46 protein-coding genes (1 of these 46 running past the window's edge) are annotated in these 57,671 nt (G+C 35.8%); 6 read left to right on the top strand and 40 right to left on the bottom strand.

Annotated features, from left to right (window positions below; genetic code table 11):
• Positions 1-49: 49 nt before the first annotated feature.
• From C245_RS0112560 to C245_RS0112620, 13 genes are all read right to left on the bottom strand, one after another.
• Positions 50-1,060, bottom strand: coding sequence for an isoaspartyl peptidase/L-asparaginase family protein (locus tag C245_RS0112560; protein WP_035746642.1), 1,011 nt, complete (start codon positions 1,058-1,060; stop codon positions 50-52).
• A 115-nt stretch (positions 1,061-1,175) separates the two neighbouring features.
• Positions 1,176-2,078, bottom strand: a complete 903-nt coding sequence (locus C245_RS0112565; RefSeq protein WP_026110038.1) for an ROK family protein — start codon at positions 2,076-2,078, stop codon at positions 1,176-1,178.
• Positions 2,079-2,251: 173 nt separating this feature from the next.
• Entirely contained in the window at positions 2,252-3,712 is a 1,461-nt protein-coding gene (locus C245_RS0112570) for a glycoside hydrolase family 125 protein (protein ID WP_026110039.1), read from the bottom strand.
• 4 nt (positions 3,713-3,716) lie between these two features.
• On the bottom strand, positions 3,717-6,002 hold the full coding sequence (locus tag C245_RS0112575; RefSeq protein WP_017496953.1) for a GH92 family glycosyl hydrolase: 2,286 nt from the start codon (positions 6,000-6,002) through the stop codon (positions 3,717-3,719).
• Between the two features lie 152 nt (positions 6,003-6,154).
• Positions 6,155-8,431 carry a GH92 family glycosyl hydrolase gene (locus C245_RS0112580; protein ID WP_017496954.1) on the bottom strand — a complete coding sequence of 759 codons (2,277 nt, stop codon included), beginning with the start codon at positions 8,429-8,431 and terminating at the stop codon, positions 6,155-6,157.
• 212 nt (positions 8,432-8,643) lie between these two features.
• Entirely contained in the window at positions 8,644-10,632 is a 1,989-nt protein-coding gene (locus C245_RS0112585; protein WP_035746627.1) for a glycoside hydrolase family 2 protein, read from the bottom strand.
• Positions 10,633-11,181: 549 nt separating this feature from the next.
• On the bottom strand, positions 11,182-12,699 hold the full coding sequence (locus C245_RS0112590; RefSeq protein WP_017496956.1) for a SusD/RagB family nutrient-binding outer membrane lipoprotein: 1,518 nt from the start codon (positions 12,697-12,699) through the stop codon (positions 11,182-11,184).
• Positions 12,700-12,714: 15 nt separating this feature from the next.
• Positions 12,715-15,804: a SusC/RagA family TonB-linked outer membrane protein gene (locus tag C245_RS0112595; protein WP_026110041.1), complete on the bottom strand. Its 3,090-nt coding sequence runs from the start codon at positions 15,802-15,804 to the stop codon at positions 12,715-12,717.
• A gap of 310 nt (positions 15,805-16,114) precedes the next feature.
• The gene (locus tag C245_RS0112600; protein ID WP_017496958.1) at positions 16,115-17,125 is read right to left on the bottom strand and encodes a LacI family DNA-binding transcriptional regulator; all 1,011 of its coding nucleotides are present in this window, start codon (positions 17,123-17,125) and stop codon (positions 16,115-16,117) included.
• A 298-nt stretch (positions 17,126-17,423) separates the two neighbouring features.
• Positions 17,424-18,392, bottom strand: coding sequence for a type I phosphomannose isomerase catalytic subunit (locus C245_RS0112605; RefSeq protein WP_026110042.1), 969 nt, complete (start codon positions 18,390-18,392; stop codon positions 17,424-17,426).
• A 231-nt stretch (positions 18,393-18,623) separates the two neighbouring features.
• Positions 18,624-20,726 carry a glycoside hydrolase family 97 protein gene (locus C245_RS0112610; RefSeq protein WP_017496960.1) on the bottom strand — a complete coding sequence of 701 codons (2,103 nt, stop codon included), beginning with the start codon at positions 20,724-20,726 and terminating at the stop codon, positions 18,624-18,626.
• Between the two features lie 210 nt (positions 20,727-20,936).
• Positions 20,937-21,242 carry a hypothetical protein gene (locus tag C245_RS0112615; protein WP_017496961.1) on the bottom strand — a complete coding sequence of 102 codons (306 nt, stop codon included), beginning with the start codon at positions 21,240-21,242 and terminating at the stop codon, positions 20,937-20,939.
• 237 nt (positions 21,243-21,479) lie between these two features.
• On the bottom strand, positions 21,480-22,193 hold the full coding sequence (locus tag C245_RS0112620) for a hypothetical protein (protein ID WP_017496962.1): 714 nt from the start codon (positions 22,191-22,193) through the stop codon (positions 21,480-21,482).
• 179 nt (positions 22,194-22,372) lie between these two features.
• Between C245_RS0112620 and C245_RS0112625 the strand changes: the two genes are divergently transcribed.
• Together C245_RS0112625 and C245_RS0112630 are read left to right on the top strand one after the other, a co-directional pair.
• Positions 22,373-22,861, top strand: a complete 489-nt coding sequence (locus tag C245_RS0112625) for a DUF1761 domain-containing protein (protein ID WP_017496963.1) — start codon at positions 22,373-22,375, stop codon at positions 22,859-22,861.
• A 117-nt stretch (positions 22,862-22,978) separates the two neighbouring features.
• Entirely contained in the window at positions 22,979-24,124 is a 1,146-nt protein-coding gene (locus C245_RS0112630; RefSeq protein ID WP_017496964.1) for a peptidogalycan biosysnthesis protein, read from the top strand.
• A 265-nt stretch (positions 24,125-24,389) separates the two neighbouring features.
• Here the strand turns inward: C245_RS0112630 and C245_RS0112635 are convergent, their stop codons facing one another.
• Complete coding sequence (locus C245_RS0112635) at positions 24,390-25,259, bottom strand: diacylglycerol kinase family protein (protein ID WP_017496965.1); 870 nt, start codon at positions 25,257-25,259, stop codon at positions 24,390-24,392.
• 62 nt (positions 25,260-25,321) lie between these two features.
• On the opposite strand from C245_RS0112635, the gene C245_RS0112640 reads away from it, so the two are divergent.
• A complete protein-coding gene (locus tag C245_RS0112640) occupies positions 25,322-26,284 on the top strand; it encodes an App1 family protein (RefSeq protein WP_017496966.1) in 963 nt (320 codons plus the stop codon).
• A gap of 182 nt (positions 26,285-26,466) precedes the next feature.
• Here the strand turns inward: C245_RS0112640 and abc-f are convergent, their stop codons facing one another.
• From abc-f to C245_RS0112735, 18 genes are all read right to left on the bottom strand, one after another.
• The gene (gene abc-f / locus C245_RS0112645) at positions 26,467-28,380 is read right to left on the bottom strand and encodes a ribosomal protection-like ABC-F family protein (RefSeq protein ID WP_017496967.1); all 1,914 of its coding nucleotides are present in this window, start codon (positions 28,378-28,380) and stop codon (positions 26,467-26,469) included.
• A gap of 249 nt (positions 28,381-28,629) precedes the next feature.
• Complete coding sequence (locus tag C245_RS0112650) at positions 28,630-29,628, bottom strand: TerC/Alx family metal homeostasis membrane protein (protein ID WP_017496968.1); 999 nt, start codon at positions 29,626-29,628, stop codon at positions 28,630-28,632.
• Between the two features lie 29 nt (positions 29,629-29,657).
• Complete coding sequence (locus C245_RS0112655) at positions 29,658-31,169, bottom strand: helix-hairpin-helix domain-containing protein (RefSeq protein WP_017496969.1); 1,512 nt, start codon at positions 31,167-31,169, stop codon at positions 29,658-29,660.
• A gap of 2 nt (positions 31,170-31,171) precedes the next feature.
• Positions 31,172-32,578: a PP2C family serine/threonine-protein phosphatase gene (locus tag C245_RS0112660; protein WP_017496970.1), complete on the bottom strand. Its 1,407-nt coding sequence runs from the start codon at positions 32,576-32,578 to the stop codon at positions 31,172-31,174.
• A 3-nt stretch (positions 32,579-32,581) separates the two neighbouring features.
• A complete protein-coding gene (locus C245_RS0112665) occupies positions 32,582-33,634 on the bottom strand; it encodes a TerY-C metal binding domain-containing protein (RefSeq protein ID WP_017496971.1) in 1,053 nt (350 codons plus the stop codon).
• A gap of 252 nt (positions 33,635-33,886) precedes the next feature.
• Entirely contained in the window at positions 33,887-34,375 is a 489-nt protein-coding gene (locus C245_RS0112675) for a hypothetical protein (RefSeq protein ID WP_017496973.1), read from the bottom strand.
• Between the two features lie 2 nt (positions 34,376-34,377).
• A complete protein-coding gene (locus tag C245_RS0112680) occupies positions 34,378-35,013 on the bottom strand; it encodes a VWA domain-containing protein (RefSeq protein WP_017496974.1) in 636 nt (211 codons plus the stop codon).
• Positions 35,014-35,170: 157 nt separating this feature from the next.
• A complete protein-coding gene (locus tag C245_RS0112685; protein WP_017496975.1) occupies positions 35,171-35,809 on the bottom strand; it encodes a VWA domain-containing protein in 639 nt (212 codons plus the stop codon).
• 12 nt (positions 35,810-35,821) lie between these two features.
• A complete protein-coding gene (locus tag C245_RS0112690; RefSeq protein ID WP_017496976.1) occupies positions 35,822-36,235 on the bottom strand; it encodes a hypothetical protein in 414 nt (137 codons plus the stop codon).
• Positions 36,235-36,894 (bottom strand): TerD family protein, encoded by a 660-nt coding sequence (locus tag C245_RS0112695; RefSeq protein WP_017496977.1) that lies wholly within the window; start codon positions 36,892-36,894, stop codon positions 36,235-36,237. Before C245_RS0112695 ends, C245_RS0112690 begins: the two co-directional genes overlap by 1 nt.
• Positions 36,895-36,915: 21 nt before the next feature.
• A complete protein-coding gene (locus tag C245_RS0112700; protein WP_017496978.1) occupies positions 36,916-37,467 on the bottom strand; it encodes a TerD family protein in 552 nt (183 codons plus the stop codon).
• A gap of 12 nt (positions 37,468-37,479) precedes the next feature.
• Positions 37,480-38,445, bottom strand: a complete 966-nt coding sequence (locus C245_RS0112705) for a hypothetical protein (protein ID WP_017496979.1) — start codon at positions 38,443-38,445, stop codon at positions 37,480-37,482.
• Between the two features lie 19 nt (positions 38,446-38,464).
• On the bottom strand, positions 38,465-39,553 hold the full coding sequence (locus C245_RS0112710; RefSeq protein ID WP_017496980.1) for a toxic anion resistance protein: 1,089 nt from the start codon (positions 39,551-39,553) through the stop codon (positions 38,465-38,467).
• A 6-nt stretch (positions 39,554-39,559) separates the two neighbouring features.
• Positions 39,560-40,168, bottom strand: a complete 609-nt coding sequence (locus C245_RS0112715; RefSeq protein ID WP_017496981.1) for a TerD family protein — start codon at positions 40,166-40,168, stop codon at positions 39,560-39,562.
• An 8-nt stretch (positions 40,169-40,176) separates the two neighbouring features.
• Positions 40,177-40,731 carry a TerD family protein gene (locus tag C245_RS0112720; RefSeq protein ID WP_017496982.1) on the bottom strand — a complete coding sequence of 185 codons (555 nt, stop codon included), beginning with the start codon at positions 40,729-40,731 and terminating at the stop codon, positions 40,177-40,179.
• Positions 40,732-40,735: 4 nt separating this feature from the next.
• Entirely contained in the window at positions 40,736-41,542 is an 807-nt protein-coding gene (locus tag C245_RS0112725) for a phosphoribosyltransferase family protein (protein ID WP_017496983.1), read from the bottom strand.
• 2 nt (positions 41,543-41,544) lie between these two features.
• Positions 41,545-42,210 carry an HAD family hydrolase gene (locus C245_RS0112730; RefSeq protein ID WP_017496984.1) on the bottom strand — a complete coding sequence of 222 codons (666 nt, stop codon included), beginning with the start codon at positions 42,208-42,210 and terminating at the stop codon, positions 41,545-41,547.
• Between the two features lie 154 nt (positions 42,211-42,364).
• Positions 42,365-42,940, bottom strand: coding sequence for a TerD family protein (locus tag C245_RS0112735; RefSeq protein ID WP_017496985.1), 576 nt, complete (start codon positions 42,938-42,940; stop codon positions 42,365-42,367).
• Between the two features lie 306 nt (positions 42,941-43,246).
• Between C245_RS0112735 and C245_RS0112740 the strand changes: the two genes are divergently transcribed.
• Positions 43,247-43,630 (top strand): DUF983 domain-containing protein, encoded by a 384-nt coding sequence (locus C245_RS0112740; protein WP_017496986.1) that lies wholly within the window; start codon positions 43,247-43,249, stop codon positions 43,628-43,630.
• Positions 43,631-43,632: 2 nt separating this feature from the next.
• Here the strand turns inward: C245_RS0112740 and C245_RS0112745 are convergent, their stop codons facing one another.
• From C245_RS0112745 to topA, 8 genes are all read right to left on the bottom strand, one after another.
• The gene (locus C245_RS0112745) at positions 43,633-44,682 is read right to left on the bottom strand and encodes an FAD-binding oxidoreductase (RefSeq protein ID WP_017496987.1); all 1,050 of its coding nucleotides are present in this window, start codon (positions 44,680-44,682) and stop codon (positions 43,633-43,635) included.
• A gap of 72 nt (positions 44,683-44,754) precedes the next feature.
• Positions 44,755-45,747 (bottom strand): gliding motility protein GldN, encoded by a 993-nt coding sequence (gene gldN / locus C245_RS0112750; RefSeq protein WP_017496988.1) that lies wholly within the window; start codon positions 45,745-45,747, stop codon positions 44,755-44,757.
• Between the two features lie 217 nt (positions 45,748-45,964).
• The gene (gene gldN, locus C245_RS0112755) at positions 45,965-46,954 is read right to left on the bottom strand and encodes a gliding motility protein GldN (protein ID WP_017496989.1); all 990 of its coding nucleotides are present in this window, start codon (positions 46,952-46,954) and stop codon (positions 45,965-45,967) included.
• Positions 46,955-46,997: 43 nt separating this feature from the next.
• Entirely contained in the window at positions 46,998-48,539 is a 1,542-nt protein-coding gene (gene gldM, locus C245_RS0112760) for a gliding motility protein GldM (protein WP_017496990.1), read from the bottom strand.
• A gap of 51 nt (positions 48,540-48,590) precedes the next feature.
• Positions 48,591-49,238 (bottom strand): gliding motility protein GldL, encoded by a 648-nt coding sequence (gene gldL, locus C245_RS0112765; RefSeq protein WP_017496991.1) that lies wholly within the window; start codon positions 49,236-49,238, stop codon positions 48,591-48,593.
• Between the two features lie 76 nt (positions 49,239-49,314).
• A complete protein-coding gene (gldK, locus tag C245_RS0112770; RefSeq protein ID WP_026110043.1) occupies positions 49,315-50,718 on the bottom strand; it encodes a gliding motility lipoprotein GldK in 1,404 nt (467 codons plus the stop codon).
• Between the two features lie 262 nt (positions 50,719-50,980).
• Positions 50,981-52,132: a formimidoylglutamase gene (locus tag C245_RS0112775; protein WP_017496993.1), complete on the bottom strand. Its 1,152-nt coding sequence runs from the start codon at positions 52,130-52,132 to the stop codon at positions 50,981-50,983.
• Positions 52,133-52,135: 3 nt separating this feature from the next.
• Positions 52,136-54,670: a type I DNA topoisomerase gene (topA, locus tag C245_RS0112780; protein ID WP_017496994.1), complete on the bottom strand. Its 2,535-nt coding sequence runs from the start codon at positions 54,668-54,670 to the stop codon at positions 52,136-52,138.
• Positions 54,671-54,954: 284 nt separating this feature from the next.
• On the opposite strand from topA, the gene miaB reads away from it, so the two are divergent.
• Entirely contained in the window at positions 54,955-56,400 is a 1,446-nt protein-coding gene (gene miaB, locus C245_RS0112785; protein ID WP_017496995.1) for a tRNA (N6-isopentenyl adenosine(37)-C2)-methylthiotransferase MiaB, read from the top strand.
• A 94-nt stretch (positions 56,401-56,494) separates the two neighbouring features.
• Positions 56,495-57,671, top strand: the 5' portion of a protein-coding gene (locus C245_RS0112790; protein ID WP_017496996.1) for a sigma-54-dependent Fis family transcriptional regulator. It continues 77 nt past the right edge of the window; the window shows 1,177 of its 1,254 coding nt (coding positions 1-1,177); its start codon is at positions 56,495-56,497; its stop codon lies beyond the right edge, outside the window.

The raw sequence follows: 57,671 nt of genomic DNA on the forward strand, positions 1-57,671 counted from the left end.
CTTTTTTATGTTAAAGATAATCTGTCTATTACTTTTATATACAAAGCTATTACCCTACTTCAGAAAAAAAATCGGCATCGATTAAACGGTTTCCGGTGTCGTCATAGACGGCATAGTTAAAACCTCCCTGAATGCAATAGGAACCATATTCTCCGGCTTTGTTCAGGGCGATAAAACCTACCTGAATGTCTTTTAAGTCTTTGTTTCTGTTCTTTGTTAATTTCACAATTCGTGCAACGGCTTCTTCGCAGGCTTTTTGAGGAGATTTACCTTGTCGCATCAATTCAACTACAAGATGACAGCCTGAAATCCGGATAACTTCTTCACCGTGACCGGTAGCTGTTGCGGCTCCTATTTCATTGTCGACATACAAACCAGCTCCGATAATTGGGGAATCACCAACACGTCCATGCATTTTAAATGCCATTCCGCTTGTAGTACAGGCTCCGGAAAGATTACCGTTGGCATCCAAAGCGATCATTCCAATAGTATCATGATTTTCAATATTGGCAATGGGTTTGTATTTGCTGTCTTTGAGCCACTCTTTCCATTCTTTTTCGGATTCCTCTGTTAGCAGGTTTTCTTTTTTAAAACCTTGTGCTACTGCAAATTGCAGAGCTCCATCGCCTACCAGCATAACATGGGGTGTTTTTTCCATGACTGCTCTTGCAACCGATATGGGATGTTTGATATATTCTAAAGCAGCAACCGATCCTATATTGGCATTTTCGTCCATAATACAGGCATCTAACGTTACACGGCCATCTCTGTCCGGACGTCCGCCGTAGCCTACACTTCTTTCTTTAGGGTCGCCTTCGGGAATTTTAACTCCGGCTTCAACAGCATCTAAAGCGGTTCCTTTGCTTTTTAGAACTTCCCAGGCGGCTTCATTTGCCTGAATTCCAAATCTCCAGGTAGAAAGCACAATGGGCTTTTTTCCTTTTTTAGAAACTATGTTTTTTTCTTCTTCTTCCGAATTGGATTGAAAAGATTGCAAGGCTACCGCTACTGAAGCAATAGCGGCAGTTTTTATAAAATTTCTGCGATTTGAATTTGTCATATCTATTCTTTTATGGGCCACTGATCCTTTTTTTACCACAAATTAGAGGATTCAAAAGGATGCTCTAATCTGTGTTGTAAATCTTTTTAATCTGTGGCATCTAATATAATCAAAACTATGCTGTATAAAGCAAACTTGTTGCGCCTAATAATGCTGCAATTTCATTATCTGTAGAAACCGAGACGCTAACGTTACTTCCCGCTTCTTTTAATTTTTTATTGAAAATCGGTAGAAAAAATTCGCTTGCATTGGCTATTTTCCCTCCAATAATAAAACCATCTGCCGAGAATTTTTCTAACCATGGAATAACAATCGCTGCTAAATCTTCTCCCATTTTTTCAAACACTTCTATCGCTACTTTATCTTCGGCTTTCGCCAGATTAAAAAGCTCCAATCCGTTGTTTATTTTTTTTCCGCTTAAAGCGAAATAACCGGCTATAAGTCCGCGTGCGGAAACATAATCTTCGGCAATTCCGTCTTGATAAGGCAGATCGTATATTTCTCCGTCTTTTGGTACTAAATCGCCCGTACTAATCGATTCGCCTTTGTCTATAAAACAGGCTCCAAGTCCGGTACCCAATGTGATGGCCATTACTTTTTTAGAAAGGTTTTCGGCATCTTTAAATACTTCTCCTTTACCAAAACAAACGGCATCATTTTCAAACAATATCGGAAAATCACCCGACAGCTTCAATTGATTCTGAAACAGATCACGGACGTTGAGTCCATAAAAATGCTCGTATTTTGATTGCCCTTTTATCCAACAAACACCATTCGTATAATCAAACGGACCCGGCATGCAAACAGCCAATCCTGTGGTATTTTCTACTTTTGAGTTTTCGATAGCAGTGCGAATTGCTTTTTCCCAGATGGTCATTACTTCTGCTACAGGCAAATTCGAATCGAAAGATTCTTTGTGCAGTGAAAAATCGATCACTTTCATGTCTACTATATCAATAATCGCTGCAGTGATATGTGTACCTCCAATGTCTAATCCAACGGCATATTCTTTATTCATTCTTTTGTATTTTGGATTTGAACCAATATGCGGATTAGAAAAATTTAGTTTTATTTTTTTCACCATTAAGAAATTAAGCTTATTAAGTTTAAATGCTTCATTTTTCTTAATTTCTTAATGGTGAATATTTTTATCTCTAGTTTTACTAATTCCTTAATGGTAAATATTTTAGTTTAAATGTTTTTATCTTTTAAAATTTGAGGATAATGAATACTGGTATGTACAATCATTTCTCCAAATAAGGTGTTGGCCCATGCAAACCATTTTCGGGTAAATTTGGCTACATCATCTTTATGGAATGACTCGTGCATGAAACCGGTATCGGCATTTGTTTTGATCAGGTTGCTGATACATTGTTTTATTTCCTGCTCGTCTACACTGGTAATAGCTCTCAAAACGATACTCATTGGCCAAATGGTGTCTGTCCCGGTATGCGGACCGCCAATTCCTTCTCCTGCTTTTCCTTTGTAGAAAAACGGATTGTTTTCTGAAAGTACCACTTTTCGGGTATTCAGATACAGTGGACTGTCGGGTGCTATCGCGCCTAAATACGGTAAGGACAATAAAGAAGGAACATTCGCATCGTCCATCATGTGGAAACTGCCGTAACCGTTAACTTCAAAAGCTATGATTTTTCCGAATTTCGGATGTTCGATAATTCCGTTTTCTTCCAGTCCTTTTTGAACCTGTCCGCGTAATTCTTTGGCTTTTGCGACCAAATTATCGTCTTTTAAAGCTGGTAAAGAGAAAATTTCGATCAGATAACCTAATACTTCAATAGCAAACATATTGCTCGGAATTAAATAGCCAAATAAAGTACTGTCGTCACTAGGTCTGAAAGTCGAAACGATTAATCCGCATGGTTTTACCGGATAACCATAACCGCTTAAGGGCACTCCGTCTGTGGCCCAGGCTGTAACTCTCTGGAAATTGTACGGCCCTTTATCGTGCATTCTTTGTTGTTCTTTGAAAGTCTGCAATACTAAAAGCATCGCTTCTTTCCACTTACTGTCGAATAAACTAATATCTCCTGTTTCCTTCCAGTAGCCGTGCGCCAATCTTATCGGGTAACATAAACTGTCGATCTCCCATTTGCGTTCGTGAATACCGGGCTGCATCTTGGTCATGTCGTTTTTCCACTCGCTTACTTGTGCAAAATCTTTGTAAAAAGCGTTCGCATACGGATCGAGTAAGATACATTTGGTCTGACGGTTGATTACTCCTTTTACCAATTCAGCCAGTTTTTTATCTTCTTTTACAAATGGAATATAAGGCCAGATCTGCGCTGTACTGTCACGCAGCCACATGGCATCGATATCTCCTGTAATGACATAAGTATCCGGTTTTCCGTCGATAATTTCAAAATCGACAGTGGTATCTAAGGTGTTCGGAAAACAGTTTTCAAACAACCAGGCAAGTTCCGGATTGGCAATTTGTTTTTTGATTCTTACAATGGCAGCTTCAATTGCTTTACTGGTAAATTTTCGCTCGGCCAACGGAGGTCTTTTACTAACAAAATCTTTGACAGAAAAATGAAATGCATCCGATTGCATTCCGAAAACATCCGTTTGAAGCGCCAATAATCCTGCTGAAAAAATCCCTGCATTTTTTATAAATTTTCTACGTGACTGCATAGTATTATTTTGAAGTTGAATAAGAATATGGATAGGCACTTGAAGAAGTTCCTCTTTGTAAATTTGGTTTACTGCTCATGTCGAAATTGAATTCCCCTCCTTTTAATACCTCAAAATGGTTGATGAAGTTTTTGGTATGGGTGGTGTTGTTCCATTTTAATTCCTGAACGTATTTGTTATCAGCTGAATTGTTTGGAGCATTGATGACCAAATGTTTTCCGTTTTCAAGTTCAAGCGTAATTTTTTTGAACAAAGGCGCTCCAAGTACATACTCTTCGGTTCCCGGGCAAACCGGATAAAATCCCATAGCCGAGAAAATATACCAGGCCGAAGTTTGTCCGTTATCCTCGTCTCCGCAATAACCGTCAGGAGTTGGTTTATAAAGGCGATTCATCACTTCTCTTGACCAATATTGCGTTTTCCAAGGCTCACCGGCATAGTTGTACAAATAAATCATGTGCTGAATCGGCTGATTACCATGTGCATATTGTCCCATATTCATAATTTGCATTTCGCGAATTTCATGAATAACAGCTCCGTAATAACTGTCATCAAAAACCGGAGGTGTTGTAAAAACAGCGTCTAATTTAGCGGTGAATTTTTTCTCCCCTCCCATTAAACCAATCAAGCCCTGTACATCATGAAATACACTCCAGCTATAGTGCAAAGCATTTCCTTCTGTAAAAGCATCTCCCCATTTAAGCGGATTAAAATTTTTCGGGAAACTTCCATCTTTATTTCTGCCGCTCATCCATCCGATTTCAGGATTATAAAGATTCTTATAATTCATCATTCTTTTTTCAAACAAATCGATTTCTTTTTTCGGACGGTTTAATGCTTTCGCTAATTTCCAAATCGAAAAATCATCGTAGGCATATTCTAAAGTTCTTGCAGCATTTTCATTAATTTTCACATCATAAGGAACGTATCCTAAAGTATTGTAATAGGATACTCCTTTTCGACCTACTGCTTCTAAAGGTCCTTCGTTATTGGCTCCGTGTACTAAGGCTTCATACAGTTTGTTGATGTCATAACCGCGTAATCCTTTCATATAAGCATCTGAAACTACTGAGGCGGAGTTGTTTCCGACCATCACGTCTCTGAATCCCGGGCTTGACCATTCCGGCAAAAAGCCTCCTTCTTTATAATCGTTGATGAGTCCTTCCTGCATTTCTTTGTTAATCGAAGGATAAACTAAATTCAACAAAGGATACAAAGCACGGAAAGTATCCCAAAAACCTGTCCCTGCGTACATATAACCCGGCAATACTTTACCATTATACGGACTGTAATGCACAGTCTCTCCTTTTGCATTGATCTCATATTGCTTTTGTGGAAAACAAACGGTGCGGTACAAGCAGGAGTAAAACGTTTTTAATTGTTCTTCGCTTCCGCCTTCGGCATTTAATTTTCCTAAAACTTTATTCCATTCCTGTTTGGATTGCGCTACGGTTTCGGTAAATGATGCTGTGCCTAATTCGTTCTTTAAATTCAATTCGGCTTGTTCGAAACTAATAAATGAAGAGGAAACTTTTACGTTTACGATTTCTCCTTTTTTAGTTTTAAATCCAATAACAGCACCTACATGATTGTCTTTTAATTCGAGTTTTTCTTTTTCTAAAACTTTCCCGTGCCAGGCAGCAGTAGTGGCAAAAGGCTTATCGAATTGCAGTACAAAATAGTTTTTGAAATTCTCCGGAACTCCACCACTATTGCGGGTGGTATAACCGATAATTTTATTCTCGGACGGAATTATTTTGATGTAAGATCCTTTGTCAAAAGCATCGATTACGATAGAAGACTGTTCGTTTTCCGGAAAGGTGATCTGAAAATGTGCCGCTCTTTCGGTAGTGGTGATTTCTGTGGTTACATCGTAATCGGCCAAGTAAACGCTGTAATAATACGGTTTTGAAACCTCTGCTTTGTGACTGAACCAGCTTGCTCTTTCGTCTTCGGTAAAAGCCAATTTACCGGTTACCGGCATGATCGAAAACTGTCCGTAATCGTTCATCCAAGGTGAAGGCTGATGGGTTTGTTTGAATCCTCTAATCTTCTCGGCAGTATAAATATAAGCCCAACCGTCACCCATTTTTCCGGTTTGCGGTGTCCAGAAATTCATTCCCCAAGGTCTGCAAATTGCCGGATAAGTATTTCCATTCGAAAGACTGTGTAAAGATTGTGTCCCCATTAACGGATTTACATACTCTACAGCATCTATCGCTTTGATCTGTGCATTGACAAAACCGAAGCATTGCAATAGTCCTAAAAAAAGTAAACTCTTTATTTTCATGTTTTTATTTTTTTGCTTTAGGCTTTAAGCGATAGGCTATAAGCTAAAAACGGTAACTGATCTCTTCTAAAAATCTAAAATCTAAAATCTATACTCTTTATTCTTTATTCTTTATTCTTTGTTCTTTGTTCTAAAATCTAAAATCTAAAATCCTAAAGCGGTCTGTCTTCTTTTTTTACTCCAAAAGTCATCGACGGTTTGCTTCCCATAAACAATTTAAGCTCTCCTCCTTTTACAATCATATCGTGTGTGATGTATGACTTTGTGTAAGGTTTCCCGTTATACTCTGCTTTTTGGATATAAATGTTTGTCTTGCTATTATCGATAGCTTTCAGTGTAAACGAAATACCTTCTTTGTGATGTATCGTTGCCGTATTGACTAACGGACTTCCCAATACATAAATTCCGTTGGCCGGATTAACCGAATAGAATCCCATAGAAGAGAAAACATACCAAGCCGACATTTGTCCTAAATCTTCGTTTCCGCATAATCCGTCCGGTTTCGTCGAATAGAATTTCTCATCGATTTCACGGATTAGTTTTGCCGTTTTCCAAGGCTGTCCTGCGTAAGCGTACAGGTACGGAATATGATGATTCGGTTCGTTTCCTTGTGCGTACTGACCAATTAAACCGCTAATATCCGGAGAGATTTCCTCGCCTTCTACTTTGTCTGTGATTAAGAAAAGAGAGTCTAATTTGGCTAGAAATTTATCTTCACTTCCAAACAAATCAATCAAACCATAAGGATCCTGTGGCACTAACCAAGTGTACTGCCAGGCATTTCCTTCTACATAATCATCTTTTCGGTGTGCTGATGAAAGCGGATTGAATGGCGTTCTCCAATTTCCATCCGTCAACTTACCTCTCATAAAAGTGGTTTCTTTGTCGAAGTAAAGCTTGTATAAATTGGCTCTTTTGGAGAAATAATTATAATCGTCGGTTTTGTTCAGGTCCTTTGCCATTAATGCTACGCAGTAATCATCGATAGCATATTCTAAAGCGTTTCCAACAGATTCGAGCATTTTATCTGCAGGGATGTATTGCAGTTTTTGTACATAATCCATTCCGTCGCGGGTTTGCATTGCTGTTTTTTTGATGGCTTCGTAGGCCAATGCAACATCATATCCTCTGTATCCTTTCATATAAGCATCAACGATAACCGCTATGGAGTGATTTCCGTTCATGGTGTTGGTTTCGTTCCCCATTAAATGCCATACCGGTAATCTTCCCTGCTGCTCGTAAATGGCCAGGAACGACTTCACAATATCATTGATTTTGTCGGGCTGTGTAAGGGTGTACAACGGATGCAGTCCGCGATACGTATCCCAAAGTGAGAAGGTGGTATAGTTGGTAAAATTTGCTTTTTCGTACACTTTTTTATCGGTACCTCTGTAATCTCCGTTAACATCATTAAAGATGGAAGGTGCAAACATGGTGTGGTACATCGCAGTGTAAAATACCTTCATGGTTTTATCTTCTGCTTTGATCTGAATTTTGTTCAGTTCTTTGTTCCATTTTGAAGTTGCTTCTTTGGCTACAGCCTCAAAATTCCAACCCGGAATCTCAGCTTTAATATTTGCCGAAGCATTCTCATAACTTACCGGAGATATTCCGACTTTTACTAAAATCTGTTTGTTTTTTACCGTTTTAAAATCTAAAACCGCTTTCATTTTTAAGGCTTCTCCCTCGTTTCCGGCAATTGCAGTGGTAGCATCATACAAGGCCATCGCAGCAATTGGTTCCGAAAATTCCATGGTGAAAAAAATGCGCTGATCGGCAGCCCAGCCCGAAGAATATCTATAGCCAACAAGCATGGTTTCATTGACTTTTTTGATAAACGTTTTAACCGGTTTGTCCCAGCCAATTCCGTCTGCCAAATCCAGTAAAACATGATTATCAGTAACGGAATTAAAAGTATACTTATGAAAACCAACTCTTTCGGTGGCTGTCAGTTCTGCTTTAATTTTATATTTGTCTAAGATAACGCTGTAATATCCGGCTTTACTCACTTCATTCTGATGGGAGAAATAAGAGCCGTAACCGGTAGTCATATCTTCTTTTGTTCCTTTGGTAAGCGGTACTTTTCCAGATACCGGCAACAAAAGGATATCGTTTAGATCTCCAATTCCTGTTCCGCTCAAATGGGTATGTGTGAAGCCTAAAATGGTATTGCTGGCATAATTGTATCCGCTGCACCAATCCCAGCCTTCAAAAACATTTACTGGCCCTAGTTGTACGGCTCCAAAAGGGACATTGGCTCCCACAAATACGTGTCCGTGGCCCGCCGAGCCAATAAACGGATTCACATATTGGGTATAATCTAAATTGGTTTTTTTTGCCTTCTTTTGCTGTGAAATTACAGGATTGGCAAAAAATAGGTTTAAAGCTAAAATACCGCTAAAAGCTATTTTGTTATATTTTGTAAACATATTATTTTTATATTGACTTGTGTTGATTGGCCACGGATGACACTGATTTACACAGCTGTTTTTTAAAATTTAACCGCAAAGTGCGCAAGGTTTTACGCAAAGCTCGCCAAGCACACACATTCTCAGAAAACCTTTGAACCTTTGAACCTTTGAACCTTTGCAACTAAAAATCTCAGAACCTCAGCATCTCAGAACCTTAGTACCTCGAAGGCTTAGTACCTTTTAAGAACATCATACAGAGAATAAACTCTAATAATCGGCTTTGCTATCGCACCTTCAAACGTGATGGTTTTCTCTTCTCCTGCTTTCAAATCGAAATAGTTGTCGCTCCACTTTCCGGTATATCCTTTTATAGAAACGTTGACGTATTTGGCAAATTTCGAGGCTTTTAGAATCAGCTTATTTCCTTTTACCTGCCAGGTGATTTTTGGATCTTCCAATTTTAGATTGATCGGACGGGTTAAATCAATTTCCGGCGTTTTATCATCGCGGTAAGCTTCTTTCATAGCGTACCATGCTGCTTTGGGCTGTCTGTCGTAATAATCGGTAACGCTCCAGCTTGCTACCGGCCAACAATCGTTAAGCTGCCAAACCAATGTTCCCATATTGTAAGGTGCTTTTGAACGATGGATGCCAATAATATTTTTAAGGGAATAATATTGTAAACACTGTGTCAGATACGTATAATCTTCGACATTCATTTTCTTAATTTTAGTCGAATCAATAAAATATCGGTTCAGGTACGAATCTAATTTCATGAATCCTTTCCCTGCTTTTTGATGGGCCTGTAAGATATCGGAATATAAATATCGATCTTCAGCTTTTGTAAATCTTTCGATCGACGAATAATTGGGCATTGCCTGCATTCCGTATTCGCTCACAAAACGTCCTGTTTTATTTTGCACGGCTTCCACATCTTCCAATCCCCACCAGGTTCCCCAATAATGGCTGTCACCTTCGGTTAAACTTTTTGCTTTTGACCAGTGGAATGATGGTGAAGAACTAATATATGGTCGTTTATCATCTACTTCTTTTACCCATTTTGGGATACTGTCCTGAAACAAACGAACGTAGTCTTTCCATAAACGAATTGAATCCTGCTTAGGCATTTTCATGCTTTTTTGCCATCCCCAATCTTTAAAGGCTTCGTCGATTTCGTTATTGCCACACCACAAAACAATACTCTTGTGATGGCGTAAACGTTTTACCTGATACTGAACTTCTTTTTTTACATTGGCGAAAAAAGCATCATCTCCCGGTACCATTGTTCCCGCAAACATAAAATCCTGCCAGACATAGATGCCGTTTTTATCGCATAAATCGTAGAAATAATCGTCTTCATAAATACCACCTCCCCATACGCGAAGCATATTCATATTGGCATCTTTGGCCATACCAATTACTTTTTCATATTCTTTTTTGGTCACTCTGGAAAGAAACGCATCTGACGGAATGTAATTGGCTCCTTTCATATAAACCGGTTTTCCATCGATTTTAAAATAAAATGTTTTACCCACCTTATCCGGTTCCTGAACCAACTCGATTTTACGGTCTAACACATACGGTTTCTCAGCTTCTTTTTTGTCGTAAGCTTCTAAACGCGGGGTTTTCCAAATTCCGCAAGTGGTGAATTTGGGTCCCCAGTCCCATCCAAAATGGTATTGTGCTTTACGTACATACGCACGTGGATTGTCGGGAATTACAAAAGGTAAATCTTTCTTGGCCAGGGAATCGACTACATTTTGCGCCGATTTAAACACAATAACCAGGTTGTTATTTCCTGATTTCAGTACTTTTTTTACATCTACACGCCATTGCAGGAACATGTTGTCGGCTTTTAAAACTACCTGATTGTTCAAATAAACGGTGGCATAAGTATCCAGTCCGTCAAAAACCAGTTCTGTATGTTTTTTAGCGAGTGTTGCCGGGCTTACCTGAAAAGTCGTTTTATACTCCCAGTCTTTCTTTTCAATCCAGGTCAGTTTTTTTTCATTGTCCCGATAAAATGGATCCGGTATGGTTTTATTGTTCAGCAAATCGGTATGAATTTCTCCCGGAACTGTCGCAGGATACCATTTTTCGGTTTTAGTCTCCCGATACTGCCAGCCGGTTTTTAAATCTTTATTTTGGGCATTTGCCGCCAATGAAAAATTGGCGAGACAAACGCCGACAAACCAATAAAATCTTTTTGTATACTCCATTTTATACCAATTATAATTATGTATCTAGTCTTCTGGTTTCTGGTATAATGCCGATATAGTATGAAAATAGTCGAATTTTTATGAGACTATATTGAATACATAATCGGTATTAGCTGAATAATAAATTATTATATTTTTTCAATGCTGTCGCCGGCAGTTGGAGAAGGATAAATCTTTTTCAATTATTTCCTTCTCGCTTTAGGTTTTTATTACGGAATAAAAGCAACTAACAAAATATTCTGAAATCATTTCCTTTTTTTTACGGCTGCCAAGCTTTAATTCATTTTAGATCGTTGATTTTAAACTCTCGATTTCTGATTTTCGATTTCTTAAAAGTCTGTCCTAATTGTGATGTTCTTTGGATGATAATTCCATCTTTTTCAGCAGAAGCTAATTTCTTTTGCGAAAAAAAGGGATTAAGATTTATCGAACTTTTCTGGATACAACTCCTCTAATGTAATGAAAATCAAACAGAAAATTAAAAAATAAGCCGGGAGGTACAGGTATCCCTACCCGGCTTAACTCAACTAACTCACCTAACGCATAAAATTATTGCTTGTCCCACCAGATTCTGGTTGTCATTAAATCCAACCCCTGGCGAGCAATTGCTTCTTTATAATTAGCGGAATTGGTAATCAATTCTGACTGATCGTAGATTAATCTTCTTGGTATAGTTCCTTTTGTTTCTCCTGTTGGATCATTTACCGGAACTAAAACCGGATATCCTGTTCTTCTGTATTCTGAAAATGCTTCAAAACCATTGAATAGTAATACAATCCATTTTTGAGTGATAATCTGCTCGATTTTTTGAGCCTCGGTTCCTGCTGCCTTAAACGGGTTTGCAGTAATATAAGCGGTATATTCTGCAGGCGTGACTGCCGGTACTTTGTCTCCAAAAATAGTAAGCACTTCCATAGCTGCTTTTACACCGTCTTCATAAAACTTTTGTGCATTTCCTCCAACACTCCATCCTTTTACTGCTGCTTCTGCCAATATAAACTGAACCTCAGCATAGGACATAATTAAAGTAGGAGCATCTAAGCGTAATACTGTAGAAGTGTTAGGATCTGAGAACTTCTTTTTGTCTCCACCCGGAAATTCTTTAGCATCATTAGCAAGACCTTGCTGACTTGCCGGATTGTTGTTTCCTGTAGCTTCCAGTTTAGCATAAATTCTTAAACGAGGATCATTATTGTTTTTCAATGCATCAATAAATGTTTTACTGAATTTAGTGTTCGCTTCTCCTCCATTTAAATCATTTCTAACCCATGAAGAGGTAATTGGATTGGTTTTCACTCCAACCGGACCTGCATCATGTTTTAAAACTAAACTGTCATCATTTGAAGTAAAAACACCTTTCGATACTGCTTTCTCTACATATTGTTTTGCTTTGGCAGGATTTACTTTAGACAAACGCATCGCTACTCTCAACATTAAAGAGTTGGCCAGTTTTTTCCATTTAGTAACATTACTTTGATAATATAAATCGGCATTACCAACGAAAGGTTTAGTAGCATCTAAAGCATCTCCGGCTTCGTCTAACTCTTTCAAAAGATCATTGTAGATAACTTCCTGCGTATCGTACTTTGGAGCAAAAACATTTCCATTGTATCCTTTACCTGCATCAAAATAAGGAACTTCACCGTAAGTATCCGTCAATTTTTGAAACATAAACACCTTCATGATTCTGCAAGCCTGAATCATATTAGAGTTCTCAGGTGCATCTTTTGCCACTGACATCAATTGGAAAATCTGATTCAAACCTTTACCGTACGACTCACTAAAAAGTGCTGCAGAATATTCCGGGGCATAACTATATTTTGAACCTGGCCCTCCTAATGAAGAAAATTGCTGAACGATTTGTGCCGCATACAAATTATTCCCTCTGGTATTGGAGAAATCTTGTCCGTCAACATAGATCTCAGCAAGTGTAAACATTGATTTTACAGCCGGATCAGTCAAAGCATTTGGATTCTTATTTAACTCTTCGAATCCTTTATCGCACGAAGTAAGCGTCATGGCTCCTACAATTGCGATACAAAATATTTTTATATATTTATTTTTCATCTTTCAGTTTGATTATTAAAATTTCACATTAAGTGTCAGTCCATAATTTCTAGTCAAAGGCATAGAAGCTCTTTCAAGACCTTGCGCATTACTATTAGAATAGTTTGATTCCGGGTCAATGTTTGGAACTTTATCGTAAATCGTCCATAAATTATGTGCTGAAAACGCTAAGCTGATCGCTTGAAATGGTGTTTTTGACAAATAAGTTTTTGGGAAATTATAACTAAATGAGATGGCTCTTAGTTTCACAAAATCAGCATCGTAAACAAAGTTTGAAGTTACATCACTATAGCTTCTCCAGTAATCGTAAGCAGAAACTGTTGTGTTTACCGGATTTCCGTTAACATCTGTTCCTTTTACTGCAACTCCTCCTTCACGGCCTGAAACAGTTTGTTCTGTTAATCCGTAACGGGTTCCTAACTGGTTAGTTGCAGAGTAAATCTCTCCTCCAAATTTAGCATCTACGAAAACGGAAAGTGTAAAGTTTTTGTACTGGAAGTCATTTGAAAGTCCCATTGAAGTTGGAGCAACACCTTGTCCTGCAATAATCAGGTTTCCTCTCAGGAATTTACCATTGGTATCAAGTACAATATTTCCGTTAGCATCTCTCAAATAATCGTAGGCTTTGATTACTCCGAAAGGCTGTCCTTTTTCTAACACTACAGAAGCTCTACCATCTCTGTTTCCTTCCAATGATTTGGTTGTAATTTTATCTGAAAGTTTAAGAACCTCACTATTATTGTAAGCAAAATTATATCCTACGCTCCAAGAGAAGTTTGGTGTTTTAACTGCTTTTACATTGATCGCAAACTCAACCCCTTTGTTCAGGATCTCTCCTACATTAATCTTGGTTGTTCTGTAACCTGAGGACTGAGAAATATCAGCATCCGTAATATCATTTGTCGTTTTCTTGCTGTAGAAAGTCAAATCAGTACTTACTCTGTTATTGAAGAAGGTATTTTCGAAACCAAATTCGATTGTGCTTACATTATAAGGTTTTAACGTTCTGTTTGGAACTGTTTCTCCGTTCACTCCTAAAATTGGCTGTCCTAAAGAGTCTGTTTGTCCGTCAGGTCCAATATAAGTCAAAGCCAAAGCATAAGCATCCGGTAATGCTCCTCCAACGTTACCCCAACCTGCTCTTAACTTTCCGTATGACATCCATTCCGGTAAATCAATAACTTCAGAGTAAATAAAACTTGAACTTACAGATGGGTAAAATGTACTGTTACTTGATGGATCTAAAGTAGAAAACCAGTCTTCACGACCTGTTAAACTTAAGTATAAGAAATCTTTGTATCCTAAATCGGCCGAATAGAAAAGAGAGTTTACTTCACTTTCTGAAAACAATTTCTCCGATTTGTCCGGTTGTGTATTTCCATAGAAATATTGGAACGGAACAATAAAGTTATTTCCTCTCATTTTAATTCCGCTGAATCTGTTGTGTTGACGGTTAGCTCCAATGAAAGCATCTAAAGATAAATTTTTAACGATATCACCTTTGTATCCTAAATAAGCCGAAGCATTATATTCTGAGCGGTTTTCTACTCTGTTCTCATAAGATCCTCCAGGATTGTAGTTAATTCCTGTTGGTTCAATCTCCGTATACTCATAATTAATATCATCTACTCCAAGAACACCTTTTGCATAGATTTTATCAGTGATGTTGTAGTTTACCTTTGCAGAACCAATGAAACGTTTTCTAAGGTCATCATTTAAAGGAGATTGTGTTGCATAATAAGGGTTTGTGTGGTAAACATTTGCCCCAAAATAATCTGCCTCACCACCATTAGCATCAAAACCGTTACTAATCCATCTGATATCGGTACCCGGTGTTAAGAAAGTAGTCGGGAAAGAAGGATTTCTAGGTGAATCATTCAAATAAGGTCGGTTGTGACTTTTCTCTGTGATATACTGAGCGTTAGTCTCGATGCTTATTTTTTTATTTACTGCTGAATTTAAACTTAAAGCAATGTTATTTCTGCCAAAGTTTGTTCCCGGCATGATTGATTCATCTTTTGTATTTCCGAAAGACAATCTGAAATTAGTAGTTTCACTTCCTCCCGAAATTGCTAAAGTATTACTGGAAGAAAATCCGGTTCTGTAGAAATTTTCAACGTTATTTTTTCCGTAAGCCTGATAAGGTCTGGTCGTTCCGTCAATACCAAGAGAAGGTGTTCCGTCGTATTTGTCTCCCCAGGCAAAATAATAAGAATCTCTAAGTTCCTGTAGGTTATTAAATCTTGTAGCTACGCCGTTTACCGGTGCTCCCGCTCCGTATTTATCTTGCCAGTTTAATAAACTTGCAGGCGTGTTAAATGTAGCGTTAGTACTAAAATCTACTCCTATTCCTGTTCCGCTCTTTCCTTTTTTGGTTGTAATTAAAATTACACCGTTTGATCCTCTGTATCCGTAAAGAGCAGAAGCCGCACTACCTTTTAATACCGACATAGACGCGATATCATCAGGATTGAAAGACGACATACCGTCTCCTTTATCGGCACCTCCCCACATTCCTGCGTTTCCTTGCTGGCTGTTGTCAATCGGAATACCATCAACAACATATAAAGGCTGGTTCAATCCTGAAGCTGAAGTGGCTCCACGAATTACCACACGGCTTGATCCTGAAGGTCCTGTAACCGGTGCAGAAACGTTAACTCCGGCAATTTTTCCCTGAAGAGCATTTCCTAAGTTAATTTCCTTATTCTTTGTCAGTTCGTCGCCTTTCAGCTCTCCAACGGCATATCCTAAACTTTTCTTTTGTTTTTTAACTCCAAATGACGTTACTACAACATCTTTTAATTCCTGAGTATTTTCTACTAATACGACTGAAATTTTGTTTTGGTTTTGCTGCAATACTACTGATTGCGGTGTAAAACCTATAGAGGATACATTTAAAGTAACCGGTCCTTCGGGCACATTCATTTTAAATCGGCCTTCCGCGTCAGTGATTGCACTATACGGTTTTCCCTGAACCTCAATCGATGCAGCAACAATTCCCTTGTTCTCTGCATCAGCTACTATGCCTGTTATCAATCGGTTTTGCGCCACAGCTCCTAAGCTGCTTAACAACACCATTCCTAACACTGCCAATATTCGTTTCATAAGCTATTTTTTTTTGGTTATTTGTTTGTTTTGATTTTTGTGATTGTTTCTAATTTGATTGTTTTAAATAATTAATAAAAATTTTGAACTCCTTTTTAATTAGGATACTTATAAGGTTTGCACCTTATAAATATCCCGGCCTTATTTATAGTCATGTTTATAAGCACTCCTTTAAGAAATCGATATCGTAAACTGATCAGGAACATCACTCATTTTCAATTTAATTGATCTAAAATTTACTAAAACGATTTAGTAAAACGGTTAAAAAAAACAAACCGTTTCTTTTCTTTTTTATTTTTTTCTCAAAATTTTAAACTGATTCTCTAATAATCAATTTTCCTTTTTTAAGACTTTTTTCTACTTCAAACTTCTCCATATCAGTCATCTGACTCATTAACAATTGTATCGATTTTACAGCGATGTCTTCTATCGGCTGTTCAATAACACTAATGGTTGGCGTATGCAGTTTAAAACTGTCATGATCATCAAAACTAATTACCGAAATATCTTCAGGAATTTTGATTCCCATTCTTCGGAAAGCCTGAAGTCCCGCAAGTCCCATGTAATTTGCCAAAAACAAAACGGCATCAATATCAGGGTTCTTTTCAAAGAAATTTATTATTCCCGCAATTCTCGCCTCTTCATTAGTATGGTAATCCATGTGAAGAACAAGTGACGGATTGTACATTTCTGCTTCCTTCAAAGCATCTCTGTATCCATCTTCACGAAGCTTCATCTGAATCATCTCGGAGGTATTATTTACCACCGCAATATTTTTGCGTCCTGTACTGATCAGGAATTTTGCAGCCGAATTAGAGGCTTCATAATTATCCATCACCACATGACTCACTCTTTGTCCCGGAAAATACCTGTCGATCAATACAACCGGCTTTTTTAACTTTAAAAGAAGATCAATGCTGTTTTCCAGATTTTGAGTTGGCGTTACAATAAAACCATCCACATTGGCCTGTAATAAACTATGTATCAACTCTTCAGAACGTTCGTCATCTCCTCCTGTACTGCAATAAAAAACTCTGTAATCAATACTCTTCGCTTCATCTTCAATAACTCTGGCAAGATCAGCAAAAAACTGATTCGAAATATCTTCAACAATAAGTCCTATGGACCTGGTTTTCCCGGTTCTAAGACTGGTAGCAATCATACTGGGTCTGTAATTAAGCTTTTCAGCTACTTCCTGTACCTTTTTGATCACTGCCGGACTGATGCCCATTTTTTCCCCTTTACCATTGATAACAAAAGATACCGTTGATATGGATACTTGAGCCTCTGTAGCAATATCCTTAATAGTAATCTTTTTCATCAATGAGTTAATTTTTTATTAAGCAGTTATTAATTATATCACAAATATATACAAAAACAGTTACTAAAACGATTTTGTAATTCCTTTTTTTATACAAATCATTATTTTAAAGTTAATTAAACATATAATCATCAGTATTTACAGGTGTTTTATCTATTTATCATTTTTTATGTTCCTGATCATCGCTATTGTTTTTAATATGAATTCTCTTCAATTCTCTATTTTTCAAAGCGATAAAATTTTCATGAACCCTAATTAAAGACCTGTAATGTGATAAAAATAGTCTCCGTCACTCTCTTTATGAGATATATACTTCTAAAATTGAAGCAGCTCCTTTTATGCTGTAATTGTGCATTCCTGCAGGGATTAATACAGTATCTCCTTGCTTGTATTGGTAATTTACGTTTTGATAAGCAATTTCAAAATTGCCTTCCGTACACATATAAACCGTAAAAGTTTCTCCTTTTCTACTTACTTCAAGAGTTCCGTCAAGCGGAAGGAAATTAGTGGTGAAATAAGGACAATCTACCACCGCATTTGATTGATTTAAGGTCGTTTCATACTTTTTCTGCGTCTCAACTTTCTTATAATTGATAGCATCCAGTGCTAAATCAACATGCAATTCTCTTTTGTTGCCCTGAGCATCTGTTCTGTCAAAATCATATAAACGATAGGTAATATCCGATGTTTGCTGAATTTCTGCCACAACCAAACCGGCACCTATAGCATGAACTGTTCCGGTTTCTAAAAAGAAAACATCCCCTGCTTTGGCTTTTACATCATCCAATATTGAAACTAAGGTGTTATTATTTAGGTTTTCTAAATATTCTTCTTTACTGGAATCTTCCTTAAAACCAACAATAATTCTCGCATCTGCATCTGCCTGCATCACGTACCACATTTCAGTTTTACCAAAAGAATTGTGACGCTCTTTCGCCAACTCATCGTTTGGATGAACTTGTATCGATAAGTCTTCTCTTGCGTCCAAATATTTAAAAAGCAAAGGAAACTGATTTCCAAATCGTCCGTAAACTGCTGTTCCTAAAATCTCATTTGGCGATTGATCTATTAAATCTGTTAAGGATTGTCCTTTTAATACTCCGTTTGCAACAACACTTACATCTCCTTCTACAGTAGACAATTCCCAGCTTTCTCCTGTAATTTTTGATGTAATTGGTTTATTCAGAATTGTTTTTAGCTTTTCACCTCCCCAGATTCTTTCTTTTAAGATTGGATCAAATTGTAATGGATAAATTTTCATGCTCATTATTTTATGTCTTTGAGAAGAACGAATTAATCTTGCCCTCCGGTTATTTTTTTTCTTTTGCCACAGATTAACAGGATTAAAAAAGTTTTTTTTCTTTATAAAACTGTTTTTTTATCGTTGAAATCATTTTATTCTGTGACTATCTTTTTCTCGCGCAGGTTAGACCGTTTTCTTATTCGCAAATATCCGAAAAAAAATCGGCGTCATCTGTGCCTCATTTCTAACACTTTTCTACTTTATAGAAATTGCCACACCGCCACTTGCGACTAGTTTTTGTTTTAACTTCGTTTTACTATTTACATTCACTTTACGAATGTTGTACGATTGTGGATTGCTCTTATAATCGGCTGTTTTTCCGTCTTCATAAATCGTTGCGGTAAATGATTTCCCAGCAGGCAAAAAACTAAAATCAATGAAAGCAGTACGTGGGTTTTCATCCGTAATTCCACCTACAAACCATTCTTGTTTTCCTTTAGCTTTTCTGGCTATTGTGATATAATCTCCTGGCTCTGCTTCGAGAATATAACTGTCATCCCAGTCCAGTGCAACATCTTTTATAAACTGAAAAGCATCCTTAAAACGCATATAATTTTCAGGCAAATCGGCCGCCATTTGCAACGGACTGTACATCGTTACATAAAGCGCCAATTGCTTCGCCAATGTTGTACTTAACTTGTTTTTCTTTGAGCCGTAAACGGATAAGTCTCCCTGAAAAATTCCCGGTGTATAATCCATCGGCCCACCCATAAGACGTGTAAATGGCAAAATTGTAGTGTGATCAGGATGAATCCCCTCCATAGCCTCAAACTCAGTTCCTCTGGCTGATTCCTGAGCAAACCAGTTGGGATAGGTACGATGCAATCCGGTCGGGCGAACTGCTTCATGAGAATCTACCATGATTTTATGCTTTGCTGCCTCTTTAGCTACATACGTATAATGATTGACCATTTGCTGTCCGTCATGGTGTTCTCCTCTTGGAATAATTGGTCCTACATAGCCCGTTTTTACAGCATTATAGTTATTATCTACCATAAACTTTAAGGCATCCGGAAGTTGTCTTTCATATTCTGAAGCTGAAGATGTCGTTTCATGGTGCATGATGATTTTCACTCCCTTCTGCTTGGCATACAAACTTAAATCTTTCACATCAAAATCCGGATAAGGCTTAGTAAAGCTATAAATACGTTCCTTTTTAAAAGCGGTATTGTCTTCCCAGCCTTCGTTCCAACCTTCCACCAGAACTGCGTCGAAACCATTTGTCGAAGCAAAATCGATATATTCTTTTACGTGTTTGGTATTGGCTCCATGTGTTGCATTAGGCTTCAGTTTAGAAAAATCAGTAGCTCCAATTACCACATCCTGATTATCCGAATACGCCCAGGTAGATCCCCCGCCGGTAAAATATTCCCACCAAACTCCAATATATTTCACCGGTTTAATCCATGAAATATCTTCGAAAGCACAGGGTTCATTCAGATTTAAAATCATTTTTGAAGCCAGAATATTTCGCGCATCATCACTCACCACAATCGTTCTCCAGGGTGTAAAGCTTCCGGTTTGAATGTATCCTTTATTTCCAACAGCATCAGGAACCAAATGTGAACTCAGCGAATAAGCCTTATCATCAACATTAAGACACATTGCTGGGTAATTTTTCAAAGCTGCTTCGTGAATGTTAATATAAAGTCCATCATTAGTCTTCATCATCAAAGGCGTTTGCGCTGCCAGATTTTTAATCGTGGTTTGTGCGGCCATCGAAACGTGAGCAGCATTGTACATCAAAGATTGCATCTCCGAAATTTTTGAAGTGGTATAACTGTACTCGTTTGTATCATAATCCCCCGGAATCCAAAAAAGTTTATGATCTCCCGTTAAATTAAACTCGGTAGTTTCTTCCTGAATCACAAAATGACGCAGATTATCCTGTACCGGAAACTCATATCGAAATCCCAAACCGTCATTGAACAAACGGAAATAAATCGTTATTTTTCGCTTGCTTTTTTCCTGTATCAAATCAGCTTTCAATTCATTGTACTGATTTCTAATTTTTTTCTGCTCTCCCAATACCGGTTCCCAGAAATTGTCTTCTGATTGTTTTTGAGTACCGACAATCTGAAAACCTTTATTCATTTTGATATCCGACTTTAAAATAAAGCCCAATCTGCTTTCTTTGATTACTTCTTTTTTCTTGTAGGCTAGAAAATAAACCGGAGCACCCTCAGCATTTAAATTGAATGTCAATACCAAGTTCCCGTCGGGAGACTTCAGTTCCTGAGCATTGATCCATGCATTCGAAACAATAATAAAAAAGCAGGTAAAAAGAATTTTCTTCATAAACAAAAGGGTTCTGAGCGTTGCTAAATCGATTTAGCAAACATAATAAAATTTATGAAACAGAAATACCTGAAAGAAAAAAATATAAAATTTTAATTAAAAAAAGCAAAAAAAGTAATGCTATGAGTGAAAAGATAAAGTTTAGTCGTACAAAAAAAGACTGCCTATAAAAGCAGTCTTTCAAAATAGTTGCGATAAACAAAGTCTGGCCTATGCCATAAACAATGCATATTTATTGTAATTGTATAAAACCAGGTCATACGGAACTAAAAGCGGCGCCACCTTTTCTGACGAAGCTTCAAATGTAATTCCATGGTGCTTTCTGAATAAATAGATCTCTTTTAAGCAGTTTGACAAACTCTGGTGAATTCCCGTAGTAAAAGTTGGCAGCTTTTTATCGCCAACCAATAAATCAATCTGGTAATTTGAACTGCTTTTAGACAGATTGTTTCCTATAATTCTTATTGTAAATGTTGTTGCTTTTCCGTATTGTTCTCCTTGATACTGTACTACCATAATTTTATAATTAAAGAGGTTAGATTATCTTATTGTACTCTGATTTTTTTTCTTCTGCAAATTGAAGAATTAAAGTTATGAAAAAAAAGTAATGGACTAAAAAAAATGTTCTTTTTCATTCCAAAAAAAAGTAAAAACCGGACGTAAAAAAACCGTAACGAATTACGGTTTTTAAACAATTAACTAAATATATTTAATCAACTTTTTAACGAGTGTAAAATTCATTCATAAGCACGATTAATTTCTGGTGACCATTGTGGTTTCTTTTCTAGCGGCGATTTCTAATAAAAAAGGATTTCCTTCTTCATCAAACATCGTCATATTTAGAGCGTCCAACAAAATCAGATTTTTCGAAACGCCTCCTTTAAATTTATTATAGGAAAGATTCAATTCAGACAAATGACCTAATTTTTCTAATTCATTTGGAATTTCTCCTTCAAAATTATTATCAAACAAACTCAGGTTTTCCAAAACACCAAAGTTGCTTACTTCTTTGCTCAAACTCCCTGACAATTTGTTCTGATTTAAAAGTAAAACTTTCAACGTTTTTATCGTATAAATTGACCCCGGCAACTGCCCCTGAATTTCATTATTAAACAAAGCAAGTGTTTCTAATTGACTCAATTTTCCAATCTCCAAAGGAAGCTGTCCCTGAATTTTATTGTCGTGTAAATCGATGGTAATCAAATTAACCAAAGTCAACAATTCTACAGGCAGATTTCCCTGCAAATTATTATTTGCCAAATGAAGGCCGATGACTTTACCATTTTCAACTTTTACCCCATACCAGGTAGCTACCGAAAGTGATAAATCCCACTTTACTTTCCATTCTGATCCGTTTGTTGCTTCATACAATTTGATAAGCGCCTCTTTCTCTTTATCTGAAACGGTATCAGCAAAAATAGCAGGCGAAAAAATAAAAGCCAGAAAAAACAGGACTAAGCTTTTCATTACAAGATTGGGGATTTATTGACGCCATAAAATTATACATTTCATAGTTATAAAGCGCATAATGTCGATAAAGTGTTGATAAAATTTAATTTAATCAAAATTTTACTACTTTATTCAAAGGTGCAATTTGTGAGATTTTTTGTTTAAATTTGAGCAACTAATCCTAAAAACCTCATATTATGGAATTTAACCCTGTTGCATTATTCTTATCAGCAATCGTAACACTGGCTGTTGGTTTTATCTGGTACAACCCTAAAGTGTTCGGAACCATCTGGATGAGAGAGAACAATCTCACTCCGGACGACTTACAAAAAGGAAATATGCTGAAAATATTCGGTCTTACGTATCTTTTCTCGTTAATGATTACCGTAATTTTAATGTCTCTTACCATTCATCAAACTGGTGCTTTGGGAATGGTGGGCGGACCTCCTTTAGTAGCCAGTGCCAAACCATCGTTTGCTGCTTTTATGAATGACTATGGAACAGCATACCGTACCTTTAAACACGGAACTCTTCACGGATTTATGTCAGCACTCTTTTTTGTCTTTCCTGTAATTGGAATCAACGGCTTATTCGAAAGAAAATCGTGGAAATATATCTTTATTCATGCAGGTTACTGGGCGGTTTGCCTTACTTTGATGGGCGGAATTATCTGTGCATTTGCCTAACTCTAAAAAATACAAACCCGTTTGAAATTAAATCTCAAACGGGTTTTCTTAATAATAACTTAAACCAGTTGAGTTCTTATAAATATTCTCTAATTTTGAAGAAATTAGCTCCCTCATTTGACTACAACTTATTCTTTCGAAATATACAATAGCGCATCACTACTGCCCTTGGAATGGAATTCTCTGGCGGCCGCTAATATCTTTTTAACCAAAGAATACCTGGAAGTCCTGGAAAACTCCTGTCCGGTAAATATGATATGTCATTTTATCGGAATTTTCAATGATAGTCAACTGGTCGGAATTGTTCTGACCCAATTTCTATTTACGGAGAAACTGGAATCATTCGGTGAACGCGATCAATGTTTGAAAACTTCGGTGCGAAATTTTGCTTTTAAGAATTTTGCCTCTCATGTATTATTTGTCGGAAACAATATGCTTACCGGACAAAATGCGTTTATATTTGTCTCAGACATCAAACAATCAATTGCTCTAAAAACACTACACAAAGCCATTAATCAGCTTAAAAAAAACCTGAAAGCAAGTGGAAGAAAGGTTCACATTACCAGCATAAAAGATTTTACAGCTACCGAAATTATTCCTTTACAAAACGAATTCAAAAACAATTATACGTTTTCAACTCAGCCTAATATGGTTTTTGAAATCCATAAAGACTGGGCATCTGAACAGGATTATATCGATGCTTTATCAAAAAAATATCGGGATCAGTACAAACGAGCCCGAAAAAAAGCAGACGGAATCGTAAAACAAAAAATGTCTTTAGCCGACATTAAAAAATATGAAGATGTTATTTACGATTTGTATTTTCATGTGGCCAAAAACGCCCCTTTTAATACTTTTTTCTTAGCCCGAAATCACTTTAGTTTTTTTAAAGAAATCATGAAAGATGATTTCCTCTTTTATGGCTATTTTTTAGAAGAAAAACTAATCGGATTCAATACCTTAATTAAAAACGGAAGCGCGATGGACACGTACTTTTTAGGGTACGACGAGACCATTCAACGCGAAAAGATGCTGTACCTCAACATGCTTTACGACATGATTGCCTACTCTATCAATCATGGTTTTAAAGAAGTGGTATTTGCGAGAACTGCCCTAGAAATTAAAAGCTCTGTCGGAGCAAAACCGGTCAAAATGTATGGATTAATAACACACAGCAATACTTTAATCAATCACAATATTGGCCGATTGTTTAATTATCTCGAGCCCAAAACCGACTGGCAAGAGCGAAATCCGTTTAAATAAATATTCGTAAATGCCTGAATTTATAATGCTCCTAGTTAAGAGATTTTAGATTGAAGATTACACAGATCGTTCCTACTGAACTCATAAAAATACCATCCTTATTTTCAACGGATTAAAACCCGTTGCTACAAAATGTTCATTCCTACGGAATTTTGAAGGCAACTCCGCTAGGAGTGGAATATCTATAGAAATAAATTCGGCTACCGTTTTTTTAGCCCCATCGGGGCGATACCTTTCACAATCAGTTTCACACAGACTATAAAAACTACGGAATTGCAATTTTCATCTGCTTGTGCAGAATGTGAATTTCCAAATCCGTTTGTGCGCCGCAATACTCGCCATCAATTTGAAAATTCACTGGATAATCTGTCTTTATCATTGCTTTATCTGTGGAAATAATTACAATATCATCCGAGTCAATTGGCATGTTTCCGGTAATAATTTTTCCGATCAATAGTAAATCAAGGCTTTTTATAATGACCAATTCGAACTTCCCGTCATTCATTGCGCCATTTGGATTTATCACAACACCGGTTCCGTATTTCTGAGAATTAGCAATCACAATCATTCTTGCGGTATGCTCCACGGTTTCGTTATTAGCCGAGATTGTAGCCACAAAAGGTTCTTCCGATTCTTTTAAAGCCGAATAGGCCTGTAAGGCATAACCCCACAAACCGCGTAAATTACTCTCTTCGTAATTTTTTACCAGATTGGCATTTACGCCAATATCACTCAAATGAATACTTTTTTTGCCATTGATAGCAATCATATCCATTTCGATATAATGATGCAGAAAAGCAATTTTCAGGTTCTCCTCGAGTGTATCCGGCAGATTTAGATCGACCGACAATCCATTGGCCGAACCAGCAGGCAAAATACCAATAATGATATCAAACTGCTCCATGGCTTCAGCCACCATTTTTATGGTTCCGTCTCCACCGGCTACCACAATACGCTCAGGATGATACTGATTGTAAAGGATCTGTATTTCTTTTTGATCATGCTGCCCGGTGGTTTCATAAACTTCCAGATCAAAATGATGCGCAACAGAAAACTCCTGTACAGCTTCTATTAAATCGGATTTATCCAGATCTCCCGAAATAGGATTTACAACAAATAAGATATTCTTTTTCAAAGTTTTATTTTTAAAATCAATTAAAATAATTAATTTACATCATCCATAAATATACACAATTAATGAAACCAATTTTACAATTATATCGCGGTTATGCCAATGAAGAAGAATTAATTGTAATGGGACATGTTTTCAGAAGAACGTATGAATATGATTATCAGAAAAAAAACTTCAAAAATGCCACTTCGATCATCAATCAATTCAGAATAAAAACGATTAAAAATTTTGATGTTTATCTAAAATGTGGCAATCAGGAAATTCACACTAAAACCCTGGACGACGGCTATTTCAAGTTTTGTATTCCACTGGAGAAAGAAACTCCCTTTGGATGGATTGAATACGAAGTTAGCATAAAACATAAGACTGAAACTATAACTGAAAAAGGCAGTTTCATAAGACCTCACAAAGGCAAACTGGGCATCATCTCCGATATTGACGATACTTTTTTGATTTCGCATACTGGAAATTTCTTCCGAAAAATATATGTTCTTTTATTTAAAAATGTAAATGACCGTAAAGTTTTTAAAGGTGTTGTACCCCATTATCAAGCTTTAAGTTCCGCCGGACGAAATAATAAGGAAGAAGAAAATGCCTTTTTTTATGTGTCGAGCAGCGAGTGGAATTTATATCGATTCATCGTCAAATTTACCAAAATACATCATCTGCCAAGAGCCGTAATTCTATTGAAAGACATCAAAAGAGGAATCCCCGATTTTTTCATGAGCGGACGCGGAAACCACGATCATAAATTCGACAAAATAAAACACGTTTTAGAATTTTATCCCAATCTTAAGTATGTTTTACTAGGAGACGATTCACAACACGACCCCATTTTGTACGAGCGAATCTGTAAAATCTTTCCGGTTACGGTAAAGGCAGTTTACATTAGACAGACTGGCAAACACAAAAAAGAAGCCACTAAAACGATTATGAAAAACCTCGAAAACTTAGAGGTCTCTGTTTGCTATTATAAAGACAGCAGTGAAGCCATTATGCACTCTAAATCTATTGGTCTTATCTCGTGAAATGTGATTTGTAAGATGTGAAATATGTGGAATAAATATAGTGTGTCTTCGATTTTTTACAAGGGATGGTAAACTTCAGACATAAAAAAAAACTTTGCCAAAGTTCAAGCCTTTGACAAAGTTATCTATTCTTTTCAAAACTGACACTGAGACCGAAGGCTGTGACAGCGACTGAAAACTAATTAAGCATTAAAGTTATCAATCTCTTCCTGAACAATTTCCCAGTCCAGCAACAATTGATCTAAGTCTTTTTTCTTTTTGTTGTATGCAGTAAAAAAAGAAGCATCTTCAATATGTTTGTCATAATTAGAAGCGAGCATTTTATCATCGTGCTGAATGTCTTTTTCTAATTGTTTGATTTGACTCTCTACCTTACTCAATCGGTTTTGAAGTGCTTTTCCTTTTTTCTGATCTTCGTATGACGTTTTCTTAGATTCTTTTGGAGCGGCTTCTTTTACGACATCTTTTTTCTCTACCTCACGCATGTTTTCAAGATTACGCTGCTCTAAGAAGTAGTTAATATCTCCTAAATATTCTCTGATCTTTTGGTCTTTGAATTCGTAAACGATGTTCGACATTCCCTGAAGGAAATCTCTATCGTGAGAAACCAATAATAAAGTTCCTCCAAATTTTTGAAGTGCTGCTTTTAAAACGTTCTTAGATTTAATATCCAGGTGATTCGTAGGCTCATCCATCAGTAAAACATTGATAGGCTGCAACAACAATTTACAAAGTGCCAAACGGTTGCGTTCACCTCCTGAAAGTACCTTTACTTTTTTCTCAACATCGTCTCCACGGAATAAAAAGGATCCCAACATATCACGAACTTTCATACGGTTTGTGTCTGTAGCAGCATCTTCCATAGTTTGAAGCAACGTAATTTCTCCATCAAGATATTCAGCCTGATTTTGAGCAAAATATCCTAACTGAACATTATGTCCTAATTTGATGTTCCCCTGGTACTCAAATTCGTTTACAAGAGCTTTAATGAAAGTCGATTTTCCTTGTCCGTTTTGTCCCACAAAGGCAATTTTACTTCCTCTTTCTACCAATAAACTAATATCTTTCAGAATCGTTTTGTCTCCGTAAGCTTTGGTAACGTTTTCAGCTTCGATTACTACTTTTCCCGGTTCTTTTGAAACTGGAAACGAAATATTCATTACCGAATTATCATCCTCATCTACTTCGATTCTTTCTACTTTATCTAACTTTTTAATTAACGATTGCGCCATCGAAGCTTTTGAAGCTTTTGCACGGAACTTTTCGATTAATTTTTCTGTCTCTTCTATTTTCTTTGCCTGATTCTTTTGAGTTGCCAATTGCTTTTCACGAATTTCATGACGCAATTCTAAATACTGAGAATAAGGTTTATTAAAATCGTATGCTTTTCCTAATGAGATTTCAATGGTACGATTGGTCACATTATCCAAAAACATTTTATCGTGCGATACGATTACCACAACTCCCGGATAGTTACGCAGAAAACTCTCTAACCAAATGATACTCTCGATATCCAAGTGGTTCGTAGGCTCATCCAGAAGCAATACGTCATTGGATTGCAATAGCAGTTTTGCTAACTCGATACGCATTCTCCATCCTCCTGAAAATGTTTCGGTTTGGTTATTGAAAACTTCTCTTTTGAAACCTAATCCTAAAAGAATTTTCTCTGTATCCCCTACATAATTGTAACCTCCAAGAAGATCAAAACGATGGGTATAATCAGACAAATCTTCAATGATCTGGCCGTATTCTTCACTTTCATAATCGGTTCTGGTCACCAACTGATGATTGATTTCTTCTAGTTTTTTCTCAACAATTTTAATTTCAGTAAAAGCCTCATACGCTTCTTCCAGCACCGTTCTTCCACGTTCAAAATCAATATCCTGACGCAAAAACCCCATTCGGATATCTTTCTCCTGGGAAATAACCCCTGAATCAGGAGCAAAATCTCTTGCTAACATTTTAAGCATTGTAGATTTACCCGCTCCGTTTTTACCAACAAGACCTACGCGGTCACCGGCACCTAAACGAAAGGTAACTTCTTCAAATAAATATGTTCCTCCAAAAGAAACCGAAAGATTGTGTATATTAAGCATAATTTGTAACTATTATAACAAGGAGTAAAGGCTTTAAGTGCCTTATTTACTTTACTTTTTGAAAGTGCAAAAGTATGACAATTAATTTAAGTTTCGACTGTCGTTTTAAAAACAAATAGTAGAAGGCTTTTTTACACCAGAAATTAGTTTTAACCCTTCCGTTTCTTTGTTCCAATCAGGAAAATCATAAAAAAACGGATAGCAATCTTTAGACTGCTATCCGCTTTAATAAGTTCTTTATTTTAGGTCTTATGCCTCTTTTGGTTCCGGTAACATTACTGATGCAATTACCGAAATTGCCAGAATCCCACCAATTACAAGCAATGAATACAGAGATTCAATATGATAAAACGGAGAAATAATCATTTTTACTCCGATAAACGAAAGAATTATAGCCAAACCATATTGTAATTTACTAAACAAGTGAATGAAGTTATCCAATAAGAAGAATAACGCTCTAAGTCCCAAAATAGCAAAAATGTTAGAGGTATAAAGAATAAAAGGATCACTAGAAATGGCAAAAATTGCCGGTATAGAATCGACTGCAAACAATAAATCGGTAAACTCAATTACAGCTACTACTACTAAAAGTGGGGTTGCCAGTTTTTTTCCGTTTTCGAATGTAAAGAATTTATCTCCATCGTATTTATCGCTAACGCTGAAAAACTTCCTGATTAATCTTGCTCCTCTGGTATTGTTGTAATCCTCTTCATCATCATCATCACCAGCAGACCACGATTTGATTCCTGCATAAACCAGAAACAATCCGAAAGCTGTCATGATTAAGTTGATATCGTATTTGAAACCAGCAATTCCAACCAGACTTAAAAGCTTGTTTAAATACGTAAGTTCGATTAAGAAGGCTCCCGAAAAGATAAAGATAGCTCTCAAAACCAATGCTCCGATAATACCCCAAAATAAAACTTTGTGTTTGTTTTGGTTGGCTACGTCAAAAAACTTGAATACTAATATAAATACAAAAAGGTTATCTACTGAAAGTGCTTTTTCAATCCAATACGCCGATTGAAATTCATAAAATTTTGCCGATCCGGCGAAGTAATAAACCAAACCACTAAAAATCATCGCTAAACTAATCCATACTAATGACCAGGTTACTGCTTCTTTATTACTTACTTCATGGCTTTTTTTGTTGAAAATTCCCAAGTCCAACAATAGCATGATGACTACTGCAATCGCGAAAACGATTATTAATCCCGGATGTTCTGAAAAAATAGGGTGCTGATTCATTTTGAATATTAATTAAGTTAATTTTAAATTTATTTATTGGCCATTGTAACCATGATAACTCTTCCTCCTTCTTCTTTTGAAAGAAGTATTTTTTTCCCGTCAGTCAGCTCTATCATAGTTCCAATAGGAATTTCTTTGTCTTCGGTTAAGTCTTTTAATGAAGTTAACTTTTGGTTGACAAATACCCATTTATCATTAAAATAGGTAAAGTAACCAACCGGTACTTTTTGTTGCGCCGTTAATTTTTCATTGCGCGCAATATTACGATTTACATGCCATTGAAACAAGTACTGATCGTTATAAACCATTAATCTATGATTCTCGGGTTTCCATACTGTTTCCTGAAACTGATAATAGAGGTCTAAGACTGGCAGCGTACCTTTGTGGGGAGTATTACAAAATGGGCACTTTGGTGTATTTGTATTGTCAAAAACATACCATTTTTGCTCGCACGCAACATTGTGGCACTTCTGCATTAAATCTGTTGTTTTGAGTAATGCAATTTCCCACTCTTCGGCATTAGGTCTTTGCATCGGATTGTGTAATCCGTCTATAAAAACTTTATCGAATAAGGTTTTTAAATAAGGTCCCGTAATCGAATATGGCAATTGGTTAATATCTGCCCATGGCAAATCCCATTTAGAAACCTGATTGAGTTTGGGTCTGTTCGTTTCATCCGTTGGATGTTCAATAAACATTGCTTTTTCTCCCATAGACAGCAAATCATCTTTTTCGGTATCAAGATCATGAACCTTCCCTCCTTTCAAAGGGTGTCTGTGTAGTAAAAACATGTAAATAAGAACCGGCAATGCATGCAGATCTGTTAATCGACTCGGTAATTTTCTGTCAGGATCGGTTTTGTTTAAATGTTTGGTCGAAAGTACTTCGGGAGCAATGAACTCTGCTGTACCAATTACTTCTGCCGGAAATAGACCCGGCACCACTAATCCGTCCAAATCAATCATACAGGCCGATCTTTGAATTGGATCGATTAAAACATTATTGTACGACAAATCAGAATGGGCCAATCCCATAGCATGCATTTTCTTTACACCCCGGGTTAAATTGACGCAAACCTGAAAATAACTCAGCCAGTCTCCTAATTCTGAATTCGAGACTCTGAGAGGAAAATGGGGGTTTCTGAATTTAGGACCTGCAAACCATTTCCCGTTTTTTTCTTTTCCCTGAATTAAGTCACTGGTAGCATACCCTTTTTTAAAGAAAAATTTACCGTCGTAAATCGGAACAATTATACCCGTCAAACCTTTATGTTCTATAACATCTGTAGGCCATCTGTATACTTCATTTAAATAATAATCTCCTGCATCTCCGTTCTGGATCTGAGCCAGATACTTATTTGTTATTCTTTGTAATCTCTCTTTTTGATTAAAATCTAATTTATCTCTAAAAATAGCAACAACATATTTTCTATCCGGACTAAAATAAACATCTTTAACACCGCCACGCATGGGTTCACCATTATCAACAAATTGATAGGTTTTCACGGTGTCATTAATTGATTTTACTGTAATTACACTCATACTTAATAAATTATGGCAAGGGTTCTGTCATCATGATTTCCCGGGTTCCAGAAATCCATCCAGGTTGAAAGCTGGTTAGCAATTTCAGTATTTCCCTTATCAAAATCAACTTTATTTGCGTCTTCATTTTTTCCGTTTAGATCTTCAAGAAATTCGTTCCAATTATCAATCTTTTCCAGGTTGGCTTCAACGACAAATTTAGGATCGTAAATCCCGTCCGTCATCAGCATTAAATAAGAGAAATCATCAACCAATTTAAATCCAAATCGCGTAGAAAATTTATCACTTTGAAAAATTTCCGGCATGGTTATAAATCGTGTTCCTCCCCCAAAATCGCCTACATCAATCCAGTTCATTAACTTAACCTCTGTCAGATCTTTATTCAATAATCCGATTGGACAGTCTCCTATTCCAAAAGTTAAGACAGCATATCCGAAATTATATTTCTTAACCAGAGCAAAAATTAAAGTTGCATGAAAATCTTTCAGATCAGCTTCATTTTTGATCGCAAATTCTTCAATTTTCTGATGTGCAAAATGAGCCGCTCTTGACAAATTATGATATACAAAATGACTTATTTTTTTTGAAGTCTCATCAGTTGCTTTATGATGATGTTCACTTAAAACCTCATCAAATTCCTTTAAACCTTCTGTGTTTAAATTTTCTTCAAAATACTGAATAACCGAATCACAGGCTATTTTTGAACCTTGTCTTGAAAGTTTTGCAGAACCTGCACCATCCGAAACTGCCAGAACACTCCAGCCAATTTCGTCAAGATTTTTAAAGGCAAAATCGTCTTCTCTAAAAGAACCTTTATTAGCATGACTGCGGCCTCTTTTGGAAGCTACTACAATATTCTTATCTAAAAATTTAGCCGCAACAATTTCATTATCCGGTTTCCAGAGCGCATCGGTTTTATCGCTTTCCAAATCCTTCCACAACGATTTTGGATCCGGATTTACAATCAGTGTTAGTATTTTTTCGTTTAAAATCGAATCTTCCGGCTCACCCTGAACTCTAAATAGTATTTTTATTTTTAAATCGCCGCTAATTTTTGGAGTTCCAATTAGCTCATCATTCGCATTAAATTCAAGACCAGTACTTTCTAAGCCTTGTATTTCAAAAAAAATAAAATCATTCCAGCTCAAAGTATCGAAATCAATTTTTGCCTTATAATTTTTATTTACTGTGCCGTTTGGTATTGAGACCGTTTGTGTCAAAATATCGTCTATTCTGTTTTTCAATATCCAATTCTGCATAATCATTTTTTGGTTTTCCTGAATTATTTTTACTGCATTGACATTTTTTTCATTAGCTATAAAAGCCTCGAAAAGTGCTGCTTTATCTGCAGAAATGTCAATTTTCTTTTGGGATAAAAAAGACTGAATATATCTTTTAGTCTCTTCCATGAATTATCCTTGGGTTCTGTTTACATCAAACCCGTCTTCACCGCAGCCATAACTTCCCTGATTGTTACACCACGGACAAGTACTTATATCTTCGTCACCAATACAATGTATTTTTTCGCACACACAAACGGCAAAAGCAATCTGATTTCCGCAACACGGGCAAGTTGGTCCGCCAATAAGTTCATCGGTATTTACTTTATTGTTAAAATTAGCCGAATCTGCTAATTCAAAATAAGAGTTATCAACCTGATATGCGCCTACTAACTTGTAGTTTTTTGAAGATAATTCTATTCCCGCATAAATAGATTCCGCAATAGTTTTACGGTATTTCATTAAATAAGGCCTTTTGGTATTTTGGCATTTTCCGTTTAGAACTACAAAATTATCATCGACATATTGACGGTTCGGACTTTCTTTGGTTAAATCTATTTTCGAAAGTGTTTCTCCGTCTAATTTTGCCAATTCAAAACCATTCGAATTACTTTCAACACTTATGCTGCTTGTTTTTATGGAGTCTGTTACCCATTTAAAAAACTCTTTATACGATTGCACATTGGTATTTTTAAAATGCAGTACATTTTCTGTAAGTTCGCCTAATAATTTTGTATCTGTTTCGTTACCAAAAGAAATCGCAATTAAGTTGGCTGTTCGCTGCCAGTTTTGTTTCCATTCGTTTATAGCTGCCTGACTGTCATCAGTAGGAACGCCGTCTGTAAATAAAAAAACAATAGGTTTCCAATCACCTTTTACCTCATAAGTAGTTTTAACAATATTACTTCTTAACTCATACATTAAATGCCCTAGCCCTTTGCTTAAAGAAGTACCGCTGCCAATTGGAAATTTAGGCGGATAAAAACTTACTATTTCCTGCAAAGGCACTAATGTTCTGGGCTGTCCTGCAAATACTATAATTGAAACAAAAACAGTTTCAAGAGCATGCGGATCTGTTTTTAAAGCCTGAATTATGGTAGCCAGTCCTTCTTCAACCTGTTGAATTGGTTCTCCAACCATTGATTCCGAAATATCAATTAAAAAATATATGGGTAATCTTCTCATTTTAAAGGAAATTTAATAACATTAAAAAAATAACTAAAAGCAAAATTTGCGTCATATCAACTGCTAAACCCACTCCAACCTGAAAAGGCTTTATCATTGTTTTTAGAGAATTGAATAGGGGTGAAAAAATACTATTGAAAAAATCAAAAATACTTCTGTACTGCGGATTCAATTTGTCTTTATAAGGCAATAATTTGGAGTATAAAAACAACCCAACAATTAGAATTTGAATAAATATTTTTATGAAATACATTAGGAAACTGCGTTTATTAATTCGTTTGCGATTTCTTTAAAAACCAATTCTTCATCGGCATTTATTTTCTTTGCTCCATAAACAGCAACACCATCATTTACAGTCATAAAATTGATTGAAAAAGAAGCCCCATAACATTTATTTCTGCCGTTATACGGAATAGCATGCATTACTTTTATATACATACAATTCTGACGTATAATAACGTCATCGATATAAAAATCATCCTGCACGTAATTATTAAGCAAAGTACGTCTTGCGTTTTCAATAGAGAAGCCATTAATTCCGGCAGTTTTATAACAAATGTTTAAACTGTCAATGTTCATGTTTTCTAATTTTTCCTGTGGTGTAAACTCATGAACAACCTCATAAGTCACGTCCCTATAAGAGTTTCTGTTGTTATCGCTTTTGGAGGAGGATTCATTTACTTTTTGAACAATATGCACAATTATACTAATAATTGTGATCAGGGTGCCTAGTACTTCCATATCTAAATTACGACCGTTATTTCGCTTGGTGGAGGCGGCAATGTTACACTTTCACCCGTTCCCTGGCTTTTATTACCTTGTTCGATTGTTTCTGAAACCCATTTAAAAAATTGTTTCAATGTAGCACTATCAGCTGATGCCAAATGCACTACATTATCTGTCAGTTCTTTCAAAATAGAATCGTTCGCCATATGTCCGGCTGCACAACCTACAACAGCTCCAAAATTAAGATCTCGTATTTCGGTAATTTTTTCTCTGTAAAACTGGATATCACTAGGTTTCCCATCTGTAAAAACAAATAATAATGGCTTCCAGTCTCCTTTTTGAGTTGCTGAACCTTTTATAACGTCTGCTTTTACCTTTTTAATCACAAAATCCAAACCTGCTCCTGTATTTGTAGGACCGCTTTGTGGACAGGTGATTTCAGGAAGCTGAAAGTGAACTAATTCTGTTAAGGGTACTATTTCTTTTACTTCACGATCATAAGTTATAATGCTAATCCAAAGGGAATCTAAAGCCTGAGGATCTGATCGCAAAGTATTAATCATACCGCTTAAGGCATTATTTAGCGCCTGAATGGGCTCTCCATACATCGAACCCGAGGTGTCCAGCAAAAAATAAACAGGTAGTCTTCTCATAACTTTAAAATGATTTAATAAATGGAATTACTTTACTACTAACATGAGTTTTAGAAATTCGCAAGCATACTTAATGCGTATAACTTCTTTAAAAAAGATGTAATACGAAAAAGTTTATTGAATTAAAAAGGCAATATAAACTCTGCCTCGCCGAAATTTAAACTACAATGTTTAGTTCAGACGGAGGCGGAGGCAATTCTTTTAGATTTGTAAATTCTTTACCGAAGTCCTCTACTTTTGTTGAAGTTACTCCAATCGAAGCTGTGACCCATTGAAAAAATTTTCCAATGCTGGAACTATCCGCTGTATCCAGACTTACTACATTATCTGTGATTCTTTTTAAAATAGCGGTATCGGCTCCTCCACCAGCAGCACAGGCAATGGTGTAGGCGACTTTTGCTTTTTTAAATTCATTGAGACCACTTTCCCAATTATCGGTTGGAATTCCGTCAGTCATAATAAATACCAATGGTTTCCAGTCTCCTTTTTGTTCTGTTGTTGTTTTGGCGACTTCAGTTTCTATCTTTTGTGCCGCTAATCTCAATGCATCTCCAAAGGCTGTCACTCCGGCTGCTTTAATATCGACCATTTGAAAAGAAGCCAAATCCGTTAATGGGATAATTTGCTGCGCTGTAGTATCGAATGTAATGATACTTAAAAAAGCCGTCTCAATGGCTTGTGGATTTTGTCTTAACGAGCTCACCATCATTTGAACACCGTTTTTCACAGCTTCAATAGGTTCTCCGGTCATTGAACCGGAAGTATCTAATAATAAGTACACAGGCAGTCTTCTCATAGTAAATGTGATTTATACAGGAATATTATAGATTGGTGCTTCGGTTACTTCACTTCTTTCATTAGAGCTTTCTATACCGTTTATATTGTAAGTATTGGTATTTGCTTCAGGGTCATGTTGTATTAAATGGCTCAGAACTGCCTGGGTCAGATCTTTACCTCCTACTGCATGATGATATGCCGAACCTATTGTGTAAATCGGTCCCCAGGGAATACCCCACCAACCAACGATCAGATTCAGAAAAACAAAACCATATGAATACTTAAACGTATTTTCATTCGCCTTAATGAAATAAATATCAGAACTTCTTTTTAAGGTCATTAATATAAACGACACTGTGTACGGGAATACAACAAATTTACCTCCCTGCTGAACCATGTTTCTAATTTGAGAAACGCTGAGTCCGTCGATATTTTTGATTTGCATTACAGGTAAGACTGTACTATTTTGTGAATAGTCTGTCCTAAAAATGTATCATCGGTAGGATCACCTATTGCGCTGAATTTCCATTCTCCATTACGTTTGTATAATTTCCCCATAATGATAGAACGCTTGTTTACATATTGAGAATCAGCAGAAACATTATAAGAAGCAAATTCTGAAACTACTCTGGTTGGAGTACCTTCATACATTCTGATTTTAGCATACGGAATTTGTGAGAAATCTTCTTTTCCTGCATTATTTAAAAAGAAAAAAATCTGATTTACTTTAGCATCAACTTTAGAAAGATCAACCGTAATAATTTCATTATCTAAACCATCATCTCCACCAGTATCACCTGCAAGGTCATCTCCTGTGTGTTTTAAAGCACCGTCAACACTTAACAATTTACCTTTTGGAAGACCAAATTGCTGCAATACTTCTACTCTGTATAGAGGAGAATACAAATGATCGCAAAGTTTATTCTGATCATCAATCAACACACAGCTCAAATCTAAATCAATTTCTACTACGTTTTTTGATAATCCTAAAAATCCTTTTGTTTCAATTGCACCCCAGTTTACACCCACGCAAAAGTTTGTTAATGTTTCGCCACTTGATTTTCTTAAATCAATTTTTTGCCCTTTAGTTAAGTTAATAGCCATGTTTGTTAATAGTGTTTTAAATTAGTTGTATTTATTTAAATAATCCTGTAAGCCACCTTTCATACCAATACCTACGGCTTCAAACTTCCACTCATTGTTTCTTTTATAAAGTCTTCCAAACTCTACTGCTGTTTCAATAGAAAAGTCCTCATCAAGCTCGTACTTCACTAATTCGGTATTGGTTTGATCTACAATTCTGATAAATGAATTTCTAATCTGACCAAAATTTTGTCTTCTGGTATCAGCATGGTGAATCGTTACAACAAAGCAAATTTCATTCACATCCGGTGATACTGTAGACAAATCAATCTGAATCTTTTCGTCATCTCCGTCTCCTGCTCCGGTCAAATTATCTCCCGTATGTGTTACAGCTCCGTCTGGCGATTTCAAATTATTATAATAAACAAAATGGTTGTCATTTGGAATTTTTCCATTAGCACCCACTAAAAAAACGGAAGCATCCAAATCAAATCCTTCTCCTGTGTTACTTGAATTACTATCCCAGCCAAGTCCAACAATAAATTTTGGAGCATCAATACTCTGTCTTTGACCTTTTTCTAAATTAATTGCCATTTTAATTTTCTTTTATTTAATATTAATATTTAACATTGTTTTTAAAATATTGGTTTGCTCATCTACATTTTGAAGCTCTTCTATAAAATCCATTGAGGAAATTTTATTCAGATATTCTCGCAATACACCATTTACATTTTCAGGAAATGATGTTTTTATTGTACTTAATTCAAATGTTAATGCTGAGTTTTTTTCTTTTAATTGCGTGATAATTTCACCCTTAACGGAATCATTTTTAGCAAGATTAATTTCTTCTACTACTGCATCATCTAAAAAGTAAAATGCTTTTTCATTAGCGATGAAAATAAATTTATCGTTAGAGTCTCTAAATTCGAATATCTCGATAACTTCATTATTACAAACCAGCCCACACAAAAACTTAATTTTAAATTTCAGGATGTTTAGTCTTCCTAAAAGTTTCTTTTCAAATTTCGCATGTTTATTTTCATACAGCTTCTTGTTTAAAGAGGCTATTTTTTCATATTCTTCAATTGTAATCTCTCGATAATATTCAAGTTTTACACGGTCTGAAAAACTTGTGATTTCATTCCAACTAAAAAAATCTGAACTTTCATTGACAAACATACTGTAGAGTACTTCAATTTTTCCAGACATATTTTGAGCATGTGTCTTTGCTTTTTCTGCAAATCCGGATTCTCCAATTTCTGATTTTAATTTGGTTATGATATCTTCATTGATATAAATCTCATCAGAAATCAAAAGATACTGCTGTTCTTTTGATTTTTTTAATTTTTGAAACAACTCAATAAAACTGCTTGTAAACTGTATATGAAAGAGTTCTAATTTATTTATGTCTAATGATTTATTGTTTTCAAAAAGAGTATGAATGATTCTTGTTTTTATTAAAACACCAACAAAATCCTTGTGACTAAAGAAATTGGATAACAATTCTAAAATCACAAGTTTTCTATTACTATCTTTTATTATTTGAACATACCGTTCCTCTTCCTCTTGCATTTAACTGATTTCTGTTCAATTAGCTTATCACTCCTTTTTTTAGTTCAACCTCAAGACTTTGTAATCCGGCATCAAGCTGTCTTCTGGTTTCAGTACCCTGATCGTGAATTTGTTTTACTTCTGTCAACGTATCAATCAATGATTTTGTTGTCATTTTTAAAGTCTCAAGAGATACAACTGTATTTTCATTTTCTTTTGCTACTTCAATACTGTTTTGTTTTAACATTTCAGCATTTTTCTGCAAAATGGTATTGGTTGTTTCAGATACTCTTCGTTGTACTTCGATATTTTGTTTTTGTCTTTGTAAAGCAACCGCAAGCGTTAATTGATTCTTCCAAACCGGCATGGTTGTAGTTAGAATCGATTGTGCTTTTTCGGCAATTGAAGTATTGTTGTTTTGTACCACACGAATTTGTGCCAAAGACTGCAGCATAATAAAGCGAACAATTTTCATATCGGCCAGACGTTTGTCCAGACGATTAATAAAGTTCCTTTTATCTGAAATTTGATAATCCTGGTATTGAGCCGGATTTCCTTCCATTACAGCAAGTTCTTCACCCAATTCTTTAAATCGAATTTGTCCCGCAATAATGTGTTTTTCCATCTCTTTGATAAGATTCACATTTCCGTCAAACATGGTTTGAAGAGCACTGTTATCTTTTACCGAATTGATCATTCCTGCCTTTACCTTATTACTGATCTTATCGATATTTACAGTAATTTTATCGTATTGCTGGAATAATTTCTTTACATCGGTTACTAATTTGTTCAGAATCGGAATTTTAGACAGGAAACGTTTAAACGGTCCCTGATCTAACTGATCTACATCAACATAATTTAACTCTGTAAGCAAGTCATTTATCAACGTACCAACTTCACCTGAATTATAAGTTCTAACATTGGTTAAAAAAGTATCACTTTGCTTCGCAATTGAATTCTGGATTTCGGCTCCATAATTCAAGATTGAATTAGTATCATTTTCATTCAACTGATTCGAAATCGATTTGTAACTATTAACTTCCGTTTCAGAAATTGAAGCTAAGTTTACATTTCCATCCTTATCAATCAATGCGGTATTCTCTTGAGTAACTAATTGATTTTCTGACATAACTTTTTATAGATGGTTTTGTTGAATGGTAACTATAGTTTGTTCCAACTTTTTATCATTTGTTGGTGTTCCAATTGCACTAAATTTCCAATCTCCGTTTCTTTTGTAAAAAACACCCAAAACCATAGAAACATTTCCTGCAAAAGAAGCATCATTTGCAACATCATAACGGGCAAATTCCTGACTTACTCTTGTTGGAGTTCCTTCGTAAATTCTGATAGATGCGAAAGGAATGTCTTTAAAATCCTGACCTCTGAAACTATTTATAAAAAATGCAACGTGATTTGCAGCCGGTGATAATTGCGAAAAGTCTAAAGTAATTACTTCATTATCCAAACCGTCATCTCCATTTAAATCTCCCGTTAAATCATCACCACTGTGCTTGATCGCACGATCGTTTGATATTAATTTTCTAAAATTTACAGAATCAATATGATTTTTCTTATCGTCATAAATGGCGCAGCTTGCATCTAAATCTACTGCTTCTTTTTTGGTACCGAAAAGCCCTTTCTTTTCAATTGCTCCCCAGTTTACACCAACACAAATATTTTGTAATTTAGTACCGTTACTTTTTTCAAGATTGATACGTTGCCCTTTTTCTAAATTAATTGCCATATCTTTTTTTAATTGTATTTATTTAAATAATCCTCTAACCCGCCTTTCATTCCAACGCCAATAGCTTCAAATTTCCATTGCCCGTCTTTGTTGTAAATTCTCCCAAACTCTACTGCCGTTTCTATTGAGAAATCTTCTTCTAACTCATATTTAACCATTTCACTGTTATTGCTGTCATCTACAATACGAATGAAAGAGTTTCTCACCTGACCAAAATTCTGTTTTCTGTTTTCAGCATCATGGATGGTTACAACAACACAAATTTCTTTTACTGCTGAATTGATTTTAGTCAAATCAATTTTTACCTGCTCATCATCTCCGTCACCGTCTCCGGTTAAATTATCACCTGTATGTATTACTGCATCGTCAGGTGAGGTTAGATTGTTGTAGAAAACAAAATGAGAATCTGATATAATTTTTCTGTTATCTCCCAAAATAAATACCGACGCATCAAGATCAAAACCTGATCCTGTACTGCTGCTGTTTGTATCCCATCCTAAACCAATGGTAAATTTAGGTGCATTTATGTTTTCACGTTGTCCTTTTTGTAAATTGATAGCCATAGTTTTAATCTATTTTTATTACATTAATGTTTGATTTATACTCTAGAATCTGATGATAATTATTGCTTATTGCCAGATGAAATAAGTCATTCGTTTTTTCGATTGAAATATTTTCTGCTAAATACCTAAACTGCTCTTCATTTAAACTTAAAATAAATTTGACGATTCTGGTATTATATTGAAAAGAAGGACTGTTTATAATGTCAACAATATCTTCAACATTTTTAACAGCATAGTAGTTATAATGATTTTCAATTTTAGGATGAATGTCTTTATTCACTAATTCTGCGAAATACACAAAAACAAAATCTCCATTTACATTGTATTGATTTAGAATTTTATTCACGGTATGTTCGTGACTGCCGGTAATTTTAATATCATCAACAAAAATGCAAAGCTTTCCGTCTATAAAATTACGATCGATATAGTAGGTATCGTTCGAGATTAGCTTTACCCTTTCATCAAAATCTAAATTTCCGTAATCTGTAACATAGGTTTGGTTTCTGTAAATTTTAGATTCTATACTGGTCTTTTTACCATTTTTGAATAAAAAACTATTCAGCTCTTTTTTAAAATAAGAACACAAAAAATTCGAGGCTGTTGGTATGGATAAGAATGGGCTCGGCAGAATAACAATTTCTTGTTCCGACAACAACAATTCTCCAAATTCTGACACGAAACCTTCAAACAATTCCTTTGCAAACTTCTCTGCAAATGATTTGTCACCAAATTTAAATTTACTGTATTCTTGTTCCTTAAACGGACAGTTATCTTTGTCCACTATCTTATGTAAGCTGTAACTTTTATTCACTTTTATATTTTTAATAAATGAGCATCAAATCCGAAATTAATTGCTCCATTGTAATCTGCAACACTATTATCTCCGACGTGTAATATTTGTTTTTTTTCCGTACTTTTAAAGGTGTTAATCTCATCAAAAACCAATTGAAAAATTTCATTGTTTGGTTTCGAAAATCCAACTTCGTCAGAATAAATCTGAAATTTAAAAAAATCTGTCAATTCATAATACGCCAATAGTTTTTTTAAGGTTCTGCCTTTGATAAAAGCTGTATTACTCAGGATATTAATAGTCTTATCTTCATTTGTTATTTCCTGAAACAATTTCTTAGTATCCGGAAAAATTAACTCCGGCTTATAGTTCATAAACAAAGAATCTGTTTCTTCATAAAACTGACTTAACTTACTTGTTTCGAATTTATTAATATCAACTTCGAGTGCGCTTAAAATTAAATAATAAATTTCATACGTATCAATATTCAATCCTGTTTTTTCGTTAATATTATTGCACAAAACATCATAGTATCTCACTACTTCATTTACTTTATCGATCGTACAATCAACTTCAAAGAAATTTTTAAACAATAAATTTCTCTTCTTCTTAAACTCCGGATTGGATTTTATTAATGTCAGCCATAAATCGAAAGAAATATGGGTGTGTTTTTTGTAATTTATTTCCAAATGAATGCTTTTAAAATATGTACAGAAATACCTGTCTTACTATAATTTACTAATTAACTTACTTCCTATTGATGGCGGTTAGCTTCTAAGAACATCTTTATAAATCAAGGCAAAGAACAATATCCTTAACCCGATTAACATTAAAAGATCAGACCTATTTAATTATTTCTCCTGAATAATATTTTTCTAAAAAGAATCCTAAATCGGCTCTGTAGCCAATTCCGGAAGCCTCAAACTTCCATTGCTCATTTCGTTTGTACAATCTTCCAAACTCGACACCGGTCTCAATAGAAAAATCTTCGTCTAATTCATATTTGGCAATTTCCTGACCTGTGGCATCGTCTACAATTCGGATATATGAATTTCTTACCTGTCCAAAATTTTGTTTTCTTCTTTCAAAGTCTTCTATGGTAACCACAAAAAGGATTTCTTTAACTTCGGGAGAAATTTTACTCAAATCAACCTTAATTGCCTCGTCATCATCACCATCACTGTTACCACCTGTTGGATCATCTCCAGTGTGTTCTAATGCTCCATCCGGAGAGGCAAGATTATTATAAAAAACAAAGTAATTTTCGCCAAGAAGCTTGCGATCAGAATTGATCATTATAGCCGAAGCATCCAAATCAAAATCATGCCCTGTTCCTTCATTTGGATCCCAGCCTAATCCGATAGTAATTCTTGATAAACCAATATCAATTTTTTGTCCTTTCTGTAAATTTATTGCCATTAAAATATCCTTTTAAAAAAAATTAAACCATACAATGATACGAAAAGCAAGCTAAGTAAAAATGAGGGTTCCCGTAAAAGCAGAAATATTTATTAACAAATTGAGTTTTGTTATTTAAAAAAACTCATCAGGCAGTCATAATAAGTCATAGCTTCGTTTGTGCAAAAATTACAAACTAAAATGGTATATTTGTTCAACTCATCTTTGTAAGATAAATTTTTAAATATTTTTTTCAGAATCAAAAGGTTTTACTCTAAAAGCAAAAAATGATTCTCTATAACTTCAACAAATAACTGAATTATCATCATGTTAAAAAAAGGATCCAAACTAAACAGTATACTAACAGGAAGCTGCCCGAGATGCCAGAAAGAAAGTATGTATTCAGACCGAAATCCGCTTCATTTGACTAAGGTGCTAAAAATGAACGAAAATTGTAGTCACTGTGGATTAAAATACCAGATAGAACCATCGTTTTTTTATGGTGCTATGTATGTTAGTTATGGTTTAAATGTTGCAGTCGGAATTGCGGCTTTTATCGTTTCGTTTGTATTTTTCAAAACGTCAGTCGAGGAGTCTTTTCTGATCATTGTTGCAACGTTGATTCTATTATTCCCATTTGTCTTAAGACTTTCGAGAAACCTTTACATTAACATGTTTGTTTCTTATGATCCAGAAGCGGGATCGAAATAAAGCTATTTTCTTTTCTTGTAGAAACGATGAATATCAATTGTTGGATCTAAAGGTTTTTGGTCTTCGATATACTCATATAAATCTTTGGCCATAGCCGGACCCAGCATTACACCGCGCGTCCCTAATCCGTTTAAAAGATGTAGTGAACTGTATTGATTGTGTGTACCAATAATTGGTCTACGATCGCGTACCGTTGGTCTCACCCCACCAAAATGCGAAACAACTTCAAAACGACAATTGATTATTTCCTCTATACGATCGATTAACTCTGTTCTTCCTTCTTCCGTTGGCGTATCTGTTTTGTCTTTCCAATTGTAGGTTGCTCCCACTTTAAACAAATCGTTTTCTAAAGGCAAAATAAAGACGCTGGTATTCACAATTACATCCAGATCCAGATCAGGTGCTTTGATAACAAAAAGCTCCCCTTTAGTCCCATCTAATGGCAAATCCTGAAAAAACGGATTGGCATGTAATCCGAAACCTTCTGCAAAAATAATATGCTTAGCCTGATATTCTTTATACTGAACAAAATCTTCCTCAATAATCAGTTTAGCATAATCAAACGACTCCTGAAGCAATAATTTGTTTTGAAGTAAATACTCGTGGTATTTATCCAACAATAAAGCCGTATCGACATAACCGGTATGTAAAACCTCACCATAATCAAACGGAGAATCGATACCATTGTATTTTTTAAAGATTAATTTGGTAGAAAGAAATGGTGCCAGAAGTGGTTTATCCGAAGCTGAGAACCAATTGTTTTGTTCTTCTATAGAGAAAAATTTTCTTAAAATAGGAAGCTTAAAATTCACCTTCGTTTTCAGCTTACCTTCGATGGTCTCATAGAATTCGTCCATTAAGGACAACTGTTCTTCTGCTTTCCAAACCTCACTAAAGCGTTTTAAAATTACAGGATTGTACAATCCTCCCGCAACTCTTGATGAATTTTGCGATTCATCATTTATAACTACTATAGATTTATTGTTTTTAAACGCAATTTCAGCAAATGAAATTCCAGCCAATCCAGATCCGACAATTATATAATCCAACATGTGTAAAAAGGTAAAATAAAAAACTCTTACCACAAATGTAATAAGAGTTTTTGGTATAATGTTACTAATTTCTTAGTAGCTCCACATATCCTGTTCGAAGTTACGGATCTTCTCTTTTACTCTTTCAGATTCCAACAGCTGTTTTTGTGCATTATCTTTCATGTAATCCTTAATTTCACGATCTCCATATACATTTTCTTCTTTATAGATAATCGAATTAAAACGTCTCGAATTTAAAATCTGATCGAATGAAATTGGGTGTGCCGAATTACTATCGTTAAATGCTTTTGCTTCGTTCAACACTTCTCTTGCATTGGGAAAGAAAACCCAAAACAGTTCAATATAATCTTTCTCATCACTATTCATGGTATAAACATCGGGTGTCACAGGACAAATTCCGAGTAATCGGTATTTCAATTCACTCTCACGTTTGTCAAAATACCAGTATCCTTTCAATTTATACTGAGTAACATCTGCCGCCGTTAAATCTTGTTTTAAAATGTACTCAGCAGGTACCGTTCTGGTCGGGCCAACTGTTTCGTCAACATAAGTAACTACTTTTTTCTTACCTGTACCTGTAACTACTTTTTTCTTCACCACCCGTGTTTTGTAGTCGTCCGGGTATTGATTGATTAATTCCCTTCCGGCATCAGTCGTATCGATACGTGATAATCCGCCCTGAATATCTTTAAGTGATTTTTTAGTATTAAAGTAGCTGTCGGCATACACTTCCGTGATTCTTCCTGCTTTTATTCCTCTGATCAAAACATCATAAAGAGAACGTCTATCCGAACCAATATTGGCAGTATCCACCGGAAAATACAATGGAAAATTGATTTTTTCATTCAAATCAACAATCTCCCAGGTTGTTTTTCCCATTAAAATATCCCTGTCGTCAACATAACCGTAAGCCAATGGCTTATCATTGTCAGCACGTAACTGAGCAGGATTCTTTATCCCGATCTGATTTGCCGTTTTTGCATTCAGCAAATTTGATTGCGCCATAATAGAACTAAAACTTCCAATAACTCCAACAATAACGATTAAAAACTTTCTTACTTTCATAATGAGACAATTAAAATCTATTGAACGTAAACACATGGCATTTATTGTCGTGTTTCTCACACAACATAAAGAAACACCACAATAACAACTACTCTACCCGAATCAAACCTAAAAAGCTCAACAAATTCACCATTTAAACTGATTCTCAAGATAATGAGCAAAAAAAACTCTTACTACAAATGTAGTAAGAGTTTTTGACATATTGTTATTCAGATACTTAGTAGTTCCACATATCTTGCTCAAAGTTACGAATCTTCTCTTTTACTCTTTCAGATTCTAACAATTGGTTTTGTGCGTTGTCTTTCATGTAATCTTTAATCTCACGATCTCCGTACAAGTTTTCTTCTTTATAAACAACCGCATTAAAACGTCTTGAATTTAAAATCTGATCGAATGAAATTGGAAGCGCAGAGTTATTATCGTTGAATGCTTTTGCTTCGTGTAGCGCCTCTCTGGCGTTAGGGAAGAAAACCCAAAACAACTCAATATAATCTTTTTCGTCACTATTCATTGTGTAAACATCCGGAGTTACTGGACAAATTCCAAGCAAACGATATTTTAATTCGCTTTGACGTTTGTCAAAATACCAGTATCCTTTAATTTTATATTGTGTAACATCTGCAGCAGTTAAGTCTTGTTTCAGGATATACTCAGCTGGCACCGTTCTTGTTGGACCAACAGTTTCATCAACATAAGAAACTACTTTTTTCTTACCAGTACCAGTTACAACTTTTTTCTTCACAACACGTGTTTTGTAGTCGTCCGGATATTGGTTGATTAATTCTCTACCTGCATCTGTTGTGTCAATACGTGATAATGCACCCTGAATATCTTTCAAAGATTTTTTAGTATTGAAATAACTGTCGCTGTATACTTCAGTTATTTTGCCGCTTTTAACAGCTTTCGTCAAAACATCATAAAGTGAACGTCTGTCAGAACCAATATTAGCCGTATCAACCGGAAAGTACATTGGAAAATTGATTTTTTCATTTAAATCAATGATCTCCCAAGTAGTTTTTCCCATTAAGATATCTCTATCATCTACATAACCATAAGCTAAAGGCTTATCGTTATCAGAAATAAGTTGCGCAGGAGTCTTAAGACCTATCTGAGCCGGTGTTTTTGCATTAAGCAAATTCGATTGCGCATAGGAAGAAAATCCTCCAGCGATAGAAACAATAGCTATTAAAAAATTTCTTACTTTCATCATGATATCATTATAAGATATTGAAGTAGTTTTACCTACTATATTATTGTATTTCGTAAATTACCGGAGCAGTTCTTGGCAATAAATAACTACCAGCTCCAACAAGTTTAGTTTTAATTTCAGAAATAGTAACCTGGTCTCCTTTACCAGCTCTTGCAAGAACTGATTTACATTGTGCATTTAATCTGTTACCATTAACAACCACTGTAGGTTGTCCTGCAATTTTTAAATTAAATCCAACAACATCTAAACCAACTTCGAAATCGAAATCAAGTAATTTAGCACCAATTGTAGCAATTTCTAAGTTAGATTTAGGTCCTTTAACAACACCCATTTCTCCTCTAATTGTACCAGTTGGTCCAGGAATACCTTTAATTCTAAATGTTTTCTTATCTGTAACTTTATCTCCGTTTGGCAATGTACCAGTAACAGAAATAGTAGCTTCAGTACCTGAACCCGGGTTCATGTTATATTTTCCAGGTTTTCCAGCAGATACTAATCCTGGAGCACTTGCAACAATTTTGTTTGCATCAACACCAGCGAACGATACAGAGATTGGATTCACAACTCCTCTATATACTACGTTCATTTTATCAGCAGAAATTGTAGCAGAGTTTGGTCTTGGTACTACAACATATTTTCCGGCAAATTTAAGTGGAATGTTTTTACCGTCTTCTAAGAATGTAAATTGTCCATTAATATTTTGCTCTCCAACACCTCCTGCAGTTAAGGAAATAACCGCTTGTCCGTTAACGATTTGTCCAGGACCTTGGAATGAAGTTGGTTTTGTGTTTTCGTCATAACGACCTAAAACTACCTTACCAGTAACTTTTTCTCCTTGGAAGTAAGCGTTTTTGTCTAAAACAACAATCGCTTGATAATTGCTGTAAGAAGCAGCAGCAACAGCCGCTTTTCCTAAAGCACGGTTGTAAACGTCAGCTTCAAGTTTTTGAACATCATTTTGCCAAGCTGAAAGTTTTGCAGCTGAAGCAATTGCTGGAAATCCTTTGAAGTGATATGCTAAGTATTTTTCTTTTATACCTTCTTTGTTTTTTACATCAGAAACATTAAATTTTTTCTCTACCTCTGCAATAATATCAGCATATTTTTTATCTGTACCTAAAGCAGCTTTAATATCTGATTTGTATTTCTCGATTTTAGCGATAATTTCATTTCCTTTTTTAGTGTAACCGTCTCCTGTAAACCAATCGTCGATGTTATCACCTCTGTCCATAGACTCATAAGGCATTTTTCCAGTTTCTTTATCTACTTCAAATCCTTTTACAGCCTGAGTTTTCAGACCTCCAATAAAACTATAAAAATCTTTTGTAATTGCTTCAACTTTATGAGCAGTTCCCGCAGCGATAGCGAATTCTCCTTTTGCTTCAGCAGCTTTCTGATCTAAAGCTGTCAATAAACCAGCATTTGTAGTAACTGAAGAAGTATTTGCATCTTCAAATTTTTCATTCATCAAACCAAAAGCAGATATAACTTCTTTTGATACGTTCATTGCTAACATTGCGATGAAAACCAGATACATCAGGTTAATCATCTTCTGTCTAGGGGTTAATTTTCCTCCTGCCATTTTTTCTAATTAGTTCTTATTAATAAATTTAATATAATAGTCAAAAACTAATTATCCTTTGTTACTCATTGCAGAAAGCATACCACCGTAAACACTGTTTAATGAAGCAATGTTTGCAGTCATAGATTGCATTTGTTCTTTTAATTTAGAAGCATTTTCAGCAATTTCGCTGTTTGCTTGTGCATTTCTAGAAGCACTTTCTAATTGAACTTTGTATAAACTGTTTAATGATTCCATTTGTGCAGCAGCCATAGACATTTCTTCAGCATATTTCTTTTGTCCTGCAATTGAATCAACTGTTGGAGAAATAGCTTTAGCAGCTCCTTCGAAGTTTTTGATGCTGTTTCCTAAGCTAGCCATTAACTCTCCGTCAATTTTAGCATCTCTCAACATTGCATCTAATTTTTGAGACAATAATCCTTGGGCGTCAGATGGTGCCTCAACTTTGTCAGCTTTTTTTCTAGCCTGACCATTCGCTAATTCAGGGTAAACAAGAGTCCAGTCTAATTCGTCTTCAACTGGTTCGAAAGCAGAAAGAGCAAAGATTAACGCCTCAGTTACCAATCCAATCGATAACATAACAGTCCCTGTTAATGGTCCAATCTCAAAGTGAGTAATTTTGAATAATGCTCCAATAATTACTACTGCCGCTCCCATACCATAAGCGAAATTCATTGCTTTTTTACTTAATAATGCCATAATACTTTTTTTAGGTTTTAATTTAAAATAGATTTGTTGATTTGGTTTACTTATTTGATTTTAATTAATTAAATGATTACTTTTTCTTCTTACCGCCTCCAGTTGATTGAGTTCCCATGTAATCTTGTACAGTTCTGAAACCAATATAACTTCTCGCAGAATCAGCATATTCGTGGTCACGTGTACTTACCTGTAGGAAATAAGCAACGTCTTTCCAAGAACCTCCACGAACTACTTTTCTTTGATTGTTTCCGTCAATTACGTTAGGGTTCATTGTAGAAACATACTCGTATGCATTTGGGTTATAAGCTGAATCAGTCCACTCTGAAACGTTTCCTGCCATGTTGTATAAACCATAACCGTTAACTTCATAAGATTTAGCTTCAACAGTGTATAATGCTTCGTCGGCAGCATAATCTCCTCTGCTTGGTTTGAAGTTTGCTAAGAAACAACCTCTGTCGCTTTTCGTATAAGGACCTCCCCAAGGGTAAGTAGCTGATTCCAGACCTCCTCTTGCAGCATACTCCCACTCTGCCTCTGTTGGCAATCTGAAAGCATTTACTAAGTCACGTCCTTTTTTCTTAGATTTGATATAACCGTTTTTGTTCAAAGTTCTCCATGCACAGAATGCTTTTGCCTGTTTCCAGGTTACACCCACTACAGGATAATCTCCATAAGCTTTATGCCAGAAGTAATCGTTATGCATTGGCTCATTGTAAGAATAAGCAAAATCTTTAATCCAAACTGTTGTATCAGGATAAACACTTACTTGTTCCGTTTTAACGAAGTCTTTTCTTTTTCCAACTTTAGCTTTCGCTGCAGCCTGAATATCCATCCAAGAATAACGGAATTTCAATTTGTTTACATCAATTGTTCTTAAACCATTATAAGACTCTTCAATTGGCAAATACATAGAATCCATTACCTCAGTATAATACTCATCCGGGTAAGCTTTTGTATCTTTAATTAACTTTACTTTTTTGTTTAATTTTCTACCTGCATAAGGATCATCTTTTGTTCCTACACTGTAGTAGTTATCATACATATATTTATCATATGCAGTCATTTTTTCCGGATCTGAATCATTAAATGCAAAATCAGCAATACTTCCGCCTTTTTTACCTTTAGAATCACCTGCAGGTTTTTGACCTGTTTCATCAGCTAAAATAGCCAAACGAACTCTCATTGTAGAGTCTTTTACCCACTCTACAAATTGACGGTACTCACTATTGGTAATCTCTGTTTCATCCATATAAAATGAACGAACTGTCACCGTTCTAGTAGGAGCATCCTCCACATTAGCTAAATCAGCATCTGATTTACCCATAATAAAAGATCCACCGGGAACTAATGTCATTCCATAAGGCTTCTCAGGATGCCATTTACCTCCTGTAACACCTACCAACTCACCTTTGTCACCTGACTTACCACAGCCAATTACCAGTGTTAACATTGTTGCAAATGCAATAAACTTCTTCATATAAATTTGGGATTATCTATTCATTATTATAAGTCCGTAAACGTATTTATTATTTATCTAAAAAACAATACTAGTTGCGAAATTTATTTTATCGGTCAAAAATAATGTTAAATAAAATAAAAAAAAATATTTCATCGATAAACTAACACAAAAAATCGACGTAAGACGTTATTTATCAGTTACTGTACGACTTGTCTTACTAATACTATTTAACACTATTTCAAAAATCCAGAAAAAATAAAATTTCTGCTAAAATTTCATTTTACAAAGCATTTTTTCGTTGTGCTTTCCACCATCTTTCAGGCAATTCCTGATTACAAGCACTCAGATACTCGTCGTAAGAACACGGTAATAACGTATTTCTCTTTAATTTATTGTGACCGTTTGATTCAAACGGAATTTCAATCCACCAACGGTCTGTTTTATCACTTTTATAAAAGATCAATTCTTCCTCTTCAAGAGGAACAATATATTTCAAGTACGTTGCTCTACTACCAAAAGGATACTCCTTCGATCTGTAATGATATCCTTCGATAAAATACCATACTATTTGCGCAATGATACCAGCTTCAGGCGCTGTACTATTGTGATTAAAAATTCCAAAACTGGAAACTTTATCACTTATTCCGGCATACCTTGCCAGTGAACATATTTCTTTTCCATTGAAACCGTTTGGTTCAAACGAAACCATATTTCCTGAAGCTGAAGATTTTACCGAGTTCAAATCGATACTAACCAAATCAGCATCTCTAAAAACCGGTTCCGCCAATGCAATTTTATTGGAGATTTCCCCTAAACGATAGGCATCAAAAAACAATTTTTCAATCAGATCAATTTCTTCTTGTGAATTATAGTAAGTCTGATAACCAATGTTGCAGTAATTAAAAAGATTATTAGGCTCGTCGATAATAATTTTGGTTAAATAAGAATTAGCCGAAACCGTTTCATTCTCTTTACCAAAATCAAACTTATTATCCACCGCAACCATATTCACCATTTGCTCTAAATCGTCATACGCACGATATAACGCATAGGTTAAATCCTGTGAACCCCCAAGAACTATAGGAATTACTTTGTTCTTAATTAAAGTAGATGTCACTCGCTTTAAAGCAAAATAAGTATCTTCTACAGAATTTCCTGCGAGAATATCTCCCAAATCAGCAACCGAAGCATCCCAGTTTCCCGGAAACATACCATAAAGTTTTTTACGAACGGCATTCAGATTAACAATGTTAATTGAATCTTCATTACGACGATCTTCTAAAACACCAATAATCGCAATATTGATTTTACTGATATCCGGAAACTGATCCTCAGTATGCAAAACTATCTTACTTCCCAACTCCTGCGAAGACAACGAACTAATAAATTTTAAAATCCCGTCGTTAAGTGGCTCTAAAAAATCAAACTCCATTCTTTATTTCTTTTTTGCAGCTGGTTTTTTAGCAGGTGCTTTTTTTGCAGTTGTAGCTTTCTTTGTGGTTGCAGCTTTTTTAGCCGGTGTTTTCTTAGCCGGTGTTTTCTTGGCAATCATTTCCTGAACTTCTTCCAATGTTAATTTCGTAGCATCAACCTCTTTACTCAGTTCAATTTTGATTTTTCCTTTTGTGATTACAGAGCGCCCCCAACGTGCCTTTTCAACCAAAATTCCTTCTTCTTCCCAGTTGTGAAGCACTTTATCAATATTCTTCTGTAATTTATCTTCAATTAATTCTTCAACATCTGCCTGCGATAAATTATCAAAATTATACTTCTTGCTTACGTTCACAAAAAGGCCATTCCATTTAATGAACGGACCAAAACGTCCCACTCCTTTTTGAACCGGTTCGCCTTTATACGTTGCAATTGGTGCGTCTGCAAGTGCTTTTTCATCGATCAGTTCCTGCGCTCTTTCTTTTGAAACACTTAAAGGATCTTCTCCTCTTGGCAACGAAATAAAAACACTTCCATGACGTACGTATGGACCGTAACGACCGTTATTCACTTCCACTTCTTCTCCTTTGTATTCTCCTAAGCTTTTAGGAAGTAAAAACAAATTCAAAGCATCTTCCAGTGTAATACTTCCGATATTTTGATCAGCCATTAAACTGGCGAATTTTTTATCTTCATCGTCCGCTTCTCCAATTTGAGCCATTGGTCCAAATTTTCCTAAACGAACTGAAACTTGTCTTCCGTCAGCATCTTTTCCTAAAATTCTCTCTCCGCTTTCACGTTCAGCATTTGCCTCAACTTCTTTTACATTTGGATGGAATTTATTGTAGAATTCCTGCATCATGGTTGCCCAGTCAATATTTCCTTCGGCAATTTCATCAAAATCCTGTTCTACTTTTGCGGTAAAGTTATAGTCCAGAATATTTCCAAAGTTCTTCACCAAGAAATCAGTAACGATTGTTCCGATATCTGTTGGAACCAGTTTCCCTTTGTCGGAACCTGTATTTTCTTTTAACAGCTTCTCTCCCACTTTACTATTTTGCAAGGTCAGTTGCGTGTAATTACGCTCCTGTCCTTCCAGAGTTCCTTTCTCAACATAGTTTCTGTTGATAATAGTAGAAATTGTTGGTGCATAGGTAGACGGACGACCGATTCCTAATTCTTCTAATTTCTTCACCAGAGAAGCCTCTGTATAACGCGCCGGAGGTCTTGAATACCTTTCGGTTGCTGTAATATAATTGTTTGCTAATTTTTCGTTTACTTTTAAAGCAGGCAACATTCCCTCTTGTTCTTCCTCATCATCATCATGTCCTTCTAAGTACACTTTTAAAAATCCTTCAAAAAGTAAAACTTCTCCTGAAGCTGTAAAAATCTCATCGTGATTGTTTGCTTCGATTTTTACATTGGTTCTTTCCAATTGTGCATCACTCATTTGCGAAGCCAGGGTTCTTTTCCAGATCAAATCATACAAACGAGCCTGATCGCGGTCGATGTTCACCGTATGACGAGACATATCGGTAGGACGGATTGCCTCGTGCGCTTCCTGAGCTCCTTTATTTTTGTTGGCAAAAGTTCTCGGTTTAGAAAATTCTTTCCCGTATGATTTTATAATTTCAGCTTCAGCAGCACTCATAGCCTCCGCAGAAAGATTCACACTATCCGTTCTCATATAGGTAATCAATCCGGCCTCGTACAAACGTTGTGCTAACTGCATGGTAATTCCAACTGGCAAATACAATTTTCTCGCCGCTTCCTGTTGCAGGGTCGAAGTGGTAAAAGGTGCTGTTGGTGATTTCTTGGTAGGCTTCGTTTCTAAATCGGCTACCTGATATTGAGATCCGATATTTTTATTTAAAAAATCTTCGGCTTCTTTTTTAGTATTAAAATTCTTTGGCAATTTTGCTTTAAAAGCTTTCCCTGCCTCATTTACAAATTCTGCAACAATGGAGTAAGTTGCCACTGCATTAAAGTTCTGAATCTCGCGCTCACGCTCCACAATCAAACGAACAGAAACAGATTGTACACGACCGGCAGACAAACCTCCTTTAATTTTTCTCCACAATACCGGAGATAATTCGTAACCTACTAAACGATCCAAAACACGACGTGCCTGTTGTGCGTTTACCAGATTGTAATCTATTTCTCTTGGATTGTCGATTGCTTTAAGAATCGCAGTCTTTGTAATTTCGTGAAAAACAATTCTTTTGGTTTTTTTAGTATCCAGTTTCAATTCTTCCGCCAGGTGCCAAGAAATAGCCTCCCCCTCGCGGTCCTCATCGCTCGCTAACCAAACCATATCGGCATTCTTAGATAGTGTTTTCAGCTTGCTTACCAGGGCTTTTTTATCCGAAGAGACTTCATATTTAGGCTTAAAACCATTCTCAACATCCACTCCTATTTCCTTTGATGGTAAGTCCGCTATGTGACCGTAACTTGACTCTACCTGAAAATCACTTCCTAAAAATTTCTCTATCGTTTTCGCCTTTGCAGGGGACTCCACTATTACTAAATTCTTTGCCATTGCTCTATTTTTCTGCAACAAAAGTATCTATTTTTTTTAAATATCTACTCCGCGAACTCATTTTTGAGTTATTTTAGTATTATGTTTCCTAAAATTGCAGATTTATCTGTAATCCCACTTCATACATATATAGGTATAACTTTTTGGATTGCAGATACTGATTGTTGATTGTAGATTATTGATTTCAGATCACAGATTACAGAATTATAAAATCAAAAATCTTTTTTCTGCCATCTTGTCACATTCCCCCCATTTACATTATCTTTGCACTTTGAAATTATACAATGGAAAAGATTATTGAGGAAAGTAAACAAGGCGAAAGTCTCGTTTTGGAAAACAAACCTGAGAATACTAAAAAACTTTTTATTGAAAGTTACGGTTGTGCGATGAATTTTTCGGACAGCGAAATTGTAGCTTCCATTTTATCTGAAAACGGATTTAACACCACACAAACTCTTGAAGACGCCGATTTGGTTCTGGTAAATACCTGCTCGATTCGAGACAAGGCAGAACAGACTATTCGCAAACGTCTGGAAAAATATAATGCTGTAAAGCGTATCAATCCGAAAATGAAAGTTGGCGTTCTGGGCTGTATGGCCGAACGTTTGAAAAGTCAATTTTTGGAGGAAGAGAAAATAGTCGATCTTGTTGTTGGACCTGATGCTTACAAAGATCTGCCGAATTTATTAGCTGAAGTTGACGAAGGACGTGATGCCATCAATGTAATTTTATCAAAAGAAGAAACTTACGGAGATATTTCACCTGTTCGTTTGATGAGTAACGGTATTACTGCTCTGGTTTCGATTACCCGAGGCTGTGATAACATGTGTACCTTTTGCGTTGTACCTTTTACACGCGGACGTGAACGCAGCCGTGAGCCACAAAGTATCATGAATGAAATTCAGGATTTATGGAGCAAAGGCTTTAAAGAAATTACACTTTTAGGTCAAAATGTCGACAGTTATCTTTGGTACGGAGGCGGGTTAAAAAAGGATTTTGTAAATGCTTCTGAAATGCAAAAAGCAACAGCCGTTGATTTCGATCAGTTGCTGGAAATGGTTGCCGTTGGTTTTCCAAAAATGCGCATCCGTTTTTCGACTTCAAATCCACAGGATATGCATGAGAGTGTACTGCACGTTATTGCCAAACATCCTAATATCTGCAAACACATTCACTTACCGGTTCAGTCAGGAAGTAACAGAATTTTAAAAGAAATGAACCGTCTGCACACTCGTGAAGAATACATGACTTTGATTGATAAAATCAGAGCAATCATTCCGAATGCCTCGATTTCACAAGATATGATTGCCGGTTTTCCAACAGAAACCGAACAAGATCACCAAGACACTATGAGCTTAATGGAATATGTGAAATATAATTTCGGTTATATGTATTCGTACTCTGAGCGTCCCGGAACTTTGGCAGGAAGAAAAATGGAAGATGATGTTGCTGAAGAAACCAAAGCCAGAAGATTACAGGAAATTGTTGACCTACAGCAAAAACATGCCTGGTTCCGCAGTGAGGAATTCGTAGGACAAACGGTTGAAGTTTTAGTCGAAAAAGTCTCTAAAAAATCAACTGAAGAGTTCTCAGGAAGAAATTCGCAAAGTATCACGGTAGTTTTTCCAAAAGAAGATTATAAAATTGGAGACTTTGTCAATGTAAAAATTGAAAGCTGCACCTCAGGTACCTTAAAAGGAAAAGCTGTTGGATATTCTGAAATGAATTAAAAAGTTATTCAAGTTTCAGGTTTCAAGTTTCAAGTTCTTTGCGTAATTTGAAACTTGAAACCTGAAACAAACAAAACTTGAAACAAAAACACACATGGAAACAGTTCAAGCAATAAAACAGCGATTTGAGATTATCGGAAATGATCCGAAACTAAACCGTGCTATTGAAAAAGCCATTCAGGTTGCCCCAACTGATATTTCGGTAATGGTGACCGGAGAAAGTGGTGTAGGTAAAGAAAATATTCCACGAATCATCCATTCTCTTTCACACAGAAAACATGGGAAATATATTGCTGTAAACTGTGGTGCAATTCCGGAAGGAACTATTGACAGTGAACTTTTCGGTCACGAAAAAGGAGCTTTTACAGGTGCCACAAGCACTCGTGAAGGGTATTTTGAAGTAGCTGACGGAGGAACTATTTTTCTGGATGAAGTTGGAGAATTACCTTTAACTACTCAGGTTCGTTTGCTTCGTGTACTTGAAAACGGTGAGTTTATTAAAGTAGGTTCGTCACAAGTTCAGAAAACAAATGTGAGAATTGTAGCCGCTACCAACGTGAACCTGTTCAATGCAATCGAAAAAGGAAAATTCCGTGAAGATTTATATTATCGTTTAACGACTGTCGAAATTACTTTACCGCCATTGCGTGAAAGAAACGACGACATTCATTTGTTGTTCCGAAAATTCGTAGCCGACTTTGCGCACAAATACAAAATGCCTCCATTAAAATTAGACGATGATGCGGTACAGCTTCTTCAGAAATTCAGATGGAACGGAAACATTCGTCAATTGCGAAATGTGGCCGAACAGATCTCGGTTCTGGAAACCAATCGTGATATTTCATCGGCTACTTTACAATCGTATTTACCTACAGAAGGAAGCAGTCTGCCTTCTGTTATTAACGATAGTAAAAAAGAAAGCGATTTCAGCACCGAAAGAGACATCTTATACAAAGTGCTTTTTGATATGAAAAGCGATCTGAACGATTTGAAAAAACTCACTTTAGAACTGATGAAAAATGGTACAAAAGTGCAGGACATCAATCCGAATTTAATTCAGAAAATATATGGCTCTCAGGAAAATGAAAGCGAAATAGACTTTGAAGAAGAACCAAGGACCGCTGTAATGACACCTACTCCACGCGAGGACAATTATCAGATGCAGGACGACAATTATCTGTTTGCGGAAACCATTGAAGAAGAAGAGGTACTACGTTTAGAACAGAAAGAAATCGAGATGATCAAAAAGTCACTAGAAAAAAATAAAGGAA

This window comes from Flavobacterium sp. WG21, from assembly GCF_000335775.1.
GTDB classification, from domain to species: Bacteria; Bacteroidota; Bacteroidia; order Flavobacteriales; family Flavobacteriaceae; genus Flavobacterium; species Flavobacterium tructae.

Bases quoted from the DNA above. Each gene is read 5' to 3' on its own strand.
- C245_RS0112560 (WP_035746642.1), bottom strand. From the start codon at position 1,060: ATGACAAATTCAAATCGCAGAAATTTTATAAAAACTGCCGCTATTGCT.
- C245_RS0112565 (WP_026110038.1), bottom strand. From the start codon at position 2,078: ATGAATAAAGAATATGCCGTTGGATTAGACATTGGAGGTACACATATC.
- C245_RS0112570 (WP_026110039.1), bottom strand. From the start codon at position 3,712: ATGCAGTCACGTAGAAAATTTATAAAAAATGCAGGGATTTTTTCAGCA.
- C245_RS0112575 (WP_017496953.1), bottom strand. From the start codon at position 6,002: ATGAAAATAAAGAGTTTACTTTTTTTAGGACTATTGCAATGCTTCGGT.
- C245_RS0112580 (WP_017496954.1), bottom strand. From the start codon at position 8,431: ATGTTTACAAAATATAACAAAATAGCTTTTAGCGGTATTTTAGCTTTA.
- C245_RS0112585 (WP_035746627.1), bottom strand. From the start codon at position 10,632: ATGGAGTATACAAAAAGATTTTATTGGTTTGTCGGCGTTTGTCTCGCC.
- C245_RS0112590 (WP_017496956.1), bottom strand. From the start codon at position 12,699: ATGAAAAATAAATATATAAAAATATTTTGTATCGCAATTGTAGGAGCC.
- C245_RS0112595 (WP_026110041.1), bottom strand. From the start codon at position 15,804: ATGAAACGAATATTGGCAGTGTTAGGAATGGTGTTGTTAAGCAGCTTA.
- C245_RS0112600 (WP_017496958.1), bottom strand. From the start codon at position 17,125: ATGAAAAAGATTACTATTAAGGATATTGCTACAGAGGCTCAAGTATCC.
- C245_RS0112605 (WP_026110042.1), bottom strand. From the start codon at position 18,392: ATGAGCATGAAAATTTATCCATTACAATTTGATCCAATCTTAAAAGAA.
- C245_RS0112610 (WP_017496960.1), bottom strand. From the start codon at position 20,726: ATGAAGAAAATTCTTTTTACCTGCTTTTTTATTATTGTTTCGAATGCA.
- C245_RS0112615 (WP_017496961.1), bottom strand. From the start codon at position 21,242: ATGGTAGTACAGTATCAAGGAGAACAATACGGAAAAGCAACAACATTT.
- C245_RS0112620 (WP_017496962.1), bottom strand. From the start codon at position 22,193: ATGAAAAGCTTAGTCCTGTTTTTTCTGGCTTTTATTTTTTCGCCTGCT.
- C245_RS0112625 (WP_017496963.1), top strand. From the start codon at position 22,373: ATGGAATTTAACCCTGTTGCATTATTCTTATCAGCAATCGTAACACTG.
- C245_RS0112640 (WP_017496966.1), top strand. From the start codon at position 25,322: ATGAAACCAATTTTACAATTATATCGCGGTTATGCCAATGAAGAAGAA.
- abc-f (WP_017496967.1), bottom strand. From the start codon at position 28,380: ATGCTTAATATACACAATCTTTCGGTTTCTTTTGGAGGAACATATTTA.
- C245_RS0112650 (WP_017496968.1), bottom strand. From the start codon at position 29,628: ATGAATCAGCACCCTATTTTTTCAGAACATCCGGGATTAATAATCGTT.
- C245_RS0112655 (WP_017496969.1), bottom strand. From the start codon at position 31,169: ATGAGTGTAATTACAGTAAAATCAATTAATGACACCGTGAAAACCTAT.
- C245_RS0112660 (WP_017496970.1), bottom strand. From the start codon at position 32,578: ATGGAAGAGACTAAAAGATATATTCAGTCTTTTTTATCCCAAAAGAAA.
- C245_RS0112665 (WP_017496971.1), bottom strand. From the start codon at position 33,634: ATGAGAAGATTACCCATATATTTTTTAATTGATATTTCGGAATCAATG.
- C245_RS0112675 (WP_017496973.1), bottom strand. From the start codon at position 34,375: ATGGAAGTACTAGGCACCCTGATCACAATTATTAGTATAATTGTGCAT.
- C245_RS0112680 (WP_017496974.1), bottom strand. From the start codon at position 35,013: ATGAGAAGACTACCTGTTTATTTTTTGCTGGACACCTCGGGTTCGATG.
- C245_RS0112685 (WP_017496975.1), bottom strand. From the start codon at position 35,809: ATGAGAAGACTGCCTGTGTACTTATTATTAGATACTTCCGGTTCAATG.
- C245_RS0112690 (WP_017496976.1), bottom strand. From the start codon at position 36,235: ATGCAAATCAAAAATATCGACGGACTCAGCGTTTCTCAAATTAGAAAC.
- C245_RS0112695 (WP_017496977.1), bottom strand. From the start codon at position 36,894: ATGGCTATTAACTTAACTAAAGGGCAAAAAATTGATTTAAGAAAATCA.
- C245_RS0112700 (WP_017496978.1), bottom strand. From the start codon at position 37,467: ATGGCAATTAATTTAGAAAAAGGTCAAAGACAGAGTATTGATGCTCCA.
- C245_RS0112705 (WP_017496979.1), bottom strand. From the start codon at position 38,445: ATGCAAGAGGAAGAGGAACGGTATGTTCAAATAATAAAAGATAGTAAT.
- C245_RS0112710 (WP_017496980.1), bottom strand. From the start codon at position 39,553: ATGTCAGAAAATCAATTAGTTACTCAAGAGAATACCGCATTGATTGAT.
- C245_RS0112715 (WP_017496981.1), bottom strand. From the start codon at position 40,168: ATGGCAATTAATTTAGAAAAAGGGCAACGTATCAATCTTGAAAAAAGT.
- C245_RS0112720 (WP_017496982.1), bottom strand. From the start codon at position 40,731: ATGGCTATCAATTTACAAAAAGGACAACGTGAAAACATAAATGCACCT.
- C245_RS0112735 (WP_017496985.1), bottom strand. From the start codon at position 42,940: ATGGCAATAAATTTACAGAAAGGACAAAAAATTGATATTGGTTTATCA.
- C245_RS0112740 (WP_017496986.1), top strand. From the start codon at position 43,247: ATGTTAAAAAAAGGATCCAAACTAAACAGTATACTAACAGGAAGCTGC.
- C245_RS0112745 (WP_017496987.1), bottom strand. From the start codon at position 44,682: ATGTTGGATTATATAATTGTCGGATCTGGATTGGCTGGAATTTCATTT.
- gldN (WP_017496988.1), bottom strand. From the start codon at position 45,747: ATGAAAGTAAGAAAGTTTTTAATCGTTATTGTTGGAGTTATTGGAAGT.
- gldN (WP_017496989.1), bottom strand. From the start codon at position 46,954: ATGAAAGTAAGAAATTTTTTAATAGCTATTGTTTCTATCGCTGGAGGA.
- gldM (WP_017496990.1), bottom strand. From the start codon at position 48,539: ATGGCAGGAGGAAAATTAACCCCTAGACAGAAGATGATTAACCTGATG.
- gldL (WP_017496991.1), bottom strand. From the start codon at position 49,238: ATGGCATTATTAAGTAAAAAAGCAATGAATTTCGCTTATGGTATGGGA.
- gldK (WP_026110043.1), bottom strand. From the start codon at position 50,718: ATGAAGAAGTTTATTGCATTTGCAACAATGTTAACACTGGTAATTGGC.
- C245_RS0112775 (WP_017496993.1), bottom strand. From the start codon at position 52,132: ATGGAGTTTGATTTTTTAGAGCCACTTAACGACGGGATTTTAAAATTT.
- topA (WP_017496994.1), bottom strand. From the start codon at position 54,670: ATGGCAAAGAATTTAGTAATAGTGGAGTCCCCTGCAAAGGCGAAAACG.
- miaB (WP_017496995.1), top strand. From the start codon at position 54,955: ATGGAAAAGATTATTGAGGAAAGTAAACAAGGCGAAAGTCTCGTTTTG.